Source organism: Streptomyces altiplanensis (assembly GCF_053591575.1).
This window is the reverse complement of the sequence record NZ_JBSFUB010000007.1, coordinates 110,169-160,326: the sequence shown is the minus strand read 5'-3', so window position 1 is coordinate 160,326 and position 50,158 is coordinate 110,169. Positions and strand designations below refer to the sequence as shown.

The following is a 50,158-nucleotide window of genomic DNA, read 5'->3' as shown; positions in this document are numbered from 1 at the left end:
GCTCGCGCAGCATCCCCAGTGTCCGGAGAAGCTCGGCGCGGCGGTCCTCGGTGATCACCACGACGGTGGTACGGCCGCCCGGGGCGCGGGGAGGCCGCGGTGGAGCTGCGCGGGGTGACCTTCGCGTACGGGCCGCACGCCGAGCCGGTGTTCCGGGGGCTCGATCTCGTCGTCCCGGCCGGCGGCCGTCTCACCGTCGTCGGGCCCAGCGGCATCGGCAAGTCCACCCTGACCGCCCTCGTCGCGGGGCTGCTGGAGCCCGGCCGCGGCGAAATCCTGGTCTGCGGAGAGCCGGTGCGCGGCGCCGCGCACCGGCGCGTCCTGGTGCCGCAGGAGGCGTACGTCTTCTCCGGCACCCTCCGTGACAACCTCACCTACCTGTGCCCGGGGGAGCCGCCGCCGGACCCGGCCGTGCTCGACTCGGCCCGCGCGGTCGGGGCGTACGCGCTGCTCGTGCGGCTGGGCGGCCTGGACGCCGCGGTGACACCGGGCGAACTGTCGGCGGGCGAGCGGCAGCTCGTCGCCCTCGCCCGCTCCCACCTGGCGCCCGTGCCCGTCGTCCTGCTCGACGAGGCGACCTGTCATCTCGACCCCGCCGCCGAGGCCCGCGCCGAACGCGCCTTCGCCGAGCGCGCCGGTACCACGTTGATCGTCGTGGCCCACCGGATCAGCTCGGCCCGGCGCGCGGACCGCGTGCTCGTGATGGACGGTACGCACGCGGTCTGCGGTACGCACGACGAGCTGATCCGGCGCTCCGCGCTCTACCGGGACCTGGTCGGGAGCTGGTCAGAGCCAGCCGGCGCCCTGCGAGATGCGAATGGCGTCCACGCGGTTGCGGGCCCCGGTCTTGCGGGTGATCGCGGCGATGTAGTTGCGCACGGTCCCGTTGGTCAGGTGCAGGCTGCGGGCGATCTCGGTGACGCCCGCCCCCTCGGCGGCGAGTGACAGCACACTCAGCTCGCGCGTGGTGAGCGGGCTGCGGGCGGCTTCCAGGAACCCGCAGGCGAGGGAGTCGTCGACGAAACGTTCGCCCGCCGCCACCCGGCGTATCCCTTCGAGGAGCCGCTCCGCCGGGGCGTTCTTGTTGACGTACCCCTGGGCCTCGGCCTCGTACGCGCGCCGCAGCAGGCCCGGTTTGCCGGCCGGGACGAGGACGAGCACCGCGCAGCCCGGGTACGCGCCGCAGACATCCGCCACCTCCACGGCGGCGATCAGGCCCGGCGATCCCGGCCCTTCCGCGTCGGCCACGCACACGTGCGGCGGTAACGACCGCGCGTTGCGTAACGCTCCGTCCGGCGTACTGGTGGATATCCCGATGTCGGGTTCCTTTTCGAGCAGCGCGGCCAGCCCCGACCGCATCAGACCGATGTCGTGCACGAGAAGAACACGGATGATGCGGCTCACTGCTTGTTCCCCCTGAGGTCCCACCGTGTAGCACTGCATGGACATGGCACGTCGCTCATTAGTACCCGTGACGGCCGATGTCAGAGGGGCAGGTTCAGGCCAACAGGGAGCGCGAGAGGGGTGTAGTGGGCGCACTTCGGGCGCGCGTGCGCCTGCTACCGACGGTAACGCTGGTCGGCCGGACCGTCCCGGCCGACTGGACCGGTCAGATCGATCAACTTGCACACCGTCTCGATGTCGATCCCCGCCTGATCGATCGAGGCCCGCCCCGAGAGCCACGTGATGAGCGTCGAGTACCAGGTGTGCTCGATGACCCTGACCGCCGCCAGCTGCTCCGGCGTCGGCGGCCCCGGCAGGTTCATCGCCTCCAGGACGATCGCCGTCGTCTGCCGCGAGACCGTGTCCACCTCCGGGCTGACGCTGCGGTCCGCGAAGGTCAGCGCCCGCACCATCGCGTCCGCCAGCTGAGGCTCCCGTTGCAGCGCGCGGAAGGCCCGCATCAGCGTCTCGGCGACCCGCTCGGCCGCGCTCTCCCCGGCCGGGGGCCGCTTGCGCAGGGTGCTGTGCAGGTGTTCGAGCTGGTCCTGCATGGTGGCGACCAGCAGATGGATCTTGGAGGGGAAGTAGCGGTACAGCGTGCCCAGTGCGACGCCCGACGACTCGGCGACCTCGCGCATCTGCACCGCGTCGAAGCCGCCCCGGCCGGCCAGCTGCGCGCTGGCGTGCAGGATGCGGCGGCGACGTGCCTCCTGACGCGCCGTCAGGGGTGGCGGCGCCGACTTGACTTCCACGGTCATGCGTCCCATTCCATGGCTTCTGTGCGTACTCCGGGCCTGAGGGAGCGGGCCCCCGGGTGGCACAGCATGGCAGGCGCCCGCCGTGGCGTGAATCACCTGACCCGACGCTTCCGGTTGCGCTACCTGCCGGTAGATTCAGAGCTCGTCGAGCGAGCGATACTGAAACTTGTTCTAGGTTAGCGCCAGCGGCTACGCTCCGGTGAAAGAGCAGTGAGAAGGGGGCCGGGAGTGACCGCTGAGGCCATGGAGGCGAGCCCCCACGCGGGGGACCCCGGCAAGGGCGAGCGCCCGCTGCGCATCGCGCTCCTCACCTACAAGGGCAACCCCTTCTGCGGAGGCCAGGGCGTCTACGTACGCCACCTCTCGCGCGAGCTCGCCCGGCTCGGCCACAGCGTCGAAGTCCTCGGCTCCCAGCCCTACCCCGTACTCGACGAGGGCGTACCGCTCACCGAGCTGCCCAGCCTCGACCTGTACCGCAGCCCCGACCCCTTCCGCACCCCCGGGCGCGGCGAGTACCGCGACTGGATCGACGCCCTCGAAGTGGCGACGATGTGGACCGGCGGCTTCCCCGAGCCCCTCACCTTCTCGCTCCGCGCCAGGCGCCACCTGACGGCCCGCCGCGGCGACTTCGACGTCGTCCACGACAACCAGACGCTCGGCTACGGCCTGCTCGGCGACCTCGGCGCGCCCCTGGTCACCACCGTCCACCACCCCATCACCGTCGACCGCCGGCTCGACCTCGCCGCCGCGACGAGCCGCCGCAAGCGCGCCTCCGTGCGCCGCTGGTACGGCTTCACGCGCATGCAGAAGCGCGTCGCCCGCCGGCTGCCCTCCGTGCTCACCGTCTCCGGCTCCTCGCAGCAGGAGATCGTCGAGCACCTCGGGGTGCGCCCCGACCGCGTCCGCGTCGTGCACATCGGCGCGGACACCGGTCTCTGGTCGCCCGACCCGTCCGTCGCAGAGGTCCCGGGGCGGATCGTGACGACGTCCAGCGCGGACGTACCGCTCAAGGGCCTCGTCCACCTCGTCGAGGCGCTCGCCAAGCTCCGCACCGAGCAGCCCGACGCCCACCTCGTCGTCGTCGGCAAGCGCGCCGAGGACGGCCCGGTCGCCCAGGCCATCGAGCGGTACGGGCTCCGGGGCGCCGTCGAGTTCGTCAAGGGCATCAGCGACCGCGAGCTGGTCGACCTGGTCCGCAGCGCGCAGATCTCCTGCGTCCCCTCCCTCTACGAGGGCTTCTCGCTCCCCGCCGCCGAGGCCATGGCCACCTCCACCCCGCTCGTCGCCACCACCGGCGGCGCGATCCCCGAGGTCGCGGGCCCCGACGGCGAGACCTGCCTGGCCGTGCCGCCGGGCGACGCCGGCGCGCTGGCCGCCGCCCTCGGCCGGCTGCTGGACGACGCCGAGCTGCGCCGGCGCCTCGGCGCGGCCGGGCGCGACCGGGTGCTGGACAAGTTCACCTGGGCCAGGGCCGCCCAGGGCACCGCCGAGCTCTACCGCGAACAGATCGCCGCGCACGGCGCGGTGCGCGGGGGAGTCCGGTGAGACCCCGCTGAAGCGGACTCCGCCGCCGCGGACTCCGCCCGCCCCCGCTCCCGCCCCCTGCCACCCCCGCCACGCGTGCCCGGTGACCCGGCGCCGCAACCACCCCCACCCGGAAGGGCAGACCCCGTGCTGACCGTGGACTTCTCCCGCTTCCCGCTCGCCGCGGGCGATCGCGTACTCGACCTGGGCTGCGGCGCGGGCCGGCACGCCTTCGAGTGCTACCGGCGCGGCGCCCAGGTGGTGGCCCTCGACCAGAACGGCGAGGAGATCCGCGAGGTCGCCAAGTGGTTCGCCGCCATGAAGGAGGCCGGTGAGGCCCCGGCGGGCGCCACCGCCACCGCCATGGAGGGCGACGCGCTCAACCTGCCCTTCCCCGACGCCTCCTTCGACGTCGTGATCATCTCCGAGGTCATGGAGCACATCCCCGACGACAAGGGGGTGCTGGCCGAGATGGTCCGCGTACTGAAGCCGGGCGGCCGCATCGCCGTCACCGTGCCGCGCTACGGGCCCGAGAAGGTCTGCTGGGCGCTGAGCGACGCGTACCACGAGGTCGAGGGCGGCCACATCCGCATCTACAAGGCCGACGAACTGCTCGGCAAGATGCGCGAGGCGGGCCTGAAGCCGTACGGCACGCACCACGCGCACGCGCTGCACTCGCCCTACTGGTGGCTGAAGTGCGCGTTCGGAGTGGGCAGGGACGGCAAGGACGCAGCGCTGCCGGTCCGGGCGTACCACAAGCTGCTGGTCTGGGACATCATGAAGAAGCCCGCGGCGACGCGGATCGCCGAGCAGCTCCTCAACCCGGTGGTCGGCAAGAGCTTCGTGGCGTACGCGACCAAGCCGCACCTGCCGGCCCCGTCGGTGGCGGCCGCCAAGTGACCACTTCAGGACGTACGGAACACCTGGTCCTCCCCGGTGTGCTCACCGCCGACGAGGCCGCCGAGACCGTGGCGGGCATCCTCGCCGTACAGCGCGAGGACGGCGCCATCCCGTGGTTCCGCGGCCACCACCTCGACCCGTGGGACCACACCGAGGCCGCCATGGCGCTCGATGCGGCCGGCGAGCACGACGCCGCCGCCCGCGCCTACGCGTGGCTGGCGAGGCACCAGAACGCGGACGGCTCCTGGTACGCGGCGTACGACGACGGGGACGCGGAGCGGGTCACCGACCGGGGCCGCGAGAGCAACTTCTGCGCGTACATCGCCGTCGGCGTCTGGCACCACTACCTGGCCACCGGCGACGACGCGTTCATCGACCGCATGTGGCCGACCGTCTACGCGGCGACCGAATTCGTCCTCGGGCTCCAGCAGCCCGGCGGCCAGATCGGCTGGAAGCGCGAGGACGACGGCACGCCCGTGGGCGACGCGCTGCTGACCGGCAGTTCCTCCATCCACCAGGCGCTGCGCTGCGCGCTCGCCATCGCCGAGCAGCGGGAGGAGCCGCAGCCCGACTGGGAGCTGGCGGTCGGCGCGCTGCGGCACGCCATCCAGCGCCACCCGGAGCGGTTCCTCGACAAGAGCCGCTACTCGATGGACTGGTACTACCCGATCCTCACGAGCGCGGTGACCGGACCGGAGGCCAAGGCCCGCATCGAGGCGGACTGGGACCGGTTCGTCGTCCCGGGACAGGGCGTGCGCTGCATACTCCCCAATCCCTGGGTGACCGGCGGCGAGAGCTGCGAACTCGCCCTGGCGCTGTGGGTGATGGGCGAGTCGGACCGGGCGCTGGAGATCCTCCAGTCGATCCAGCACCTGCGGGCGCCGGGCGGCATGTACTGGACGGGATACGTCTTCGACGACGACGCCGTGTGGCCGCGGGAGCAGACGACGTGGACGGCGGGGTCGCTGCTGCTCGCGGTGGCCGCCCTGGGGGGAGACGAGGCGACCACCGCGGTCTTCAGCGGCGAACGGCTGCCGTTCGGCCTGGACCCGGACTGCTGCTGACGCGCTGGACCTCGCCGCCTCAGTGGCGGCGCAGGACGTTGGCCAGCGCGTGTCCGGCGAAGAGGTACACGAGCGCGGCGAGACCGTAACCGGCGACGACGCGCGCCCACGCCTCGTCGAAGGTGAACAGGTCGTGCGACCAGCCGGCCAGCCACCGGGCGGCGTCCTGGACGAAGTTCACCAAGTCGTTCGCGCGGTTGGCGTCCAGCAGGTACATCAGGATCCACAGGCCGAGAATGAAGGCCATGATGTCGGCGATGACGACGACGATCGTCGCCGCCCGGCTGCTTCCACTGCGTTGGCGGGGGGACATGCCCGTCGTGTTGCCGCTTTACGCCCGCCGAAACCCGGGAGACCGCACAAACGGGCCCCACTAGAGTGCCTGTATGACCGACCTCGGATATGCACGTCATTGCGATGAAGTCGTCCGCCAGACCGACCTGTTGAGAGCCGTGCTGGTGGAAGCCGACCTGACGGCGAAGGTGCCGACCTGTCCCGAATGGACTCTGGGCCACCTCGCACGCCACGTCGGCGGCGCGCACCGCTGGGTCGAGGCGATCGTACGGACGAGGGCTTCCGAGGCCGTCCCCGAGGAGCAGGTGCCCGACTTCGCGGGCCCCGGGGACGCCGAACCGGCGGCCCTGGACGCATGGCTGGAAGAGGGCGCGCGGAAGGCCGTCGACGCGCTGCGCACCGCCGGGCCGGACGCCGAGGTGTGGTCCTGGAACGGGGACAACAGCACGGCCTTCTGGGCGCGCCGCATGGCTCACGAGACGGTGGTCCACCGCGCGGACGCGGCGATCGCCGCCGGGATCGTCTTCGAGGTGGATCCCGACGTGGCCTCGGACACCATCGACGAATGGCTGGAGATCGTCGCCTGGATGCAGTCCACCGGCACCGACGAGCAGGTGAAGGAACTGCGGCGCGGCGGGGGCCGCTCCCTCCATCTCCACGCGACGGACGTGCCCGGCGCGGAGTGGCTGATCGAGTTCGGCGAGGACGGCTTCACCTGGCGCCGCGGCCACGAGAAGGCCACGGTCGCCCTGCGCGGCCCGCTCACCGACGTGCTCCAGGTCTTCTACCGCCGGCTGCCCGCCGACAGCGACCGGGTGGAGGTGCTGGGCGAGGCGCAGCTGCTGGACTTCTGGCTGGAGCGCTCCTCCTTCGGCTGAGCGCCGGGGCGAGGAGCACTCGGCGCAGGCCGCGCCGCCGCTGTCGACAACGGCCCCCCGCCCGGAAGGGGCGGGGGGCCGTTGCGCTGGGGCGGGGCGTGTGTGTGGCGTCAGCCGCGCTGGATGCCGGTGGTGTCCTGGAGGACACCGCGGCGGCCGTCCTGCGTCTGGGCGACCAGACCGGGACCGCGCTGCTCCACCGCCAGGTACCAGGTGCCGGGCGCGAGTTCGGCGATCGGCGTCGGCGAACCGTCCTCGGCGTACAGCGGACGGGCGACCGGCACCGCGAACCAGAACGGCGCGAAGTCGGAGGCCGGCGCGCCGCCCTGCTGCTGCGCCTGCGGGGCCGGGGTCTGCTGCGCCTGCGGCTGGCCGCCCTGCTGGGCCGACTGGCCCTGCTGCTGCGGCTGGCCGCCGTACGACTGCTGCTGACCGGGGCCGGGCTGGCCCTGCTGGCCCGGCTGGCCGCCGTAGGGCTGCTGCTGGGCGCCGGGGTAGCCGTAGCCGCCGGGGCCCGGCTGACCGGGCTGGCCGCCGTACGGCTGCGCGACCTGCGGCTTCGGGGCACCCATGAGCGGGGCCTTGAGGGCCGGGACGAGCGGGGCCGCGACGGCGGCGGCGGCGAGCACGAGGGTGGCCAGCAGACCGAGGATCATGCCGGCGCCCGCGTCACCGGGCATGTCGATGAGCGTCCAGAAGGCCGTCCACAGCGCGAAGACGGCGAAGGCCACCCCGAACTGCCCGAGGTCCAGACCGGCGACCTTGCGCCCCGGCATGGCGCGGCTGAGGATGATCAGCGCCGCGGCGATGACACCGGCGAGGAACATGCTCATCAGCAGGCCCAGCGAGTCCCACGCACTGGGCGACGAGGACGAGCTGGGGCAGAACTCGCCACTGCATTCGGGCACGGAGACAAGGCTGAGGAACGAGGCGATGAACAGCACCACCGCTGCTCCGATCACCACGCCGTCGCCTCGAGTGAGGGAGCGGATGTTCACTTTGAAGGTCCTTAGTGGGTCGACTCGTCGGGGCGGCACAGTGCGAAGCTCGGGGGAAGCTCCCCATCGTACGGATGAATGTATCGTCCCCCCGGCAGGGTCGGCCGCCGGGTATCGGACCTACCCCTTGAGGTAGCTGCCGATGCCGTCGGAGATTCCCCGCGCCGCCTTCTGACGCCAGCCGCCGCTCGACAGCAGGGCCGCGTCCTTCGGGTCACGCATATTGCCGCATTCGACGAACACTTTCGGCACAGTCGTCAGATTGAGACCACCGAGGTCCTCGCGCACGTCCAACGCCGTGCCGTCGCCCACGTAATTGGAGGGCGCCATGCCGGTCGCCTGGACGAACTTCCCCGCGATGCGCGTGCCGAGTTCGCGCGAGGGGCCGACGATCTTCGCGGTGTCCGCGGCGCCGGCCTTCACCGAGGCGGGCAGGATCACGTGGAAGCCGCGGTTGCCGACCGCCGAGCCGTCGGCGTGGACGGAGACGACGGCGTCGGCCTTCGCCTCGTTGCCGATACGGGCGCGCTCGTCGACACAGGGGCCGTACGGACGGTCGTCGTTCTGCACCAGCGTGACCGTCGCGCCCTGCTCTTCCAGGAGAGCGCGCAGGCGACGCGAGACGTCGAGGGTGAACGCGGCCTCGGTGTAACCCTCGTTGGTGGACGTGCCGGTGGTGTCGCACTCCTTGCGGTGCGTTCCGACGTCGACGGTCTTGTTGATTTCTTTCGTATGGCGGAAGTTGCCGGGGTTGTGGCCGGGGTCGATCACCACGACCTTTCCGGTGAGCGGCCCGGCCCGGTCCGGCTTGTCGTCCTTCGGTCCGGACGGCGTGGAGGTCGGGGCGGTCGTAGGCGTGGGCGCCGGCTTCGAGGCGGTCGCCGTCGCGGACCGGCTCTTGTCGGGCAGCGGCATCACCGTCGGCCCGCTGTCGCCGGGGCCGCTCATCGCCTGCCACGCGAACCAGCCCGCCAGGGCGGCCGGCGCGAGCACGGCGACCGCGACGGCGAGGGTCCTGGGGCCGAAGCGGCGAGGAGGAGTGGGGGAAGGAGGCGAAGTGGGGGGCTGGCTGTCGTACGACACGCGGCGATGCTATCCGGGCCGGTCAGATCCCCGAGGAGGTACGACGCAGGACGCGCAGCGAGTCGGTCACGGAGATCTCGGTGAAGGCACCGGACGCGAGGGCGCGCTGATGCACGCGGTACGGGGCCTGGCCGCCGTCCGCCGGGTCCGGGAAGACGTCGTGGATGACGAGCAGCCCGCCGGCCGCGATGTGGGGGGCCCAGCCCTCGTAGTCGCCGTTCGCGTGCTCGTCGGTGTGTCCGCCGTCGATGAAGACGAGGCCGACCTCGCCGCCCCATACGGCCGCGACCTGCGGCGAACGCCCGACGATCGCCACCACGTGGTCTTCGAGGCCCGCCTGGTGGAGGGTCCGGCGGAAGGTGGGCAGGGTGTCCATCAGGCCGACCTCCGGATCCACGACCGTCGGATCGTGGTACTCCCAGCCCGGCTGCTGCTCCTCGCTGCCCCGGTGGTGGTCGACGGTCACGGCGACCGTGCCGGCCTCGCGGGCGGCGTCGGCGAGGAGGATCGTGGAGCGTCCGCAGTACGTGCCGACCTCCAGCAGCGGCAGTCCGAGCGCGGCGGCCTCGGTGGCGGCGGCGTACAGGGCGAGCCCCTCGCGTACCGGCATGAAGCCCTTGGCGGCGGCGAAGGCGGCGAGCGTCTCCGGCTTGGGAGCGGCGGCGGCCATGGGGTTCTCCTACTGGTCGGTACGTACGGGCCGCCCATTATCGCTTCACGTCGCTCCCGGGCCGTTGCACCGCCCTGCCTCCGGGCCGCGGACAGCCAGTTGCGTGATTCACATCACCGGAGTGTGGTGATGTGATTACGCTCGGCTACGTACCGAACCGCACGCCGCACGGCGTCAGCTTGGGGGGACCGTCCCATGGTCAACATCCGCGATCTCGACCCCGGCGCTTCGGCGCTGGACTACTAGGGATCGGAACTGCGCCGCCTGCGGGAGGAGGCCGGTCTGAACCAGGGGGAGCTGGGAGGCTGCGTCTTCTGCACGGGCTCGCTGGTCGGGCAGATCGAGACGGCGAGGAAGGTGCCGACCCGCGACTTCTCGGAGCGCGTGGACGCGGCGCTGGGGACGGGCGGGGTGTTCTCGCGACTGGTGGGGCTGGTGCTGCGGAGTCAGCTGCCGACGTGGTTCCAGGCGTACGCGGAGATGGAGGCGAAGGCGGCGTACATCTCGTCGTTCCAGGCCCAGCTGGTTGATGGGCTGCTCCAGACGCAGGAGTACGCGCGGGCCGTGCTGGGAGTGCGTACCGATGGCGATCTCGATGCGAAGGTCGCAGCTCGTATGGAACGGCAACGCATTCTGGAACGGGAGCAGCCGCCCTTGATCTGGGTGGTGCTGAGCGAGGCGGTACTGCACCAGGAGATCGGCGGGCGGCAGGTCATGCGAAACGAACTGGTTCGTCTGCTGGAGGTGCAGAAGCAGGAGTGGGTGAAGGTGCAGATCCTGCCCTTCGTGGTTGGTGAGCATGCGGGACTGATGGGCTCGTTCAATCTTCTACGGTTTGAGGACGACCCGGACATCGTCTACACCGAGGACTTCGTCCAGGGTCATATGACGGCCAATCCACAAGCCCTCAGGGAGGGTTCGCTCCGTTACGATCATTTGCAGGCCGCCGCGCTCTCTGTGGAGGATTCGGCAGCGCTGATCGCCCGCGTAATGGAGGAGCGTTATGGGAACGAACCAGAACCTGACGGGCGCACGGTGGCGTAAGTCGTCGTACAGCGGTGACACCGGCGGCCAGTGCGTCGAGTGCGCCCCCCTCGGCGTCACAGCTTGGCGTAAGTCGTCGTACAGCGGTGACACGGGCGGGGACTGCGTCGAGATCGCCGCCCAGCCCTGCCGCATCGCAGTCCGCGACTCCAAGAACCCCGGAGGGCCCGCCTTCACCGTCGCGTCCTCCGCCTTCGCGGCCTTCGTGGCGGCGGCGGTCGACGGCGCGGTCTAGACCGCGGGGCGGGGCCGGCGGACGGTGCGGTCCCGCCCGGTGAGTCAGGGCATGGTGCCCGGGTTGCGGGATGTGGCGAGGGGGCGAAAGGTGGTTCTTATAACGCCTGTACACCGTTGAGGTAGGGATCTCCGGTGACCCTGGGCCGCCGGGACCACGTCCGCAAGGGCAAGGCGACACATCACAAGTGCATCTGGAACCAACATGGCCAGAACCGCCCGACAGCGAATCTCCCGCATTGTTGGCGCGTCCTGCTTGACTGCCGCGCTCGCGTTGCCGGTGGGCATGGGCACTGCTGTGGCAGCGCCTGATGCCCTCACTCACGTTACGGCGATGGCAGGGCCTCCCGACCCCCCGGACCCACCACCGGATCAGCAGGAACAGCAGGACCCGGACCAGCAGGAGCCGAACCAGCAGGACCCGGATCAGCAGGAACAGCAGGACCCGGATCAGCAGGAGCCGAACCAGCAGGAACAGCAGGAGCCGAACCAGCAGGAGCCGAACCAGCAGGACCCGGATCAGCAGGAGCCGAACCAGCAGGAACAGCAGGACCCGGACCAGCAGGAACCGAACCAGCAGGAACAGAACCAGCAGGAACAGAACCAGCAGCAACAGAAACAGTTCATGAATCCGCAGGATCAGAAGAAAGTGCAGGAACAGGCAGAGAAGGCGCCGGAGCAGGTAAAGGCGCAGTTGAACCAGGTGCTGACCGACACGCTGAAGCTGATCAATAGCGATGCAACGTCGCCTCAGGAAAAGCAGGATTACAAATCTATCGTGGACCAGATCAGCGTAACGCTGAACAAGCTCGACGACCCAGCCATCTCGGCGCCGGACAAGGCCACGTACGCGAAGAGCGTGGCGGGGATGGCCGCAGGGTTGAAGTTGGCCCAGGACACGAGTAGGCCGGCGAATGAACGAAAGGAATACAGGGACACCGCGCTGAACATCGCATTTGCCGCGTACGTTGTGGGGGATCCCGCGAACGAGCAGACCAAGGAGGAATACAGGGCGGCCGCGGAATCTCTCAGTGATGCTCTGGTGGCACTTGCGAATCCGAAGCCGGAGGAGAAGCCGAAGCCGGAGGAGAAGCCGAAGCCAGGGGAGAAGCCGAAGCCGGAGGAGAAGCCGAAGCCGGAGGAGAAGCCGAAGCCGGAGGAGGAAAAGAAGGTCGAGACCGGCGTGAAGAATAGCGCCAAGGCGATGAAGGCAAACGGGGACCCGAAGACAAAGCCGAAGGATCCGCAGGATCAACAGAAGATCCAGCAGGTCGTGGCGAAGAACAGCAAGGCGCTGGCGACAGTCCTGGATCCGGATGCGGCGGAGGGTCAGCGGAACGACGCGCAGGCAACGGTGGACCAGCTGGACGGCGCTCTCCAGAACCCCCAGTTCCTGGAACTCATGGAAGAAGTCAAGCGTCTCGGGGCACCCTCGACTTGTGTCCAGGCAATAGAGAACCGCACGAGTGAGGTCGGTTGGCCGGAAGGTTCTCTCTGGGGCCTTTCTGATCCGTCGTGTTCCGGTACGGTGGCTGCGGGTGCCAATGAAGGCGGCAAGTGGAGTGCGCTGTTCGAATGCGTGCAACAGAAGCCGTTCTCCACGTGCGTGGTTCACGTGCCCAAGGACTGAAAGGGAACGTCACAACAAAGCCCCCCCGCGACGACTCTGCGGGGGGCTTACGCATTCGTGTAGTGCATCAGAGTCGGCCGCTCATGCTCAGCAAGGGAGGGGTATTCTGTAACCGCAATCACGGTTGCAGAATACTTTCCCCAATCTAGAGGATGATTCCTAGCGAATTTCTCCTCTGACGGAAGCGTTGTTGTTGTACGTGTTCACGAGGTTCCTGGCCGAGTAAGACTTAACGGTGTCGTACGGGCCGGCGTAGTATGAGTTGCAGTAAACTCTGTAGCAGTAACTCGAGTCATTTTGGGCGGATGCGGCATTGTTCTTCACCGGCTCGCCCTCTCCCGCAGCCCACGTGCGAAGGTTTCCCCTGCGGGATTAGGGTGATCGGTGTCTGTCGTCCACCGGGCGCCGGCCTGGTTGGAGTTGCAGTACAGGCAGAAATAGCCGGTCTGGCACGCATATGCGCTCGCCGGGGTTGCCATTCCAAGTGTCATACCGGCGCGGCAGCCAAGAGTGCTACGGCGCGCTTCATGCGCATCGTGCATTCCCCTGTGTCGTGGTGTTTTCACTGGCATCAAATCCTGAACCAGGAAGGGGAGTTGTGATTTCGCTTCCCCAATGGCCGGATGTGTCCATGCCAACTATAGGTGACGGTGATAGGTATTCAATAGCGTTCATCGGGAGCAGAGTTGGAGTGAAGCGAGCCTGAGGTGCGGTTTCACTCGGTCCCCGGCAGCAATACGGCCTCGGGGTGCGTGTCTGGCTGGCCGAGGCGGGGCGGCCTCCGAGGCTTGCCGCGTGCGCCGGGTACCACGGTGAGGGCTGCCGCGGGCAGCGGGTGTGCCACTCGGGACAGTGGTGCGGCGAGCGCGCACCTGACCTTCCGTCGGATTGAAACGTGTTCTAGCTATGCCGCGCATGGGTATCGGAATCACGCAAGAGCATCGCGACCTGGCGGACTCCGTACGCCGCTGGCTCGCGCGGGCCGTGCCGCCCGAGGCCGTGCGGAAGCTGCTCGACGGGACAGAAGAAGGCCGTCGGCCCGCGTGCTGGGACAGCGCCGCAGCGCAGGGCCTGCATGGGATTCATCTGCCCGAGGAGTACGGCGGCGGGGGAGGGACGCTGCTCGACCTCGCCGTCGTACTGGAGGGGGCCGGGCGCGCCGCGCTCCCGGGGCCGTACCTGCCGAGCGTGCTCGCCTCCGAGGTGCTGCGGCGGGGCGGTCAGGGGCGGTTCGTCGCCGCGTTGGCGGCGGGCGAGCGCATCGGGGCCGTCGCGCTCGGTGCGGGGACGCTCATCGCCACGCCGGTCGACGGTGGCTACCGGCTCGACGGGGCCGCGCTGCCCGTCCTGGGCGGTGCGCAGGCGGATGTATTCGTACTGGCCGCCGGGGGCGCGTGGTTCGCGGTGGACGCAGGGGAACTGGTGGCCCGTACGCACGAGAGCGCCGATCCGCCCCGCCCCACTGCCGAGGTCACCGCGCACGGTGTCGTCGTCCCCGCCGATCGCCTGCTCTCCCTCGATGACGCGGGTGACACCATCCGCGATCTCGCGGCCGTGCTGTACGCCGCCGAGGCGTGCGGGACCGCCGGCTGGGCGCTGCACACCGCCGTCGAACACGCCAAGGTGCGCGAGCAGTTCGGGCGGCCCATCGGGCAGTTCCAGGCGGTCAAGCACCTCTGCGCGGACATGCTCGTACGCCTCGAACAAGCCAGGGCCCTCACCTGGGACGCGGCCCGTGCCGTGGACACTGAGGCCGGGGCGCTGGTCGCCGCGCTCGCGGCAGCCACCGCCCTCGACGCCGCGTACTCCTGCGCCAAGGACTGCATCCAGATTCTCGGCGGCATCGGCTTCACCTGGGAGCACGACGCCCACCTCTACCTGCGCCGGGCACTCGTCGCGCGGCAACTGCTCGGGCCGGGCGACGCGCACCGGCTGCGCGCCGCGCGTCTCGCTGCGGCCGGGGCGCGGCGCGAGCTACGGCTGGAGCTGCCTACGGAAGCGGGCGCGTACAGGGAGCAGGCGCGCGAGGCGATCGCGGGCGCGCGCGGCCTCGACCCGGGCGCCGCTTGTCGCGCCCTCGCGGCCACGGGGTACGCCGCCCCCGCACCTGCCGCCGCCGTACGGACTGGGGGTGGGGCCCGTACAGCAACTCGCCGTACAGCATGAGATGCGGGAGGCGGGGATAAAGGTGAGCGACCTCGGGATCGCGACCTGGGTTGTGCCCTCGCTGATCGCATACGGGACACCGGAGCAGCAGGAGCAGTACGTGGGGCCGACGTTGCGCGGGGAGGTGCTGTGGTGTCAGTTGTTCTCGGAGCCGGGGGCAGGGTCGGATCTCGCGTCGCTGCGGACGCGGGCGGAGAAGACGGACGAAGGCTGACACGTCAACGGGCAGAAGGTATGGACGAGCGCGGCGCAGTGGGCGGACTACGGCATCCTGCTCGCCCGTACGGACCCGGACGCGCCGAAGCGCAAGGGGATCACCTACTTCCTCGTCGACATGAAGGCGGCCGAGGGCATCGACATCCGGCCGCTGAAGGAGATCACTGGTGATTCGCTCTTCAACGAGGTCTACTTCGACGACGTGCTGCTGCCGGACGACGCGGTGGTCGGGGAGGTGAACGAGGGCTGGCAGGTCGCCCGTAACACCGTCGGTAACGAACGGGTTCACATGGCCGACCAAGTCGCCTTCGACACCGGGCTTGAGGCGCTGATCGAGGGTTCCGACGGGCTGGATGACACATACCAGCACACCTCAAGGCACCCGGATTCCTCATCACTGGAGCCGGCTCGCTCGGAGGCGATGCGGTCGAAGTCGAACCGGTTGGCCGAGCGGCGCCGGCTGCGCAAACTTGCCGACGGGAAGTCCACCACCACGCTATGAGGGTGCATCCCCGCTCACGGCCACGGCTTGCGGCGCAGGCCCTAACACCCCGACTCTCAAAGGAAGTTGGTAGTTCATGTCAAAGAAAGCCAGCCGGTGCCGGGGGGCTGAGAGGGTTGTGTGCCGTCCAGTCTGCAGCTGTCGACGGCCACCTTGGCCTTCCTCGGCGACCTGCTGCCCGGCCATGTGAAAAAGATCCGCTCGCGGTGGCGGAAGCTGCCGCCCGGGCAGATCGCCACGATCGTCCTCGCTGTCCTGCGTCATGACCAGCGGCTTGCCGACATGGCGGGCCGCAACCGTATCTTCCCTGTCACGGCGCGCCGTCGGGTGCTGAAGGTGATTCACACGTGCTCGCCGCCCGGGCCCCGCGGCTGGAGCGCGCACTGAAGAGAGCCACCCGACAGGGCGGCCACGTCGTCCTGGTCGCCGGCACGCTGATCCGCACCCGGCGCCGCACCGGAAGAGACAACCGGCGCAACTACAGCGGCAAGCGCAAGGCCCACGGCTTGCTCTTCCTCGCGCTCATAGACGACTAGGGCCGACTGCTGTGGATCTCCGCGGCCCGTCCGGGACGCTCCTCGGAGATCACTACCGCCCGCTACAACAAGCTCGTCGAGCAACTGTGGGCCCACTGCGGGGCCTGCCATCACCGGCAATAGTGTCGGAGTTGCACGATGCGGCGAGGGGGCTAACAGTGGGAGGAGTGACCTTTAAGCGCCGTTGAGTAATGGATCTCCGGTGGCCTTGGACCGCCTCAAGGGCTGAGTCCGCAAGGGAAAGCACCCCCATCACATCCCGCTTGGAGTCATCATGCCCAAAACCGCACGGCGACGAATCTCCTGCATTGTTGGGGCCTCCTGCTTGAGCTCCGCGCTCGCACTGTCGACAGGGCTGGCTACTGCTGTGGCGGCGCCTGATGCCCTCGCTCCAGCTAAGGCAGCACCTGCTCAACCCACACCCCCGCCGCCGGAACCGGAAGAGCCGCCTCCGCCTCCGCCTCCGCCGGCACAGACGGAAGAGCCGCCTCCGCCTCCGCCGGCACAGACGGAAGAGCCGCCGCCGGCGCAGACGGAAGAGCCGCCGCCGGCGCGGACGGAAGAGCCGCCGCCGGCGCGGACGGAAGAGCCGCCGGTGGAGACTGATGAACCGGCGAAGCCCAAAGAGCTGGGCCAGGCAGCAGTGGATGGGATAAAGGAAACGAATCTCCCGGAGAAGGAGAAGGAGCAGCTGGGTAATACGCTGGCCAAGACGCTGGAGGCGATCGAAGATCCGGAGACGAAGCCCGAGGACCGGGCCATGTACACGACAGCCCTGACGGGGGTCAACCAAGCACTGGAAATAAGCCAGGCTCCTAGGATATCGAAGCAGGACCGGGCCGCGTACGAGAAGATAGCGGGCAATGTAATTGTGGCATTCAGTCCCGGTGGAGAACCGTTGCCGCAGAAATACGCGAATTTTCTACCGGACATCGGGGGCTGGATAGGTGGTGTTCAGGATGCGTTGTGCGCCGCCTTCCCGCCACTCTGCGGCGGTCAGCAGCCGCCTCCGCCGCCTCCGCCTCCGCCGCCTCCGCCTCCGCCGCCTCCGCCTCCGCCGCCTCCGCCTCCGCCGCCTCCGCCTCCTCCGCCTCCGCCTCCTCCGCCTCCGCCGCCTCCGCCTCCTCCGCCGGCGACGACGCCGCCGCCGCCGACGACACCGACGCCGACGAAGCCGACGACGCCTCCGCCGACGACGACGAAGCCGACGACGCCAACGGAACCCCCTCCGACTGGAAAGCAACCGTCTCCCCCGACGGTCGTGGAAAAGACCACCAAGGCGCTGGTGACAGTCCAGGACTCGAATGCGTCGTCGCAAGAGCGGAACGAGGCGACGAGAACGCTGGACCAGCTAAACAGCGCGCTCGAGGATCCGAAATACCTGGAATTCATACAGGAAGTCAAGCGATACAAGCCATCCGCGGCCTGTATCGAGAAAATAGAGGGCGGAACGCGTGTGGCTGGTTGGCCCGAGGGGTCTCTCTCGGGGCTCGCTGATCCGTCGTGCACCACGGCGGTGGCTGAGGGCGGCCGCGACACCAGCAGCCGGTGGAGCTCACTGTTCGTATGTGTGCAACGCAACCCACTCTCGACCTCTACGTGTGTGGTCTACATCCCCAAGGACTGAGGCCGGCCTCGATCGTCATGAGCCCTTGTCGGTTTCCCGATGAGGGCTCATTGGCGTGCCGCACATCCGCTATTGGCAGGCGTTGGCAAGCTCCAGGCCCGAAGCCGCCTGGCAGAAGCTGTGAAACGGACCCGCAGATACAGAGAGCCCGAACGGCCATTCGGCGAGGTCAGCCTCACCATCAGTCCTGGACCACGGCAGCTTCCCAATCTGAAAGGCCGACCGGCGCAGAAAGTAGGACTGCCCGGGCGAGTTGGAGTAACGAGGTCCGCCGGGCTGCCTGAGCTGCGTCTTCACCGGTATGCGGAAACTCGGCCGTCGCGGCGAAACGAACAAACGGCGACTTCGCCGAGGCCCTGATCTCTTCACCCAAGATGCACCGGCCATCCGGGGGCCGCGGAATCCGATGCTCGACGTGCCCATGCACAGGGGCTCCGGTCTCTGGAAGTGCCGACTTCAGACGCTTCCCGCATCATGATGTTGTGTATGACACGCACAGGGAATCGGTCGCTCTGTCGATCGTGGTTCCCATCTTCAACGAAGAGGAGGCCCTGCCTGTTCTGGCGGCGCGGCTCCGACCGGTACTGGACGGGTGCGGCCAGCCGTACGAGGTCCTCGCCGTCGATGACGGCTCGGCCGACGGGACTCCTCATCTGCTGGAAGATCTCCGCACCGCCTGGCCCCAGCTGCGCATCGTGACCCTACGGCGAAACAGCGGCCACCAAGCCGCTCTCACTGCCGGATTGCACCGTGCCCGCGGCGCCTATGTGATCAGTATCGACGCGGATCTCCAGGACCCGCCGGAACTCATTCCCGAAATGCTCGCCATGGCCCGGGCTGACGGCCTGGACGTCGTCTATGCCGTCCGTATCGACCGCTCCGCCGACACCGGGTTCAAACGACGAACAGCCGCCGCCTACTACTGGCTCATGCGCCGCCTGGCAGGCTCCTTCGTCCCCGCTCAGGCCGGGGATTTCCGCCTTCTCTCCCGCCCTGTCGTGGAAACCCTCAAAACTCTCCCCGACCGGCAGCAGACCTATCGTCTGCTCATCCCCTGGCTCGGCTTCCCCAGCGGCCAGATCGCCTACCGGCGCGAAGCGCGAGTGGCTGGCACCACCAAATACCCCTTGCGTAGAATGCTCCTGCTGGCATTTGACAGCATCACCAGCTTCTCGGCGACCCCGCTGCGCTTGGCCACTGCGCTCGGCGCCTTCAGCTTCTTCGTCTGCCTCGCATTCCTTATCTGGACCCTTATCGTCTACGCCACGGGAAACACCCTGCCCGGCTGGACCTCTTTGATCATCACCGCGCTGTTCTTCGGTGCTGTTCAGCTCTTCTGCTTGGGGATGCTTGGCGAGTACGTGGCCCGTATCTACACCGGCGTCCAAGCCCGGCCCGCCTATTTCGTCGCTCGTGACACGGACGAGGAACAGTAGTGGGGATCGTTTCCTGTGCGGTGAGCCGGTTCGGGGCAACCATTGCTGGCAAGGCCGGTTACACCAGCACCCCGGCGAAGAACATAGCCCCCAAAAAAGCGTACTGAATCAAGCAAACAGCCAACAGTGACACCTGAATCCATCGGGGCATGTGCCTGACCAGTATGAGACCGACGAACATCTGCGCATGATTGCGATACCAGGAAAGTTTCGCGCCGGCGAAGAACGGCAGCATGAAGATCGCCACCGTCAGGATCAAAGCGGCCCACTCCTCGACCTCAAGCCGACGTTTCCGGACGAGTCGAACCGCGGCCGTCATCAATATGAGCAGTATGAAAGCGATATTCAGCCAGAGCTGGGGCCTGTGCGCGGCGAGACTGTGCTCCACCAGCCACGTCGGGTGCCCTTCCGCCCTGTACCCGTCACTGAACGCAACATTGTAGGCCTGTCTCATCTCGTCGAAGGGGTGACGTAGATCGCCTTGCCCGTAGCCGTATTGCTGCATTTCCTCGTACGCGTCCCAGCGGCCGGTGCCCTGCCACATGAGCCATTTGGCCCAGAGCACGCCACAGCCGGCGAGAACCGCCGACATCCCGGCCTTCGCGAACCGTACCGGCCACGCGTCCTTTTGCCAGGCGAAGAGCGCGCTCAGCAGGAGCATGCCGGCAGCGACAGCGCCGACAAGATGACAGGAGGCCGCCACGAAACCCCCAGCGCCAGCAATTCCCCAGGAGCCCCCCTTCAGTCCGGCGACACACACGAGCAGCGCCAACGTTCCGATGGCGATCGGGAACATTGCGTGGAAGTAGATACCGCCCGGGAATACCGCACCAATGGCGAGGGTGAGGCCCGTGGCCCAGGTGAGCCGGGCGCCGAGCAACCACCACAGCACCGCGAACATACCGAGCAGAGACAGTTCGGTGACGACAACAGCGGATATCTCGCGGGAAAATCCAGTGGCGGAAAACGCCCGGACCGACATGGGGTATCCGGGGAACCAGGCCACATTTCCGCATATGACGTCGGGAAAGTCAGCGTAGCGTTCCCGGCACCGAAACATCTCGTAGCCGGTCTCGGCTATGGAGAGGTAGTGTTCAGAATCCCAGCGACGGCGGCCGTTCGTGGACCAATAAGCCACTTTGGATCCATCGTCGGCGATCGATGCTTTCGCGACCAGCCAGGCGATGAGGTTCGTGGTCAGCCATGCGACGACGGGCGGCAGCAGGCCATGACACCAATCGCGGCGCGTCGGCCGGGTGAGTTGCACGAGTGCGGAATCAGGCATCCGGCATCATCCCGATCGTCGACTGACCGCCGACACCGCACACCGACCCGGCCTCGCTGTCGATATGAGAACGCAGGCACACGAGGAATTCGATCATCTCCAGCTCCGCGGTCGCTTCATCGGTGAGCTCGTCACGGGCCCGGCTCCCGGCCTCGCGCGGATGGGGGATCCACGTTCCGCCGTACGGGCAGACGGGCAACCTGGCAGCCCGCATCCCGGCCGCAGCCGGCGGCAGAGCCGCGACTGGCTGCGAGCCTGTCGAAACCACCGGTACGGGGCCGTACTTCGCGATCAGTTTGACGAACGCCACGCGGGACTGCATCCGGAGGGGCCCGCCGTGGGCCGTCGCGCCATCGACATCCTCGGCGCCGTCCAAGGCGCTGCGGCATCGGCGGGTCAGATCCGAAGGAACAAAAGAAGGTCGAGAAAGGCGTACAGAAGACCATCGACGCACCGAGGGAAACTCAGCAACCGAACACGAAGCCGAAGAATCCGAAGGATCAAGAAAATATCAAGCAGGTCGTGGAGAAGAACAGCAAGGCGCTGGTGACAGTCCAGAACCAGAAGGTGCCGGAGGATGAGCGGAACGACGCGCAGGCAACGGTGGACCAGCTGGAGGGCGCTCTCGAGAATCCTCAATTACTGGAATTCATGGAAGAAGTCAAGCGTCTCGGGGCGCCCACGTCATGTGTCAATAAAATAGAGAGCCGCACGAGTGAGGCCGGCTGGCCGGAGGGATCTTCCCGGGGTCTTTCTGATCCGTCGTGTTCCGGTACGGTGGCTGCGGGTGCCAATGAAGGCGGCAAGTGGAGCGCGCTGTTCGAATGCGTGCAGAACGGCCCGTTCTCCGAATGTGTCGGCACCGTCCCCAAGGAGTGAGGCCACGAGGCCGGTTCCAGGTTTCGGTTGGGCTGCCTGCGGAGAAGGCCCTCCGTGAAGAATCCACAGTGGGCCTTCTTGTGCTCGCGTTCCGATCCGGGGCATGAAGGCGATCAGGTCAATCGTCTGCCGGCAGTCACCCCGCTTCGACCCCCGGCCCGGGAACAACGGCTGAGCAATGGTCAGGCAGTGCGGACCGGACGTGCCGCGATGGCGACGAGGCCGATTTCCACTTGCCGGCTCCCCTCGTGACTCACCGCAGCATCGACCGCTCCGTGGGCGCCAGCCGTAGCCGCTGCGGGGTCCTGGCCCATCGTTTCGAAAGGGTCGGCAGCACCTCCTCGCGCCAGCGTTCCGAACGCCGCAGGCGGTTCAGGTGGTCGTCGATGCGGCCTTCGCCGGCGAAACGCGCGAACCATACGAAGACCTCCTCGTCCGTCCGTACCGGCAGCGCCGGGAAGGTGTTCGGGGCGTGCTCCGACCGCAGGTACGCCAGTGGTTCGCCGCCGGTCTCGGCCAGGACGGGCCGTACCCGCTGCTCGAAGAACTCGACGAACGCGGTGTCGAACGGACCGTGGCCGTACCAGATCGTGGCGAGGACCAGCGGTGGTGGCGATGACGGTGTCAATGCCGCCGGTTCGCCGGGGGCTTGCCGGGCGCCGGCCGGGACGGGGAACCCGCCGCGCGCCGAGGCCGGCCGCAGCAGCAGGACGTCGTCGGAGTCGGTCATCGTCGCGTTGGCCCGGTCGCGGTGCGCCTGCCAGACCGGCCCGCCGTAGAAGCTCTCCAGCGCCTCGGCGCGGCGCGGCATGTCGTCGAAGCCGCGGAGCCAGACGAACCGGTCGGGGTCGTCCAGGTCGCGGAACTGCCCCAGGACGGTCATGCCCACTGCCTCCTGGGGCTCGACGAACTCCCGGTCGAACAACTCGATCAGTACGTCCCGCTGCCCTGGGCGCAGGGTGTACTGCCGCAGTTCGACGACCGGACACCGTAAGGGTTTCAACAGCCTCGCTCCTCGTTCAGTTGCTGGAACAATTTTTGTTACAACAAGCGGTATGCGACACGGCGACCGCCCGGCCGCCGGCCTGACGGCTAGTTCACCAGCGTCTCGCGCAGTACGTCGGCGATCGACGTGCCCGCCAGCTCCCGCCGCATGGCCTGCTCGGCCCGGCCGTAGACCTCGCTCAGAGCGGGCCGGATGCCCCGGCCTACCGGACACTCCAGGTTGGGCTCGGTGCGGTGCAGGCCGAACGGCGGCTGCGCGCCGACGGCGTCGTGCACTTCGAGCAGGGTGATCTCCTCCGGCCCGCGGGCCAGGCTCCAGCCCGCGCCGGCGCCGTGGCGGACCTCCACCAGACCGGCTCGCCGCAGGTCACCGAGGCTGCGCCGGATGATCACGGGGTTGGTGTTGACGCTGGCCGCGACCTGCTCCGAGGTGAGCACCTCCTGGCCACGGCGCTGCGCCAGTGCCAGCCAGGCCAGTGCGTGCGTCGCGATGGTCAAACGGCTGTTCGCCGCCATTGCTTCCTCCTTGCTGCAACAGCTTCTGTTACAGGCGCGTCCGCAGTCAAGACACACCAACCGTCCGGAGCCCGGCGCGGTACGCCCCGGCGAGCGTGAGGGCCCTCGCCCCCGCCCCGGCCGGCACCCGGAATCCAGGCCGCCACCTCCCCCTTTCAGTAACTCGGCGACCGCGCGAAATCCTGACGTTCTGTCAGGAGGGCCCAGGACTGCGGGCGTACGCCGGTGGCAGGATGTACGGGCCGACAGGCACCTGGGACCATGACACCCATGGTCCAGCCGCACACAGACACCGAGCCCGCCCGCGCCTCCTCCCGCCCACCGCGCCCCCAGCGGACCTGGGCCGTGGTCCTGGCGGCCTGCGCGGGACAGTTCCTCGTCGTCCTCGACGTCTCCGTCGTCAACGTCGCGCTGCCCTCGATGCGCGCGGACCTCGGGCTGAGCGCGATCGGCCTGCAATGGGTGGTCAACGCGTACTCGATCGCCTTCGCCGGGTTCATGCTCCTCGGCGGGCGCGCCGCCGACCTGTTCGGCCGCAAGCGGACCTTCCTGACCGGGCTCGGCCTGTTCACCGCGGCGTCCCTCGCGGGCGGGCTCGCGCAGGAGGACTGGCACCTGCTGGCCGCCCGCGCGGTGCAGGGACTCGGCGCGGCGGTGCTGGCGCCCGCGACGCTCACCATCCTCACCTCGGCCGTCCCCGAGGGACCCGCCAGGACGCGGGCCATAGGGACGTGGTCGGCGGTCGGCGCGGGCGGCGGGGCCGCGGGCGGGCTCGTCGGCGGCGTACTGACGGACGCGCTGTCCTGGCGCTGGGTGCTGCTGATCAACGTGCCGGTCGGCGCGCTGGTCCTCGCCGGCGCGGCCCTGTGGCTCGTCGAGAGCCACTCCAGGGACGGCCGGCGCCTGGACCTGCCCGGCGCGCTGCTGGTCACGGCCGGGCTCGCGACCCTGGCGTACGGGATCGCGCAGACCGAGGCCGAGGGCTGGGCGGCGGCGGCCACCCTGGTCCCGCTGACCGTCGGACTGGCCCTCCTCGGCGCCTTCGTGGCGGTGGAGGCGCGGACCGCGGCACCGCTGATGCCGCTGAAGTTCTTCCGGGTGCGGGCGGTCTCGGCGGCGAACGCGGCGATGTTCGTGAACGGCTCCGCGATGTTCTCCATGTGGTTCTTCATGACGCTGTACGCCCAGAACGTGCTGGGCTACACCCCGCTCGGCGCCGGGCTCGCCCTCGTCCCCAGCTCGCTGAGCATCGTCCTCGGCTCGAAGCTGGCCCCGCGCCTCATGGCCAGGGCCGGTGCCCGCCGGGTCGCGATCACCGGCGCCCTGGTGGCGGCGGGCGGAATGGCGTGGCAGTCCACGATGAGCGCCGAAGGGACGTACCTCACGGCCATCCTCGGCCCGGGCGTCCTGATGATGGCCGGTGCGGGCCTCGCCTCCACCCCGCTGGCCTCGCTCGCGACGTCGGGCGGCGAGCCGGGCGACGCCGGGCTCCTCTCGGGGATGATCAACACCTCCCGCACGATGGGCGGCGCGCTCGGCCTTGCGGTGCTGTCGACGGTCGCGGCGTCCAGGACGGCGGGCGAGGCGGGCGCGCAGGCGCTGACGGCGGGATACGCGCTGGCGTTCAGGGTGGGGGCGGGGGCGCTGCTCACGGGGGTGGTGCTGATGCTGGTCTGGCTGCCGCGCCACCGCAGGAAGCAGGCGTAGCGCGGGAGAACGCGGGAGAACGCGGGAGAAGGGGTCAGAGCCAGCCCTGCTGCCTCGCCGCCCGTACCGCCTCCATGCGGTTGCGGGTGCCGGTCTTGCCGATCGCCGACGACAGGTAGTTCCGTACGGTCGACTCGGACAGGTGCAGTTTCCCGGCGATGTCCGCGACGGTCGCCCCGTCCACCGCCGCGTTCAGTACGTCGCACTCGCGCGCGGTGAGCGGGCTGGGCCCGGAGCTGAGGGCGGCCGCCGCGAGCACCGGGTCGATGACGGTCTCGCCGGTCAGCACCCGCCGGATCGTCACCGCCAGCTCCTCCACCGGGCCGTCCTTGACCAGGAAGCCCGCCGCGCCGGACTCCATCGCGCGGCGCAGGTAGCCGGGCCTGCCGAAGGTGGTGAGGATCAGCACCCGGCAGTCGGGGGCCTGGTCGCGCAGCAGCGCGGCGGCGTCGAGCCCGCTGAGGCCCGGGAGCTCGATGTCGAGGAGCGCCACGTCGGGGCGGGACGTGAGGGCGGCGTCCACGATCTGGTCGCCCGCGGACACCTGGGCGACGACCTCGATGTCCGGCTCCAGGCCGAGCAGCAGGGCGAGGGCGCCGCGCATCATGCCCTGGTCCTCGGCGAGGAGGACTCTGATCATGGGGTGGGCTCCAGTTCTGGTTCCGGTTCGAGGTCGGTGCCCACGGGCAGTTCGGCGCTCACCAGGAAGCCGCCGCGGGTGGAGGGGCCGGCGTCGAGCGTGCCGCCGGCCGCCGCGAGGCGTTCGGTGAGCCCCTTCAGGCCCGTGCCGCCGGTGGCGGGCTGCCCGGAGCTTACGCCGCGGCCGTTGTCGGTGATCTTCACATGGACGCGTTCGGACGAGCTGTCCACCACGATCTCGCAGCGGTCCGCTCCACTGTGCCGCACGGCGTTGGTGACGGCCTCCCGCACCACCCATCCGAGCAGCGCTTCCGTCTGCGGGGACAGGGGCGGGCCCGTCCGGCGTACGACCGGCTCCATGCCGGCGGCGCCGAGGACCGACCGGGCGCTGTCCAGCTCGGTGGCCAGACTGCCCTCGCGGTAGCCGGTGACGGCCTCGCGGATCTCGGTCAGGGCCTGGCGGCCGACGGACTCGATGTCGGAGACCTGGACGAGCGCGGCGTCCAGGTCGCGCGGAGCGAGGCGGCGGGCGGCCTCCGACTTCACGACGATGACGGAGAGGGTGTGCCCGAGGAGGTCGTGCAGGTCGCGGGAGAAGCGCAGGCGTTCCTTCTCGACGGCGGAGCGGGCCAGTTGCTCGCGGGTGGCGCGCAGTTCACGGACCGTCGTGGACAGCGAGAGGACGGTGGCGGTCACCAGACCGGTGATGAAGGTGCCGTAGCCGACGGCGGCGGAGTCCCAGACCCGGCCGCCGTCCCCGCTCGCGATGTACCCGGCGGAGCCGGAGACGGCGCTCAGCACCACGATGAGCACCTTGTCGCGCAGGATCGTCCCGCAGGCGAGGGCGAGCAGCGGGAAGAGCAGCCGCCAGGGGCCGCCGTAGGCGTACGCCAGCGCGTAGGTGACGGCCGCCATGCAGGCCAGGGCCGCCGGCACCGACGGGTGCTTGCGCCTGCGCTCGTCGAAGGCGTTGAACACCACGTAGACGTAGAGGGAGTTGAAGGCGAGCAGTCCGATCCCGCCGAACCACGGATTCGGCGTCTTGCCCTGGATCAGGTTGGACAGGCCGCCGAGCCCGAACAGCAGCCACGGCAGCATCGCGTAGCCGCTCGGCGGACCGGGCATTTGCAGCTCGTTGCAGTTCGCGCGGCCCACGGCCACCGTCTCCTCCCGTACCGCCAGGCTGCTCATGCCGTCCTGGCCGACCGACGGTAGGAGACCACGGCGTACGCCCCGAAGACCAGCAGCCAGCAGCAGAGGACCGCGACCGTCACCGGGTCGGGCGCGCTGCCCTCCGTCGTGGACCAGCCGAGGTCCGCGAAGCGGTGGGCCGGGCTGTACTCGGCGAGCGCGCGCAGCCGGCCGGGGAAGAGCTCGGTGGGGAACCACAGCCCGCCGAGGAGGGAGAGCCCCATCAGGCAGGCCACGTTGACGAGGCCGGCGGTCTGGGCGGTCAGCCGGTAGCCGTTGCCCAGGCCGAGCAGGGTGAAGGGCAGCGCGCCGAGCCACAGCAGCAGGGCCAGCGCCGCCCACTGCCACGCGTCGAGCCGTACGCCGTTGACCACGGCGCCCGCCGCCAGCACCGCCAGGACCGCCGGCAGCACGGTCACCGAACCGCTGATCGCCCGGCCCAGCACCACCCGCTTCGGGTCCAGCGGGGTGACCCGCAGCTGCCGCAGCCAGCCGAGCGCCTTGTCGGAGGCGACGCCCGTGCCGATGGAGACGGCGGCGCCGAGGGCCCCGTACGCGGCCATGCCGACCATGGCGTAGACCCGCCAGGTGGCGCCGTCGGCCTCCGCGGTCCTGCCGACGTTGGTGAAGAGCAGGTACATCAGCACCGGCATCCCGACGCCGAAGACGACGAAGCCGGGGTCGCGCAGGGTGCGGCGTATTTCGAGCCTGATGTACGCGGTCATCACACGGACTCCCCGGTGAGGTTGAGGAAGGCGTCGTCGAGGGAGGCCGGGGCCACTTCGAGGCCGCGGAGCGCGCCGAGTCCGGCGAGGGCGGTCACGGTGGCGTCGGAGTCGTCGGTACGCAGGTACGCCCGGCCGCCGCGTATCTCGGCCGAGACGACGCCGGGCAGCAGCACGAGCCCGTCACCGGCCCCGTCCGTCACGTCTACGTCTACGTCGAAGGAGACGAGGCTGCCGCCGGCCGCGCGCTTGAGGCGGTCACCGCTGTCGTCGGCGACGATCCGGCCCCGGTCGACGACGACGATGCGGTCGGCGTTGTCGTCGGCCTCCTCCAGGTAGTGGGTGGAGAAGAGCACGGTGTTGCCGCGGCCGGCGTAGGCCCGCATCGACTCCCAGAAGGCGCGCCTGGCCTCCACGTCGAGGGCGGCGGTCGGCTCGTCCAGGACGACCAGTTCGGGGGAGCCCGCGAGGGCGACGGCGAAGCGGACGCGCTGCGTCTGGCCGCCGGAGAGCTTGTCGACCCGGCGGTTCCCGAACTCGCCCAGCCCGGCGAGGTCCAGCGCCTCGGCGACCGGCATCGGGTCCGGGTAGGTGCTCGCCACGAACGCGACCAGCTCACGCACCGTCACCCGCGGAACCGGCCGGCCGTCCTGGAGCATCGCTCCGACCCGTCCGGCCCGTACCGCCCGCGCCGGGCTGTCCCCGAAGAGGCGGACCCGGCCCTCGTCGGGCTCGTCGAGGCCGAGCAGCAGCGAGAGGGCGGTCGACTTGCCCGCCCCGTTGCGGCCGAGCAGCGCGACGGTCTCGCCGCGCCGGATCTCCAGTCCGATCCCGTCCAGGGCGCGTACCGCGCCGAAGCTCTTGACCACCCCCGCGAAGCTCACCGCGGGTCCGTCGTCCCTTGTCGTCGTCATGCGGACGACGTTATGGAGCGGGGGCGGTGCCCCGGCAGATGCGCTTGTACGGACCGGGCCGGGACAAATGTACTGGCGCGGCGGCCGCGCCCCGGTTTCCGGGCCCCGAACGCCGGACGGGCCCGGTTTCCCGGGCCCGTCCGATGCTCTTGGACACGCGTGGAGCGCGCCTGACGCCGCGCCTACGGGCGGCGGTGGCGGCCGTGGGCCGGAGCGCTGGAATCCTCCGTCGTGGCCGCGCCCCCTCGGTGCTTTCCGGAGCGGCCGGCGGCGTCCCGTTCGGCGGCCGAAGGCTGCGGCCGCGTCTGGATCGTGTCGGTTCGGGCTTCAGACATGGTGGGAGGTCCCCTGGAATCGCTGCGATCACTTTCAGGTGGTGCAAGGCCCGCCCCGCCGTCACCGTCGGCGTCCAGCCGAAACGGCTGCGTAGCCCCGGCCCGAGTCTAATCACGGGCCCCGCGCCCGGTGAGGGGCGCCTGCTGAAGCGGTACGGGCTTGCACACCACAGGAGTCTCCCCGGCCGCGAATGGTTCCCCACCTGCGCGTTCCGCTGGTGCGGTTTCGGTGATCACCACGTCTTCCGGGGCTTCGACGCGGGCCACCCCGCACGGCACCGCACCCGTCGCGTACGGCAGTCGCAGCACCCCCTCGCGCGTCCAGAGCCCGGCCCCCGCCAGCCACCCCGCCGGCGCCGCGAGGTGGTGCAGCCTGCGCCCGGAAGGACGCCACACCCCGACCCAGCTCCCCGCCGCCCCGTCGATCCGCAGCGCCACCGCGCAGCTCTCCGGCATCAGCTCCTGCCCCGGCTGCACCGCGAAAGGCGTCACCGCGCAGTCGGCGGGCCCCAGGCACTCGGGGAAGCGCACCGGAAGCATGCTCCCCAGCACGCCCCAGCCCAGCCGGTCGTGCCCCGGCGCGTCCGATCTGATCAGCAGCAGCCCGCTGTCCGCGTCGGCGAGCAGCAGCCGGTCGTTGCTGTCCTCCGCGATCTGGAGCAGCGGCGTCACCTCCCCGCCCCGCTCCAGGTCGACGGCCACCGCCTTCGTCACCCCGTCGGCCTCCCGGTCCAGGGCGAGCATCCGCCCCGTACGGTCGAGCCATACGCCCCCCGAGCAGCGTCCCGCGACCTCGGCGACGCGCTCGGGCCCGAAGGCACCGCCCGCCACCAGCCATACGGTGGTGGAATCCCCGCCCACGGCCAGGGCGTACGCGCGACTGCCGTCCGGGGCCGGCGGCAGCAGCGTGAGCCGCTCGCACTCGACCGCGCCGACGGGCAGCTCCCCGGTCCGCGGCCCCGTCGGATACAGCAGCGAGAAGGAGTGCCGGCCGCCGCCACCGCCGAAGAAGTGCGAGGCGCCGCCGTGGCGCCGGTGGATCAGCACCCGCCCGTCCGCCAGCGGCAGCAGCCCGGTGTCCGGCTCCTCGGGCTGGTCGGCGGGGAGCGGCACGGCGTAGGGCTCGGGTCCGTCGAGCGTCCACCGCTCGGGGAACCGCGCGTTCCCCTCGCCCGCCAGCCGCGCGCCGTAGGAACCGTCAGCGGCGATCGTGAACACCGCCGCGCCCAGCGCGTCGCCGTCAGCGGCGGTCTCGATGGCAGGGGCCGTCATCGTCAGTCACCTCCGGCGACCGAAGCTAGTTTTCCCCTCCCTGCCGAACAGCACGAGACCGTGCACTTCACACATAAGGGTGGCTATCGCCCGGTTCGGCTGAGGAGGCGGGGGCGGGTGTGCTGGGGGATGCGCCGGGGGCTGTGCGTGAGGCAGACCCGGCCGAGGCTGCGGAGAAGAAGGCGGAGCGCCTCGGCACCGGCACCGGGAAGCCCGCCCTCTCGACGGTCCGCCGCCTCCCCGCCTCCCCGGCAGGATCCGCCCGTACGCGAAGACCTCCCTCATCGGCGCCGTCCGCGAGGACGCGGGCCTGCCGGGCCCGGCGAACCGGCGGATCACGACCTCACCGCCGGGATCGGCCCCGGGAGGATCGGCGAGGCGGACGCCGGCCGGATCCTCACCAGCGTCTACGGCGTCTACGGCGGCCCCGAGGCCACCGGCCGGGACAACGCCGAGGACAACGCCCTCCGGAAGAAGCCCGGCGCCGTGAGGAACGGGCAGGCCAAGGACGTTCCGGACGGGACCTGGCGCCTCGGGCCCGGTGCGACCGCCGCCGGGCGGGTCCCCGACGGCCTGCGCGTGTATTCGATCAAGTGGGGCCGGCCGGGCGGGCCGCCTACGCCATGGCGGGCGGGGCACGTGGCGCAGGTAACCTGTCTGCGTGCTCCGTCTGTCTGAAGTCATCGCCGCGCTCGACGCCCTCTGGCCCCCGGAGCGGGCCGAGAGCTGGGACGCGGTCGGTACGGTCTGCGGCGATCCCGACGCCGGGGTGAGCAGGGTCCTGTTCGCCGTCGACCCGGTCCAGGAGACCGTCGACGAAGCCGTGGAGCTCGGCGCGGACCTCCTCGTCACCCACCACCCGCTCTATCTGCGCGGTACGACGACGGTCGCGGCGTCCACCTTCAAGGGCCGTGCCGTGCACACCCTGATCAAGAACGACATCGCGCTGCACGTCGCCCACACCAACGCCGACAGCGCCGACCCCGGCGTCTCCGACGCCCTCGCGGGAGCGCTGGACCTGCGGGTCACCGGCCCCCTCGTCCCCGACCCCACCGACCCCGCGGGCCGCCGGGGCCTCGGCCGCGTCTGTGAACTCGACCCGCCGGCCACCCTGGGCCACTTCGCCGCCCGCGTCGCCGCCCGCCTGCCCGCCACCGCGCAGGGCGTCCGCGTCGCCGGCGACCCGGACGCGCTCATCAGCACCGTCGCCGTCAGCGGCGGCTCGGGCGACAGCCTCTTCGCCGACGTACGGGCCGCCGGCGTCGACGCCTTCGTCACGGCGGACCTGCGCCACCACCCGGCGTCCGAGGCCCGCGAACAGACCCCCCTCGCGCTGATCGACGCCGCGCACTGGGCCACCGAATGGCCCTGGTGCGAGCAGGCCGCCGCACAGCTCGACGAGATCTCCGACCGCCACGGGTGGGACCTGCGCGTCCACGTCTCGAAGACCGTCACCGACCCCTGGACCTCCCACCACGCCCCCACGACCGCCCTTCCGACGAGCGCCTCGCGCGCCCCCTTTGATCCTTCTGGAGCCCCCAACTGAACGCCGCGCCCGCCGACCAGATCCGTCTTCTCGACGTCCAGGCCCTCGACCTGCGCCTGTCCCAGCTCGCCCACCGGCGCAACTCCCTCCCCGAGCACGCCGAGCTCGAATCGCTCACCAAGGACCTCGCGCAGCTCCGCGACCTGCTGGTCGCCGCGCAGACCGAGGAGAGCGACACCACCCGCGAGCAGACCAAGGCCGAGCAGGACGTCGACCAGGTCCGCCAGCGCGCCGTGCGCGACCAGCAGCGCCTCGACTCCGGCGCCGTCTCGTCCCCCAAGGACCTGGAGAACCTCCAGCGCGAGCTCGTCTCGCTCGCCAAGCGCCAGGGCGACCTGGAGGACGTCGTCCTCGAGGTCATGGAGCGCCGCGAGTCCTTGCAGGAACGTGTCGCCGAGCTGTCCGGCCGCGTCGCCTCCGTCCAGGCCAAGGCCGACGACGCGACCGCGCGCCGCGACGCCGCGTTCGAGCAGATCGACGCCGAGGTCGCCACGGTGACCAAGCAGCGCGAGGTCGCCTCGGGCACCATCCCCGCCGACCTCCTCAAGCTGTACGAGAAGCTCCGCGTCCAGTCCGGCGGCGTCGGCGCGGCCCGCCTCTACCAGCGCCGCTGCGAGGGCTGCCAGCTGGAGCTCAACATCACCGAGGTCAACGAGGTGCGGGCCGCGGCCCCCGACGCGGTCGTGCGGTGCGAGAACTGCCGCCGCATCCTTGTCCGTACGTCCGAGTCCGGCCTGTAGTCATGGGACGCAGCCTCGTCATCGAGGCCGACGGCGGCTCCCGGGGCAACCCGGGCCCCGCCGGCTACGGCGCGGTCGTCCTCGACCCGCAGACGGGGGAGACGCTCGCCGAGACCGCCGAGTACATCGGCGTCGCCACGAACAACGTCGCGGAGTACAAGGGTCTGATCGCCGGGCTCCGCGCCGCGCACGCGCTCGCGCCGGACGCGACCGTCCACGTCCGCATGGACTCCAAGCTCGTCGTCGAGCAGATGTCCGGCCGCTGGAAGATCAAGCACCCGGACATGAAGCCGCTCGCGGCCGAGGCGGCGACCGTCTTCCCGCGGGTCCGGGTCACCTACGAGTGGATCCCCCGGGAGAAGAACAAGCACGCCGACCGGCTCGCCAACGAGGCGATGGACGCGGGCAAGAAGGGCAAGAAGTGGGAGCCGTCGGCTTCCACGGCCGACCTGGTCTCCGGCCCTCCCCGGGTGGTGGGCGACGCGGTGGCCGGCGCCGCCAAGGCCCGGGCGGCGCTGGGGCGGGCGGTGGCCGAGCCGCTGACCCTGCCGGACGCCTCGGAGGCCGAGCCCGTCACCGCCCCCGCCGTGGGCTGGGGTGCCTCCGCCGACCTGGGCACGCCCGCGACCTTCGTCCTGCTGCGCCACGGCGAGACCGCGCTCACCCCCGAGAAGCGGTTCTCCGGGAGCGGCGGTTCGGACCCCGGGCTGTCGGCGGTCGGCCGCCGCCAGGCCGAGGCGGTCGCCGCCTCCCTGGCCGCGCGCGGCACCGTCCAGGAGATCGTCAGCTCCCCGCTCAGGCGCTGCCGCGAGACGGCGGACACGGTGGCGGCGCGGCTCGGCCTGGACGTACACGTCGAGGAGGGCCTGCGCGAGACGGACTTCGGGGCGTGGGAGGGCCTGACGTTCGGCGAGGTGCGCGAGCGCCACCCCGCGGACCTGGACGCCTGGCTGGCCTCCCCGAAGGCGGCGCCGACGGGCGGCGGCGAGAGCTTCGCGACGGTGGCGCGACGGGTCTCGACGACGCGCGACAAGCTGATCGCCCGTTACGCGGGCCGCACGGTCCTGGTGGTCACCCATGTGACCCCGGTCAAGACGCTCGTACGCCTGGCTCTGGGCGCTCCGCCCGAGTCCCTGTTCCGCATGGAACTCTCGGCGGCGTCGCTGTCGGCGGTGGCGTACTACGCGGACGGCAACGCGTCGCTGCGCCTGCTGAACGACACGTCGCACCTGCGGTGAGCCGTGCCGGACGCCGGTCCCCGCGGGAACGGCGTCCGGCACCGCACGCTGTGCTTTCCCGGGGCCGGCCCCGGGCCCCCGGCGGGGTCAGCGCCGCAGCGCCGCCGCCTCCCGGGCCAGCGTCTCCACCCGGCCCCAGTCCTTCGCGGCCAGCGCGTCGGCCGGGAGCATCCAGGTGCCGCCCACGCACCCCACGTTCCCCAGTGCCAGGTACGACGGCGCCGAGGCCGGCGTGATGCCGCCCGTGGGGCAGAAGCGCGCCTGGGGCAGCGGGGCGCCCAGGGACTTCAGGTACGCCGTGCCGCCCGCCGCCTCCGCCGGGAAGAACTTCATCTCGCGCACGCCGCGCTCCAGCAGCGCCACGACCTCCGAGGCCGTCGAAACCCCCGGCAGGAACGGAACCCCGGACGCCGTCATCGCGTCCAGCAGCGCGTCCGTCCACCCCGGGCTCACCAGGAACCGCGCCCCGGCCGCGACCGCGTCGTCCACGCCCGCCGGGGAGATCACCGTGCCGGCCCCGACCACCGCGTCCGGCACCTCCGCGGCGATGGCCCGGACGCAGTCGAGCGCGGCGGGGGTCCGCAGTGTCACCTCGATCGCCGGCAGCCCGCCCGCGACCAGCGCACGCGCGAGCGGCACCGCGTCGGCGGCGTCCTCCAGGACAACGACGGGGACGACGGGCGCAAGGTCCAGTACGGAAGTCATGCCGTCATCCTGCCGCCGACAGGCGCAGTGCGCAACGAGCGTTGCGAAGCGTGCAACGCTCAGTGGATCTGCCTCACCACCACATCCAGCGCCCACGCCTTCCCGGCCTTCTCCGGAGCCGAGACCTCCACCACGTGGCCCAGATCCCGCAGCACCGAGACCAGCTCCGCGGGCCCGGCCGGGGCCGCCCCCGACACGAGCAGGTCCCGTACGATCCGCCCCTTCGTCGCCTTGTTGAAGTGACTGACGACGGACCGCTTCTCGACCCCGGCCGCGTCGGTCTGCGCGTGCAGCACCCGCACGGTCGCCGTCCGCCCCGCCACGTCCCCCTTCGGCTTCCAGGCCGCCGCGTACGCCGACGACCGCAGGTCCAGCACCAGCCCGTCGCCCGCGGCCGCCGGCATCGCCGTGGCCATCGGCCCCCGCCAGTACGCCCCCAGCGCTCCCAGCCCGGGCAGCTTGACGCCCATGGAGCACCGGTAGGAGGGGATACGGTCACCGATCCCCACCGCGCCCCACAGCCCCGAGAACACCAGCAGCGACTCCCGGGCCCGCGCCCGCGCGGCCGCGTCCAGGGTGGCCAGGTCCAGCGCGTCGTACAGCACGCCGGTGTAGATCTCCCCGGCCGGCCGCGCCCCGGCGGTCCGCAGCTCCACGTTCTTGGCGATCTCGCCGCGCAGCCCCTCGCTCAGGCCGAGGACCGCGCGCGCCTTCTCCTCGTCGGCGGCGCACAGCTCCACCAGCTCGTCCAGCACCGCGGCCCGCGCCCCGGCCAGCTCCGGCAGCGACAGGGACTCCGGCTTCAGGGGCGCGCCGGAGCCACTGGCGGCCTTTCCTTCGGACGGCGGCAAGAGCACGAGCACAGCGGAACTCCTCGATGACGACGACGCGCGTACACACACGGCAAAACGCCAGGGTAAGCGGACCCCGCCGGGCCGCCCCGTCCCGCCGTCCCGCCGACCGTCACGCGGGCTGCGCGGGAGAGCCGTCCGACGCCCGCGTGACGGCGTCGACGAACGCGCGCGGGTCGTCGGCGTGCAGGCGCACGGTCCGCGTCTCGGCCCGTTTCCCGAGCGGCCGCAGATAGGCGACCGGCTCGGTCAGCTCCAGGGTGACGGTCGTCTGCCCGCCCACGCGGAGGCCGAGGACGCCGTCCTCCCCGGTGTCGGAGTAGCGCCGTTCGACGCGTACGGACCGGACCGAGGCAGCCGGCACGCGCACGTCGTAGAAGCCGCCGTACCGGATCCGCAGCGACCCGTCCGCGCCGACGACGTGCGGCCGGGTCACGCAGGCGGCGTGCAGCCCGAGGATCTGGATCACCGTGTACACGTCCAGGAACAGCACGGCCGCGTGCACCGCCGGCCACGGGATGAGCAGCGCCAGCACCACCGTCTCGACGACGGCGACGAAGAGCAGGCCGAAGAGCAGCGCCGTCTGCGGCCCGGTGTACGGCGCCGCGTACGCTCCGGGCCCGACCCCGTGCCGCCGCCTCGCGAGCCAGAGCGCGAGGCTGTGCAGCGCCCGCACCTCGTGCTCCACGAGCCGCAGCGTCCGCACCGGAGCGGCGGCGCGCACCGCCGGCCGGCCCCCCTCGGCGTACAGCCGCCGCATGCGCAGCGCCTGCCGCACCAGCGCCGCGAGCACCAGCGCCTCGGCGGCGGCGATCACCGAGGGCGGTACGTCGACCCCGGCCAGCAGGCACGTGACCAGGGCGAGCTCGGCCCCCACGACGAGGATCCCCGCGGTCCGCCCCGTCACCGCTCCATCCTCTCCGCGAGCAGCTCCATCACCCGGCGTACGACGGCGGCCTGGGCGGGGGCGAAGTCCGCGAGCACGGCTTCCCCGTACGCACCGGCCGAGGCGGCGGGCCCTCCGGGCGGGATCGCGGCGATCGCGGCGTCCGGCACGGCCGCAGCGAGCTCGTCGGCGAGCGGCCCGATCCGGGGGTCGTCACGGGAGGCGTCGGCCAGCGCGTCGAGCCGCTCGTACAGCACCACCACACCCGGGTCCCGGGTCATCGGCGCGAGCGCTTCCAGCAGCTGATCGCTCTTCCCGCCACCGGCCAGCAGGGTCAGATGGTCCCGGTCCTTCGCCGCCGACGGCGAATCGGTGACCGGCAGCCCGCCCAGCAGCTCGGCCAGCGCGGGCGGCACGGGGCCCTCGGCGGGCAGCGTCCCGGCCTCGGCCTGCGCCAGCAGCTCGGCGAGCCGCGTCCGCCGCCGCCGGACGTCCGCCTCCTGGCGGGCGAGGTCCGCGTCCAGTTCGCGCAGTACGACGGCGAGTTCGGTCCCGGCCTCGTCGGCGAGGACGTCCCGCACCTCGTCCAGGCCGAGCCCGAGCTCGGTCAGCCGCCTGATCCTGGCCAGGAGGACGGCGTGCCGCACCCCGTACACGCGATAGCCGTTGGCCAGCCGCGGGGGCTCGGGCAGCAGGCCCCGGTGGTGGTAGTGCCGCACGGCACGGGGCGTGACCCCGGCGAGGGCGGCGAGTTCTCCGATCCGCATGAGGCCAGTAGAAACCCTGACGCTGCGGCAGGGTCAACCGGAGCGGCCTGGCGGGTAGCATGGTCGGCACGGCAGACGAGCCGGGCGGACGGCCGCGTGGGGATCCCCGGATCTCCCCGAGGAACGTCCGGGCTCCACAGGGCAAGGTGGTGGCTAACGGCCACCCGGGGTGACCCGCGGGACAGTGCCACAGAAAACAGACCGCCGGGGACCTCGGTCCTCGGTAAGGGTGAAACGGTGGTGTAAGAGACCACCAGCGTCTGGGGTGACTCAGACGGCTAGGTAAACCCCACCTGGAGCAAGGTCAAGAGGGGCCGTCGCGAGACGGCCCTGCGCGGACGATCGAGGGCTGCCCGCCCGAGTCCGCGGGTAGACCGCACGAGGCCGGCGGCAACGCCGGTCCTAGATGGATGGCCGTCGCCCCGACGACCGCGAGGTCCCGGGGCACAGAACCCGGCGTACAGCCCGACTCGTCTGCCCCCACCTGGGGCTTTGCCTCGGAAAGGGCCTCTGACCTGCATCGGAGGCCCTTTCCGGTCTTTCGGGGGCTTGCCGCGTTAAGCGGCGGAAAGTCCCTCGGAAGTCCCTCGGACAACACTGAAAGTCCCTGAAAAATCCCTGGCGCAGAGACGCGGAGGACGCCTCCGACCTGCGGCAACCATGTTTCCTCTGGCCTCAGCGCGTGGCCTGCGGGAGCTGGGCGCAGCGGGTTGCAGCGCTCGTCGTCGAGATCGTCGAGACCCACCGGAATCCCCGCGCCGACTGAGCTCAATTGAGGTGAAGTGCAGCGAGCCTGCTGGCAGCTCTGAGTACAGCGTCGCTGTCCTGATGTTTTACGGGACGCTGTACGTTGACATGGTCCCGAAAAGCCTTCCAGTCCTTCGCGTCTCTTCTGTGTCTACCGTGGGCGAATCCCTCACAGGAAGGTCGGACGGTGGCCAATCTCGCGAAGTGAGTGGCGCTGGCGCATGGCTCGGCGTCCGACCCACCCGGGCCCATCATCCGCTCGCTCCAAGCAATCTGGCGACGCCTCCGCCGCGCTGCCCCTCGGCGCGAACTCACTACTGCGGGAGGGTGAAGCGGAGCCGCATCCTCGTGCTGACGAGCTCGTAACCAGCCAGGCCCGGGGCGCCGAAGGGATTAGGCAGAGGGGTGATTCGGCGGCGAGTGCGGTCCAGGACATCAGAGACGTACACGATGATGTACGTCTCATCCGGGCCCAGGTGAGAGGCCCGTTCCACCTCGGAGTCGCCAAGGATGATCTCGCCACTGCTGCCGACCGATGCCTTGACCTCGTACAGATAAGTCCGCTCCCCGTCATGGATACGGAAGTCGTATCCCAGTCTGTCGTCCCCCTGGCCGCCGGCGATGACGTGGGAACGCAGGCCGGACTTCCAGGAGGTCTCCTCGGGGACCCCGAACCGCTCCCGCAGCCAGGCGCCCACGACCGCTTCACCGGCGAGACCGATGGCCGTTGTCTTGTCCTGATCGGTGGCCGGGGCACGGTAGCCCCCGGATCCGCCGCCTGACCCCGGTGTCCTGCGGGGCCTTGCCACGACCGGGGGCAGGGCTCCCGTGGGCTGGGCGGGGGTGGCGAGTTGCTCAGCCGTCAGGTCGCCGACGACCGCCCGGGCAAGCTCCCTCAGTTCGTCCGGCCGGGTCGGCAGGAACCTGCCGTTCAGCAGTACGTGCGGCCCCGGTCCCCCCGCGGCTGAGCCGGATCCCGAGGTCGTTCCGGCTCCGGAACGCTGCCCGGGAAGCGACACGAGCGGCTTGTCCAGGCCCAGCTCGGCTCGCCGGTCCGTCGCCGGCATCCCCTGCGGCCAGTAGCCGTGGCCGTTCAGCCAGTCGACGAGCACCGGCGAGGTGAGGGCCTCGAAGTCGAGCAGGCCCTCCTCGTCCAGTTCTTGGACGAGGTCGGCGGCACTCGGCAGGGAGGGAACCGCCGCAGAGCCCTCGCGCCGCGTCCACTCGTCGATGAGGCCGCGCAGCCTCGGCAGTGACCGGTGGACCGCGCCGATGGACGCCTCGCGGACCTCCTCCAGTGGACGCAGGACGATCCGGCGGCGGGGAGGCGCCGGCAGCCGGCTCGCGGCCCATGCGTCCGCGTGTGCCTGGAGCAGCTCGGACGACAGGTTCCACTGGGTCGTGTGCCATCCCGGGTCCGGCTCGAGACCTGGAAGGGATCGCAGGCCGAGGTACCCGGCGAGGGAACGGCCCGACCGGTACACGCCTGCGTGCGCGTCACGGACCCGCTCGGCGAGGGTCGCCTGGTTCCGTTGCAGCCATGCCTCGAACTGCTGCCGGTGCCGAGCCTGGTTGTCGAGAACCGGCAGCCCGAGTGTCCGCCATGCCTGGTTGGCGTCGGCCAGCGGGACCGAAAGCTCGGTCAGCTGTCGCTGCCGGTCGTCATCGTCGAGCAACCCCAGCAACAGGTCCGTACGGTCGGGATCGAGCCGGCCCGTCAGCCAGTCACGCAGTTCCGAACGGTCGTGGAAGCTCTCCAGGCAACGCTGCAGCTCTCCCGCGAGGTCGAGGTCCGCGCAGGCGAGCAGCGGGACGAGCAGGGCGCTGCCGGAGCGCTGGGAGGCGCGGTCCGCCACGACGAGCTCCAGCCTGCGCAGGGGCACGTCGAGCGCGGCCGCGATCCGCTCGTCGTCGATCTCCTCCATCTGCGGGCAGCGTTCCTGCAGTTCCATGAGCGCCGCGCGCAGACTCTTGGCCAGGTAGGGCGCGCCGACCAAACCGGCCAGCCCGGTCGCCGCGTTCCGCAGCAGCCGCCACTTCGTGGGCTCTCCCGTGTGCAGGATGACCAGGCAAGGCCGCTCGGGGTCCTGGTGCAGCAGCGAGCCGTCCGCAGCGGTCTCCTCGACGCGGTGTCCCGCGACCCAGACGACGGCCTCCCGGGCCACGGTGAACTCGCAAGCCTGCAAGCGTCGGAGCACCTCCGGCAGCGGAACGGGGTCGGGGCGCGAGGCTCGCTCCTCGTCGAGGTCCACCGCCGCCGCGACGAACGTGCGGAGCCACGGCCCGGCGTAGGCCAGCAGCGATGCGCGGGACGCCTGGCCGAGAGGCAGGATCCCCGCGCGGATGTCGGTCTCGGCCTCGCTCGCCCGGCGAACGGTGAATCCCGCTCGCGCCTTCAGATACCGGTGGATCCGCAGGCCGAGAGACCTGTCCTCGATCGGAAGGAGGGGAACCGGGACACGTTCGAGGAGCTTCCCGTTCTGCGCCCCTTGTGGATCGGGTACGTAGACGGTCTCGACCTCCGGCTCACCGCGCAGGGCCTCCAGAACGCCGGCCCGCGCGACGAGTAGGACGTCCAGCGGATGCGCGAGGTAGGAGGCCGAGGTTCCGTCCGGTGCGGAGAGTATCTCCGACCACGCCTGCTCGTACGCACGGCTCAGCGCGTACCGGTGCACCCCTTGGCGAAGGTGACCACGCTCCTCCACGAGGGCGGGCAGGTGACGGAGCCGGTCGGCCGCGGTCCGCGGATCATCCCAGGCGCGGATGCCCAGCAGGCGCAGCCTGCCGGTTATCGCGGGGGAGTGCCGTCGACGCAGCGTGGGGGGAACCACGGTGAGGTACTCGGGCGGCGTCTCCTGGGAATGCCACCACCACGCCGTCGCGGCCGGGGCGAAGGTGATCCCGTCTCCCTGAGCCGGCATCTGGGGGATCCACGGCGCCTGGGCGAGGAAGGCGGATACGGGTGTCGGCCACGGAGTGCCGTGGCCGTCCGACACGGGACGGACGAACCTCGTCTCCAGATCGCTGTCCGGCCAGGTCGCAAGGCCGTGCGTGATGAGTTCCGCGTACAAGCGACGGCTCTGCTCGTCGAACTTGGCGTAGTCGTACTGGCCGGGGAGCACGGGCAGAGTCTTGCGGTACGGGCGGTACTCCACGGTGGCGTGAGCGACGGACCGCAGATTGGGCCAGCGTACGGCGGTGGCGCGCCACTGCTCCCTGAAATCGCCGCCCGCGTCTTTATGCCACATGCCGGAGAACCATCGGGGCGTGTTCAGCGCCTCCCCCCTGACGCCGCCCGAGAACACCTCGTACCGGGGCCGCAGGCCGTGGCGCACGCCTTGGCGTTCCAGGAACCGCAGCATGGTCTGGGGCGGCAGGTCCGTGTCCCCGCAGATCTCCTCGGGCATCCGCAAGAGCTGGCCCGCAGTCGTCGTCAGTACGGGAACGCCCTGGACGCCCTCGAGGAAGCGCGTCAGGGTCTCGTCGACGGAACGGTGGTCCCCGGGCCAGCCAGTCCCGAACATGGCCTCGACGGCGACCAGCCAGCCACCACGGGTCGGTACGTGCAGGTTCTGCAGGGTGGGCACCCTGCGCCCGGCCCGCTCCAGTGCGGTCGCCACCGAGCAGAGGTATCGAAGGCACTGGAGCCGTACGTCCTCGTCCTGGCCGTCCGCCCCGGTGGCCGCCGTCACCACACGGAACACGGCGTCGGAACCGTACTCCTGGACCAGACGCTCCGATTGCAGCCAGCGCCGCCCCGCGGCCCGGCGCTTGGCGCGCTTTCCCGACCAGTCGACCGACTCGTGCACGAAGGAGACGTGGTCCGCCAGTCCCGTCGGCAGGGCCGGGAGTCCGGACGCGACGTCGGTGCCTCGCTCCAGGAAGACACCCTCGCCGCCGGCGGCCGCGAGGGCCATCGCGGAGCTGAGGATGATCTTCTTGCCCTTCAGGGCCGAGGCGTCGGGGAAACAGACGGACAGGTCGTAGTAGAAGTCGGCCCACCAGCCGGCGTCGAAGAGGTCCTTCAGGGTCTTCTTCGCCAGCCTTTCGGCCCATCCGGCGATCCGCGCCGGCTCCGGGGCGAGAGAGAGCCCACGAACGTCGGCCAGCGCGGCGAGGCGGCGCAGCCGACCGGGGTGGAGCCCGGGGTCGACGAGATGCCCCACCCCGGTGGCGGCGACGGAGTCCGGGGTGAACACCTTGGCGGTGTCCGGGCACGCCCACAGGAATCCGTGCAGGAATGAGGTCCGCCCGCCGACCGGGGCGAGCACGGGCATGAACTCGATGTGGTCCAGGTCGTGGCCAAGGGCGTCGAACGCCGCCTCCAGCCGGCCCGACCCGTTGCTGTTCCAGCACATCAGATCGGCCAGCGCCCCCGCCGGGACCTGGAGGCGCCCCTGGCTGGCGAGCAGGACCGCACGGGCACAGGCCGTCGCGAGGGTGTCCAGGAGAAGGTCGTTCCAGGGCATGGCCTCGTTGAAGGACCGCCGGTTCAGTTCGGCGAAGAACGGCGCGTTGACGAAGCCGTTGAGCGGCGAGAGGATCTGCTGCCCCATGGGGAGGAACGTATAGAGACGGCCGCGCTCCAGCGGATCGCCGACCGGAACGGCCACGCTCACCTCGGCCTTCTTTTCCCACACCGCCCAGTCGGGGCGCAGGGTTCCCGCGCCGACAGAGGTGGCGATGGCCGTCCGGGCCAGCTGCTCATCGACCTTGGCCCGCACCATGATCAGGCGCATCCCCCTGCGGAGCGTGACCTCCTGAACGGTGATCCCCTGGTAGCGGTAGAGCTGGCGAACCGAGCGGTCGTAGCTCTTGCGCTGGGTCCTGCCTGCCGCCCTGCGGCCGAGCGTCACGCGTTCCAGACGGTCCAGGAAGAGCTCGAAGGGGGCCGCATCGTCCATCAGTTCACCGAGCTGCGCCCGGGCGGTCTTGGCCGCCTCCGACGAACGCAGCGGGAGCCGAACGACGGTGACGAAGCCCCGCCGCCCGAAACGCTGGGCGGCCGGCGGCACCTCGTCCAGCGGGATCGGCACCTTGAGCCGGAAGAGATTGTCCTCCAGATAGGCAGCCAGGTCCTCCCGGTCGGGGTCGACCTGGCGGGCCAGCCAGGCGAAGTCGCCGGGCAGCGCGAAACGGAAGCAGAAGCCGTCGAAGGTCTTGGATCCGGCCCGGGAGACGCTGTACAGCTCGGGTGCCTCAGTGAGCTGGAGGACGCTCTTGAAGCCGACGCCCTTGTGCCCGATGCCTTCGTCGGGGCGCTTGCGGGAAAGACCGATGTTGCACAGGTCGGTGAAGTCCCGTGTACCCAGGGGCCTGCCGCCATTGGCCACATACAGCGTGCCGTGCTCACCCTCGTCTTCGTCGAGAAGGATCTCGACACGCCCGTCGAGGGTACGTGCGGGATGCGCGTCGTGGGCATTCTGCAACAACTCGATCAGTACGCGCCCCTGATACTCAGGCGCGATGATCGTCTCGGCGATGGCTTTGAGTTCCCGGGCGGACTGCCGACCCTCCTGCCAGTCCCGCAGACAGCCCCGGGCCTCCATGAGCGCGCGGTCCGTAACCGTCTTGCGCCAGGTAGCCGATCTGCGCGACCGCGTGGCCGCAGCCCGAATACGTTCAGCACCCGCCACGCCGCACCCCCCGATACAACAGACAAGTGATGCTATCAGCGCGTCGGAGGTCTACCTCGAGTGAAGTTCCCCTGTTGACCTAGGTGACCACCACCCAGGAGAGCGTCCTCCTGGCCGCCGCCGACGCTCGCCCGAACGTTCGCCCCCAACGCCACGGCGCCTTCACTGAGACCGTCTACACCGCGGACGGCCTCCCCTTCGTCCACCCCGACAACCAGCTCCGCACGCAGGAGGGCGCTCGACCGTGACCAGCACAACCACCACGTCCGTCTACGCCTTCCTGGTCGCCGCGATCGAGGAGGAGGACGGAGTCCTCCACAGACGATCTCCTCTGTTTTGACGTTGCTCACCGGGACGCCTGAGGGGCGACACCAGGTCGATCAATGACTCCGCCCGATCGCGTCGAGAGCCGATTCGAGTTCGTCGAGGCTGCTGAGCATTCGGCGGATGGCTACCTGGCGCTCGACCCAGTGCTGCCGCAGGTCGGCTGCTGCTTCCGCAGGAAGTCCGTATTCATCGGTCGTGGCGCCGTAGAAGCTGAACAGCATGTACAGCAGCGCGATCCGAGCGCTGGCCCGTACGTCGGCGAGTGGCAGTCCGGGGTTCTCGACACAGTAGGCCTCGATCAGGCGAAGGGCGCACGACATCCAGGACGGGCTGTTCGCCACCGTGCGGGGGTCGAAGGCCGTTCGCCCCAGCTCCCAAGCCGGCAGGCACGTCTCCCCCTGGAAGTCCAGGATCGCGGTGATCACGTCCTCTTGGACCAGCAGGTTGGTGCGGGTGAAGTCCGCATGCCCGGCTTGGGCGACGAGGCGATCGGGGAGTCCGGCACGCAGCCGAGCCGCGTGAGTGCGCAGGTCTTCCCGACGTTGCGCGAGCTCGACGTGAAGGTGTTCCAGCCGCGGGTTCTCCTGCGCGGAAGCGCGAGCAAGCACCGTTTCGGTCGTGGCCGCCGCCTCCTCGACATCCGCGGTACGCCACCGGGTCTGACGGACACGTGCGGGCCGTGGGTAAGAGGCCAGAACGCGGTGCATACGGCCGAGCAGCAAACCGGTGTGCTGTGCGCGGGGCACCGTAAACGGGTCGGTAGCGACCTTTCCGGGTGCTTCGTCCATCACCACCCAGGCCATGTCTTCGAACCGGGTGAGGGTGGCCCCCTGTCGGTCGGTCCAGGCCCGGGGGACGGGAACCCGCGCCGCACGGCAGTACGCCGACATGTCCCACGACGCTTGGGCGTGTTCCAAGTCGGCGGAGATCCTGTACTGCTTGACGAAGACCCGCTGTCCGTCGGTCAGGGTGACACGTCGGTTCACGGTCTCGGTGCCCATCGGAACGCGAGTGGTCTCAGCGACGTTGACGCCATAGCGGTCGGACAGCAGCTTGGCCAGGATCTCGTCGCCGTAGGACGCCTTCTCCCGCATGTCGGTCACCACCCCACTGTGCGGCGGGTGTGTTCCGCCCGCACGGACGCGATCATGGCGTGCGCCTCGTCGACCAAGTCGATGTCGCGGTGTTCGACGCCCCAGCGCACCGCATCGAGCGCATCCAGCACGGCGTACTTCGCACGGGCCGCTTCCTCCTCGGCGGAGAGAGGCCACCCGTATCCGCTGTAAAAGGCGGCGGCCACCTCGGGCCGGTGGTGCAGGACTCGGTAGTGAAGACGACTGAGGTCGCGGCGGGTCGCCGGCTCGAGTTGCGTGCGCTCGAAGTCGACGACGCGTAGCTGCTGTTCGCGTTCGTCCCACATCCAGTTCCTGGGCATGTAGTCGCCGTGTGCCACGACCTTCGACAGCGGCGGGGGCGCCTGGTGGGCGACGGCGCGCAGCACCGCGATGTCGTCCGTGGTCAGGTACCGCGCGGCGGCGTCCAGGGCTTTCGCGACCGTCCCGCCCCAGTCCTCCTCCACGGCCCCCGAGCGAGGTTCCCCGGTGTCCGCCGCGTGCAGCCGGGCGAGCAGGACGCCGGCCTGTCGGTAAGCCTCCTGCTCCTGCTCGGCCGGCACACGCAACCCGTCGAGGCTGTGCCCGGAGACGGCGGTCACGAGAATCGTCAGGGATTGATCGTCCGCCGCGACGAGGGAGGGCGCACGGTCAGGGCCGAGGGCTCTGACCCACCTTCCGTACGCGTCCACCTCGCGGCGGTGCAGCCTCGGGTCGGCGTGCTGCTTGGCGAACCACCGTGCATTGCCGCTGGGGCTCGCGATCTCCCACACCGAGGCTCGGCGGGTGCCGGGCCGGGAGTGCTCAGTAAGCACCGTGTACGTGTCGGTTACGGAGGCCAGCAGGCCACGAACTGCCGCAGGCAGGGGCTTCACAGTGTGGACCTTTCTCTTCCTATCAGTGATCCCGAGCACTGCGTGATTCCGCACGCGCACAGGGTGACATCGCTGGGCAGGATGCCAGGAGCCGCCGACAGCGCGGTCCCGCGACTGTCTGCGCGTGTGCCACGTCAGACCGGCGGCCGCCTGGCGTCAGCGAGCTGCCTTCTCCGGCCTGCTGAGCGGCTGCGTCAGGTCGTTCCTCGGATGCCTCGGGTTGAGGAACCACTTGCGGGCGGAGAGGAGCCACCAGGAACCGGCGAAGGCGAGCACCGCGCCGACCGCGACAGGGGCGTAGTTGAAGGTGTCGACGGTCACCGGGGCGGCCTGGGGCAGCATGAACAACACGGTGATCACCGCGACCCAGGAGACCGCGAGAACGCCGACGGGCTTGGACCAGCGGCCCAGGTGCCAGGGACCGCGCTGGAAGAGCTCGCCCTGGCGAAGGCGGAGGAAGGTGGGGATGACGTAGGCGATGTACAGGCCGATCGTGGCGATCGAGGTCACGGCGGCGTAGGCCGTGCTGTTGAAGAGGTAGGGCAGGCCGAGGACGAATGCGCCGCCAGCGGCCAGCCACACCGCGTTGGTCGGCGTACGCGTCCCGGGGTGCAGCTTGTGCCACACCGTGGAGAAGGGCAGCGCGCCGTCGCGGGAGAAGGCGTAGATCATGCGGGAGTTGGCGGTGACGGAGGCCATACCGCAGAACAGCTGGGCGCCGATGACGATGAGAAGCATCAGCTTGCCCGTACTCGCGCCGAGCGCGTCCAGGAAGATCTGCGCGGGAGGCACACCGGTCGCGGACTCGAGGGCACCGGTGTACGACTGGATGGCGAAGGTCAGGCCGAAGAGCAGGACGAAGCCGGCGGCCCAGGAGACGAGGATGGACCGGACGATCCCCCTCGGTCCCTCCACGGAGGCGTTCTTGGTCTCCTCCGTCATGTGGGCGGAGGCGTCATATCCGGTGAACGTGTACTGGGCCATCAGCAGGCCGATGAGAGTGACGTAGACGGCGGAGCCCCAGCCCGTGTTGTTGACGAACTCGGTGAACACGAAGCCGGGGGACTGGTGCGTGTCGGGGACGGCGACCAAGGCACCGACGATCACCACCACGCCGACCAGGTGCCACCAGACGGACACGGTGTTGAAGAAGCCCACGATCCGCACGCGGAACGTGTTCACGACGGCGTGGAGCAGCAGGATGAGGCCGAAGAGGATGATCGTGTGGCCGGGCGTGGCGGCGTAGCCGAACTCGAGGTTCAGGTACGCGTTGAGGAACGAGGCGGCGCCGAAGTCGATGCCCGCGGTGACGGCGACCTGCCCGAGCGTGTTGAACCAGCCCGTGAACCAGGCCCACGCCGGAGCGGACCTGCGCGGGGCGAGCTTGTGGGCCCAGAAGTAGAGGCCGGCGGACGTCGGGTAGGAGGAGCAGACCTCCGCCATGGACAGCCCGACGAAGAGGGTCATCAGGCCGACGAACGCCCATCCCCACATGATCAGGGCTGGCCCGCCGGTGTTCATGCCGAAGCCGTACATGGTCAGGCAGCCGGACAGGATGCTGATGATCGTGAACGAGACGGCGAAGTTCTGCTTCCCCGACATGGAGCGGTCCAGGGTCTGCGTGATGCCGAGCTCGGCGAGGCGTTCCTCCTCGGAGGGGGTCACGCTGGGTATGTCCAAAGGCATGGGGTGCCCTCTCGTGTTCGATGATTGAGGGGAATGGGAGGGAGGGGTGAGGCGGTCAACGCCGCCGCGGGTAGGGTGCGGACGCTTTCATCGCCCAGCCGCGGTGCCGCGAGAAGAGCGTCTGGGCGTCGCCGCAGTAACTCCACGGCACATCGGTGGCGTACGGGCCGATGGCGTCGAAGACCTCAGCGGCTTCCCAGTGACTGTTCGCGAACGACAGGGCGTGGGCGAGGTAGTTGGCGTCCTCATGGAAGCCGGCGTGGGGTCGTGCAGGCGCCCGGTAGACCCACCAGTTCTCCCACGCCTGTTGGGTCGACGGGTTGTCCGTCCAGGGGTGAATGGTCAGCCCGTATCGGTCGCCGTCCTTCTCCATCCGTTGCCGGTGGGACTCGGCGAGTGCGACCAGGGGGAGGACGTGCAGCGGCAGGCCCCGGGGTGCGTGCGCGCACCGTTCCTGGGCCCAGTGGAACATCTCGCCGCCCGTGCCGTGCCAGGCGGGGAACATGTAGGTGAGCAGCTCGTGGTGCGCCTCACGGTTCCATGGGTCTCGTTGCTCCACCTGTTCCCACACCTGCCGTACGGTGGCCCGCCAGGCCCGATCGCGGTCGGGAGAATGGAAGCGGAGCAGAGCGAGCATCACGATGTACGGCGACGGGTCCGCAGGCAGGGCGTCGGCGGCGGCGTCGCACAGCTCCCACGCCTGTTCCATCGCCTCGCTGCGCCCACGGCCTCGACCGCCGGCCATCGACCGAAGGGCCTGCACATGGGCGAGGAGGGCCAAGGCGTTCGGCGAGCAGGGTTCGGCCTGAGCCCAGGTGTCCGCGAAGGTCAGGCGTGCTCCGGCGCGGGCGAGGACCTGGAGCCGGAAGACACGGCGGTCCCAGTCCGCCCCCGTCGCGGCAAGAAGTTCCCGGGCACCTTCCCAGCGTCCCATCGCCGCGTCCTCGACCGCCGTCCGCAATGGGCGGTCGTGGGCGGCCGGATTCCGGTCGAACACGGACCGCTGGCTCACGGCTGCCTCGCTCTGCGGGTCTCGGACGAGCACGGCAAAGCCCCCACATGCTCGACAGCGATGTCGGCTGTCACCTTCGTGCCTCCGGAGAATGAGTCCGCCGGCCAGGGGGGAAGTTGAGGTGGGGGTCGAATGACTCGCAGCCGGGCAGAGCGGCCACCCCGTAGCGGCGGGGGAGCAGAGCAGCGGTCTTCTCGCGACGAGATCGGCATGTGCGGGATTCGACTCAGCCCGGGGTGAGCCCTCAGAAGCTGATCCCGCCGATCAATCGGGACACGCTCGTAGCGGCCTCGCTGATCGTCGGCGCGATCGACGAATTGGCGAGGTAGAAGCCGAGAAGTAGGCAGACGATGGCGTGGCCAACCTTGAGTCCGGCCTTCCGGACGAGCAGGAAGGCGAGGATCGAGAGAAGCACGACAGCCGAGATGCTAACGGTCATCGTTAGCCCTCCGGCGGATGTGCACTCCCGCTGCTCCCGGCAGCTGCTCCGGTCCCGCGTCGCGCGGGCTGACTCGTGTCGGAGGCGGGATTCCCGCCAACTCTGTCAGTAAGGCTGAGGGCACCTTGGACTCCGTTGGAGAAGGCGACGATGAGTGGATGTACCACCGCAGTTCCACGTATTCAGGCCCGTCCGGGTGATCACGTTCTCGGACTGTTTGCTTGGGCGTGTGGGCTGCTGTGCGCTCCCAGACTGATGGCCGAATCCCCGGCGCACACATTTCCCGGGTGATATCACTGGAGTGATCCTGGGTTCACCAGGGGTAGTTGAATCCGCACGCTCTCGCTCAACGGGGAGGCAAGAGGTGCTCCAGCAGTCGCCGAGACGCTGTTCTCGGTGCGGTTGTCGTTTGAGTCAGTACAACTCCGACGCACTGTGTTCCGCGTGTACCCGCGTGCACGCCCAGGATCGTCACACTGCGACCGTGCCAGAACGCGTATGGTGCGATCCTGATGTCCGCCAGGCGCTCGCGGCCTGGGACTTCGGCCGAGCCAGTCGACTGGTCCGCCAGCGAGGATCCCTTCGGCAAGAGGACATCGCGCAGCTCACGGGGCTCAGCCAGGCGTTCTTATCCATGCTCGAGTCGGGAGGGCGACGCCTCACCAACATCGACAAGATCGTCGAATTCCTGGGCGGCCTCGGTGTGCCCGCCGAACTCGTACCGCTCCCGCTTCCACGCCACGCGCCCGGACTGTCGCAGCCGTCCGACCTGGTTGCCGGCGACCTGGACCCTCTTCTGCCGTGGACCACTGCCCGTATGGTGGCGGCACTGGGCACAGTGGTTGGAGGCAGCGCGATGGACCGCCGTCAGTTCCTCACGGTGAGCGGTATGGCGCTCACCGCCTTCGTTCACCAATGGGGCTCCGCCGAAGCCGAGCCACTCGTACGAGCGGCAGAGGGAAGTCGACTCACCGACGGGCTGCTCGACAGCCTGCAACAGACCACGGACAGCTTGCGTGCCATGGACGCGAGCACCGGGAGCGGCACCCTCGCCGAACTCGGCGACGCACACCTGGCATTCCTCAAGCGTCTCGTCCAGCAGGCCTCATACGGCGAGGAAACGGGCCGACGACTGGCCGCGATCATCGCGGACACTGCCACCCAGGCGGGTTGGTTCACGTTCGACTCCGGCGACCACGACGGCACTCAGGGCTACCTGCTTGCTGCGCTCCGCGCCGCCAAGGCATCAGGCGACGTCCGGCTGGGCGCCGGCGCCCTCTCCTACATGGCCATTCACGGCTATTCGACCGGGTCCCCGCGTAACGCGGTGATCGCGGCATCAGCTGCCCGAGAGAAGGTCAAGGGCCTTGACGCGCCAGCACTGGAAGCCATGTTGCTGACCCGACAGGCGCGAGGGCACGCGAAGCTCGGCGAGCAGGAGGAGGCCGTCGCCGCGCTCGGCCAGGCTGCGGAACTCTGTGCCCGAGGCCGGTCCGAGCAGGACCCGCGCTGGTTGTACTGGATCAACGCCGGCGAGATCCACGGGCAGTCAGGCAGCTGCTATCTGGACCTGGGCGCGCCGGACAAGGCCGTCGCGAGTTTCACCAAGGCGCGGAAGGCGCTCAATCCGGCCGAGCAACGCACCAGAGGGCTGTTCCTCTCCCGGGCCGCTTCCGCTCACATCCGCGAGGGTGACATCGACGCCGGATGCGCCACCGCACACGAGGCACTGGATCTCGCCGAGCAGCTCCAGTCGGCCCGGCTGAACGAACACATCGAGAGCATGCTGGCTGATCTACAGCCCGTGAGCCACACCCCTTACGCTCGGGATCTACTGGAGCGTGCCGCTGTCGTGACCGGAACGAGGAGCTGAACGTGACCGAGGCCGAGCAGGTCCTCGTCCTGTGGGACATCGACCGTACGTTGCTCTACGTCGGCGATATCGACCGGCTGGTCTACCGTGAGGCCTTCGCGGAAGTCGTCGGACGCCCTGCCGAGCACCTCCCGGCTCGGGGTACGGGCGTCACGATGCCCCTCGCGATCCGAGGACTCCTCATGGACAACGGAGTCCCGGAAGACGACGTTCCCGACCTGCTGCCGCGCATGGTGGACCTCGTTCC

The 50,158-nt window shown here is 70.2% G+C and carries 45 protein-coding genes, 1 other RNA gene and 2 pseudogenes (1 of these 48 running past the window's edge); 22 read left to right on the top strand and 26 right to left on the bottom strand.

Features of this window, described 5'->3' with window-relative positions; translation table 11 throughout:
• Positions 1 to 99: 99 nt before the first annotated feature.
• Positions 100 to 567: pseudogene (locus ACWD0Y_RS05530) on the top strand (ATP-binding cassette domain-containing protein); the annotation flags it as partial.
• A 219-nt stretch (positions 568 to 786) separates the two neighbouring features.
• On the opposite strand, the gene ACWD0Y_RS05525 reads toward ACWD0Y_RS05530, so the two are convergent.
• Positions 787 to 1,395: a response regulator transcription factor gene (locus tag ACWD0Y_RS05525; protein ID WP_450259168.1), complete on the bottom strand. Its 609-nt coding sequence runs from the start codon at positions 1,393 to 1,395 to the stop codon at positions 787 to 789.
• A gap of 164 nt (positions 1,396 to 1,559) precedes the next feature.
• Positions 1,560 to 2,201 (bottom strand): TetR family transcriptional regulator, encoded by a 642-nt coding sequence (locus tag ACWD0Y_RS05520; protein WP_450259160.1) that lies wholly within the window; start codon positions 2,199 to 2,201, stop codon positions 1,560 to 1,562.
• 228 nt (positions 2,202 to 2,429) lie between these two features.
• Here ACWD0Y_RS05520 and ACWD0Y_RS05515 point away from each other — a divergent pair, with 228 nt between their 5' ends.
• From ACWD0Y_RS05515 to ACWD0Y_RS05505, 3 genes are all read left to right on the top strand, one after another.
• Positions 2,430 to 3,746 carry a glycosyltransferase family 4 protein gene (locus ACWD0Y_RS05515; RefSeq protein ID WP_450259159.1) on the top strand — a complete coding sequence of 439 codons (1,317 nt, stop codon included), beginning with the start codon at positions 2,430 to 2,432 and terminating at the stop codon, positions 3,744 to 3,746.
• 126 nt (positions 3,747 to 3,872) lie between these two features.
• Positions 3,873 to 4,625: a class I SAM-dependent methyltransferase gene (locus ACWD0Y_RS05510; RefSeq protein ID WP_450259158.1), complete on the top strand. Its 753-nt coding sequence runs from the start codon at positions 3,873 to 3,875 to the stop codon at positions 4,623 to 4,625.
• On the top strand, positions 4,622 to 5,689 hold the full coding sequence (locus ACWD0Y_RS05505; RefSeq protein ID WP_450259157.1) for a prenyltransferase: 1,068 nt from the start codon (positions 4,622 to 4,624) through the stop codon (positions 5,687 to 5,689). The genes ACWD0Y_RS05510 and ACWD0Y_RS05505 overlap by 4 nt, the downstream gene beginning before the upstream one ends.
• A 19-nt stretch (positions 5,690 to 5,708) precedes the next feature.
• On the opposite strand, the gene ACWD0Y_RS05500 is transcribed toward ACWD0Y_RS05505, so the two are convergent.
• Entirely contained in the window at positions 5,709 to 6,002 is a 294-nt protein-coding gene (locus ACWD0Y_RS05500) for a hypothetical protein (RefSeq protein ID WP_450259156.1), read from the bottom strand.
• Between the two features lie 73 nt (positions 6,003 to 6,075).
• On the opposite strand from ACWD0Y_RS05500, the gene ACWD0Y_RS05495 reads away from it, so the two are divergent.
• The gene (locus ACWD0Y_RS05495; protein ID WP_450259155.1) at positions 6,076 to 6,861 is read left to right on the top strand and encodes a maleylpyruvate isomerase family mycothiol-dependent enzyme; all 786 of its coding nucleotides are present in this window, start codon (positions 6,076 to 6,078) and stop codon (positions 6,859 to 6,861) included.
• A 110-nt stretch (positions 6,862 to 6,971) separates the two neighbouring features.
• Here ACWD0Y_RS05495 and ACWD0Y_RS05490 read toward each other — a convergent pair whose 3' ends face one another.
• The 3 genes from ACWD0Y_RS05490 to ACWD0Y_RS05480 all read right to left on the bottom strand — a co-directional run bounded on the left by ACWD0Y_RS05490 (position 6,972) and on the right by ACWD0Y_RS05480 (position 9,612).
• Positions 6,972 to 7,859, bottom strand: coding sequence for a DUF5336 domain-containing protein (locus ACWD0Y_RS05490; protein WP_450259154.1), 888 nt, complete (start codon positions 7,857 to 7,859; stop codon positions 6,972 to 6,974).
• A gap of 120 nt (positions 7,860 to 7,979) precedes the next feature.
• The gene (locus ACWD0Y_RS05485) at positions 7,980 to 8,942 is read right to left on the bottom strand and encodes an N-acetylmuramoyl-L-alanine amidase (RefSeq protein ID WP_450259153.1); all 963 of its coding nucleotides are present in this window, start codon (positions 8,940 to 8,942) and stop codon (positions 7,980 to 7,982) included.
• Positions 8,943 to 8,964: 22 nt separating this feature from the next.
• On the bottom strand, positions 8,965 to 9,612 hold the full coding sequence (locus ACWD0Y_RS05480; RefSeq protein WP_450259152.1) for a class I SAM-dependent methyltransferase: 648 nt from the start codon (positions 9,610 to 9,612) through the stop codon (positions 8,965 to 8,967).
• A gap of 255 nt (positions 9,613 to 9,867) precedes the next feature.
• Here ACWD0Y_RS05480 and ACWD0Y_RS05475 point away from each other — a divergent pair, with 255 nt between their 5' ends.
• The 3 genes from ACWD0Y_RS05475 (at position 9,868) to ACWD0Y_RS05465 (ending at position 12,520) form a co-directional block, all read left to right on the top strand.
• Complete coding sequence (locus ACWD0Y_RS05475; RefSeq protein ID WP_450259167.1) at positions 9,868 to 10,656, top strand: helix-turn-helix domain-containing protein; 789 nt, start codon at positions 9,868 to 9,870, stop codon at positions 10,654 to 10,656.
• A complete protein-coding gene (locus ACWD0Y_RS05470) occupies positions 10,616 to 10,891 on the top strand; it encodes a DUF397 domain-containing protein (RefSeq protein ID WP_450259151.1) in 276 nt (91 codons plus the stop codon). The genes ACWD0Y_RS05475 and ACWD0Y_RS05470 overlap by 41 nt, the downstream gene beginning before the upstream one ends.
• A gap of 204 nt (positions 10,892 to 11,095) precedes the next feature.
• Entirely contained in the window at positions 11,096 to 12,520 is a 1,425-nt protein-coding gene (locus ACWD0Y_RS05465) for a hypothetical protein (protein WP_450259150.1), read from the top strand.
• A 320-nt stretch (positions 12,521 to 12,840) separates the two neighbouring features.
• Here ACWD0Y_RS05465 and ACWD0Y_RS05460 read toward each other — a convergent pair whose 3' ends face one another.
• Positions 12,841 to 12,999, bottom strand: a complete 159-nt coding sequence (locus ACWD0Y_RS05460) for a peptidase inhibitor family I36 protein (RefSeq protein ID WP_450259149.1) — start codon at positions 12,997 to 12,999, stop codon at positions 12,841 to 12,843.
• 436 nt (positions 13,000 to 13,435) lie between these two features.
• Between ACWD0Y_RS05460 and ACWD0Y_RS05455 the strand changes: the two are divergent.
• From ACWD0Y_RS05455 to ACWD0Y_RS05435, 5 genes and pseudogenes are all read left to right on the top strand, one after another.
• Positions 13,436 to 15,263 (top strand): annotated as a pseudogene (locus ACWD0Y_RS05455) (acyl-CoA dehydrogenase); the annotation flags it as partial.
• Positions 15,264 to 15,524: 261 nt separating this feature from the next.
• Positions 15,525 to 15,791, top strand: a complete 267-nt coding sequence (locus tag ACWD0Y_RS05450; protein ID WP_450259148.1) for a hypothetical protein — start codon at positions 15,525 to 15,527, stop codon at positions 15,789 to 15,791.
• The gene (locus ACWD0Y_RS05445) at positions 15,752 to 15,940 is read left to right on the top strand and encodes a hypothetical protein (RefSeq protein ID WP_450259147.1); all 189 of its coding nucleotides are present in this window, start codon (positions 15,752 to 15,754) and stop codon (positions 15,938 to 15,940) included. The genes ACWD0Y_RS05450 and ACWD0Y_RS05445 overlap by 40 nt, the downstream gene beginning before the upstream one ends.
• A gap of 595 nt (positions 15,941 to 16,535) precedes the next feature.
• The gene (locus ACWD0Y_RS05440; RefSeq protein WP_450259146.1) at positions 16,536 to 17,567 is read left to right on the top strand and encodes a hypothetical protein; all 1,032 of its coding nucleotides are present in this window, start codon (positions 16,536 to 16,538) and stop codon (positions 17,565 to 17,567) included.
• Between the two features lie 482 nt (positions 17,568 to 18,049).
• The gene (locus ACWD0Y_RS05435; RefSeq protein WP_450259145.1) at positions 18,050 to 19,003 is read left to right on the top strand and encodes a glycosyltransferase family 2 protein; all 954 of its coding nucleotides are present in this window, start codon (positions 18,050 to 18,052) and stop codon (positions 19,001 to 19,003) included.
• Between the two features lie 58 nt (positions 19,004 to 19,061).
• Here the strand turns inward: ACWD0Y_RS05435 and ACWD0Y_RS05430 are convergent, their stop codons facing one another.
• Both ACWD0Y_RS05430 and ACWD0Y_RS05425 read right to left on the bottom strand, forming a co-directional pair.
• The gene (locus tag ACWD0Y_RS05430; RefSeq protein WP_450259144.1) at positions 19,062 to 20,288 is read right to left on the bottom strand and encodes a hypothetical protein; all 1,227 of its coding nucleotides are present in this window, start codon (positions 20,286 to 20,288) and stop codon (positions 19,062 to 19,064) included.
• Positions 20,281 to 20,664: a hypothetical protein gene (locus ACWD0Y_RS05425; protein WP_450259143.1), complete on the bottom strand. Its 384-nt coding sequence runs from the start codon at positions 20,662 to 20,664 to the stop codon at positions 20,281 to 20,283. Before ACWD0Y_RS05425 ends, ACWD0Y_RS05430 begins: the two co-directional genes overlap by 8 nt.
• 146 nt (positions 20,665 to 20,810) lie before the next feature.
• Between ACWD0Y_RS05425 and ACWD0Y_RS05420 the strand changes: the two genes are divergently transcribed.
• Positions 20,811 to 21,167, top strand: coding sequence for a hypothetical protein (locus ACWD0Y_RS05420; RefSeq protein ID WP_450259142.1), 357 nt, complete (start codon positions 20,811 to 20,813; stop codon positions 21,165 to 21,167).
• A gap of 253 nt (positions 21,168 to 21,420) precedes the next feature.
• On the opposite strand, the gene ACWD0Y_RS05415 is transcribed toward ACWD0Y_RS05420, so the two are convergent.
• Both ACWD0Y_RS05415 and ACWD0Y_RS05410 read right to left on the bottom strand, forming a co-directional pair.
• The gene (locus ACWD0Y_RS05415; protein WP_450259141.1) at positions 21,421 to 22,170 is read right to left on the bottom strand and encodes an NIPSNAP family protein; all 750 of its coding nucleotides are present in this window, start codon (positions 22,168 to 22,170) and stop codon (positions 21,421 to 21,423) included.
• An 89-nt stretch (positions 22,171 to 22,259) separates the two neighbouring features.
• Positions 22,260 to 22,688 (bottom strand): Rrf2 family transcriptional regulator, encoded by a 429-nt coding sequence (locus tag ACWD0Y_RS05410; RefSeq protein WP_450259140.1) that lies wholly within the window; start codon positions 22,686 to 22,688, stop codon positions 22,260 to 22,262.
• A gap of 261 nt (positions 22,689 to 22,949) precedes the next feature.
• On the opposite strand from ACWD0Y_RS05410, the gene ACWD0Y_RS05405 reads away from it, so the two are divergent.
• Positions 22,950 to 24,395, top strand: coding sequence for an MFS transporter (locus ACWD0Y_RS05405; RefSeq protein ID WP_450259139.1), 1,446 nt, complete (start codon positions 22,950 to 22,952; stop codon positions 24,393 to 24,395).
• Positions 24,396 to 24,429: 34 nt separating this feature from the next.
• On the opposite strand, the gene ACWD0Y_RS05400 is transcribed toward ACWD0Y_RS05405, so the two are convergent.
• The 5 genes from ACWD0Y_RS05400 to ACWD0Y_RS05380 all read right to left on the bottom strand — a co-directional run bounded on the left by ACWD0Y_RS05400 (position 24,430) and on the right by ACWD0Y_RS05380 (position 29,471).
• Positions 24,430 to 25,035 (bottom strand): response regulator, encoded by a 606-nt coding sequence (locus tag ACWD0Y_RS05400; RefSeq protein WP_450259138.1) that lies wholly within the window; start codon positions 25,033 to 25,035, stop codon positions 24,430 to 24,432.
• Positions 25,032 to 26,225: a sensor histidine kinase gene (locus ACWD0Y_RS05395; RefSeq protein ID WP_450259137.1), complete on the bottom strand. Its 1,194-nt coding sequence runs from the start codon at positions 26,223 to 26,225 to the stop codon at positions 25,032 to 25,034. Before ACWD0Y_RS05395 ends, ACWD0Y_RS05400 begins: the two co-directional genes overlap by 4 nt.
• Entirely contained in the window at positions 26,222 to 26,950 is a 729-nt protein-coding gene (locus ACWD0Y_RS05390; protein ID WP_450259136.1) for an ABC transporter permease, read from the bottom strand. Before ACWD0Y_RS05390 ends, ACWD0Y_RS05395 begins: the two co-directional genes overlap by 4 nt.
• Positions 26,950 to 27,864: an ABC transporter ATP-binding protein gene (locus ACWD0Y_RS05385; RefSeq protein WP_450259135.1), complete on the bottom strand. Its 915-nt coding sequence runs from the start codon at positions 27,862 to 27,864 to the stop codon at positions 26,950 to 26,952. The genes ACWD0Y_RS05390 and ACWD0Y_RS05385 overlap by 1 nt, the downstream gene beginning before the upstream one ends.
• Positions 27,865 to 28,307: 443 nt before the next feature.
• Positions 28,308 to 29,471: a hypothetical protein gene (locus tag ACWD0Y_RS05380; protein WP_450259134.1), complete on the bottom strand. Its 1,164-nt coding sequence runs from the start codon at positions 29,469 to 29,471 to the stop codon at positions 28,308 to 28,310.
• A 661-nt stretch (positions 29,472 to 30,132) separates the two neighbouring features.
• Here ACWD0Y_RS05380 and ACWD0Y_RS05375 point away from each other — a divergent pair.
• From ACWD0Y_RS05375 to ACWD0Y_RS05365, 3 genes are read left to right on the top strand one after another with little or no spacing between them, the layout of a single operon-like run.
• Positions 30,133 to 31,017: a Nif3-like dinuclear metal center hexameric protein gene (locus ACWD0Y_RS05375; protein WP_450259133.1), complete on the top strand. Its 885-nt coding sequence runs from the start codon at positions 30,133 to 30,135 to the stop codon at positions 31,015 to 31,017.
• The gene (locus tag ACWD0Y_RS05370) at positions 31,014 to 31,757 is read left to right on the top strand and encodes a zinc ribbon domain-containing protein (RefSeq protein ID WP_450259166.1); all 744 of its coding nucleotides are present in this window, start codon (positions 31,014 to 31,016) and stop codon (positions 31,755 to 31,757) included. The genes ACWD0Y_RS05375 and ACWD0Y_RS05370 overlap by 4 nt, the downstream gene beginning before the upstream one ends.
• A gap of 2 nt (positions 31,758 to 31,759) precedes the next feature.
• Positions 31,760 to 32,995: a bifunctional RNase H/acid phosphatase gene (locus tag ACWD0Y_RS05365; RefSeq protein WP_450259132.1), complete on the top strand. Its 1,236-nt coding sequence runs from the start codon at positions 31,760 to 31,762 to the stop codon at positions 32,993 to 32,995.
• 87 nt (positions 32,996 to 33,082) lie between these two features.
• Here the strand turns inward: ACWD0Y_RS05365 and eda are convergent, their stop codons facing one another.
• From eda to ACWD0Y_RS05345, 4 genes are all read right to left on the bottom strand, one after another.
• Positions 33,083 to 33,700 carry a bifunctional 4-hydroxy-2-oxoglutarate aldolase/2-dehydro-3-deoxy-phosphogluconate aldolase gene (eda, locus tag ACWD0Y_RS05360; RefSeq protein WP_093801079.1) on the bottom strand — a complete coding sequence of 206 codons (618 nt, stop codon included), beginning with the start codon at positions 33,698 to 33,700 and terminating at the stop codon, positions 33,083 to 33,085.
• 59 nt (positions 33,701 to 33,759) lie between these two features.
• Complete coding sequence (gene yaaA / locus ACWD0Y_RS05355; RefSeq protein ID WP_450259131.1) at positions 33,760 to 34,563, bottom strand: peroxide stress protein YaaA; 804 nt, start codon at positions 34,561 to 34,563, stop codon at positions 33,760 to 33,762.
• Between the two features lie 100 nt (positions 34,564 to 34,663).
• Entirely contained in the window at positions 34,664 to 35,458 is a 795-nt protein-coding gene (locus ACWD0Y_RS05350) for a hypothetical protein (RefSeq protein ID WP_450259130.1), read from the bottom strand.
• On the bottom strand, positions 35,455 to 36,204 hold the full coding sequence (locus tag ACWD0Y_RS05345) for a MerR family transcriptional regulator (protein ID WP_450259129.1): 750 nt from the start codon (positions 36,202 to 36,204) through the stop codon (positions 35,455 to 35,457). The genes ACWD0Y_RS05350 and ACWD0Y_RS05345 overlap by 4 nt, the downstream gene beginning before the upstream one ends.
• A gap of 76 nt (positions 36,205 to 36,280) precedes the next feature.
• Between ACWD0Y_RS05345 and rnpB the strand changes: the two genes are divergently transcribed.
• Positions 36,281 to 36,681, top strand: an RNA gene (rnpB, locus tag ACWD0Y_RS05340) — RNase P RNA component class A.
• Between the two features lie 584 nt (positions 36,682 to 37,265).
• Here the strand turns inward: rnpB and ACWD0Y_RS05335 are convergent.
• Positions 37,266 to 42,500: a sacsin N-terminal ATP-binding-like domain-containing protein gene (locus tag ACWD0Y_RS05335; RefSeq protein WP_450259128.1), complete on the bottom strand. Its 5,235-nt coding sequence runs from the start codon at positions 42,498 to 42,500 to the stop codon at positions 37,266 to 37,268.
• Between the two features lie 170 nt (positions 42,501 to 42,670).
• Between ACWD0Y_RS05335 and ACWD0Y_RS05330 the strand changes: the two genes are divergently transcribed.
• Positions 42,671 to 42,835, top strand: coding sequence for a hypothetical protein (locus ACWD0Y_RS05330; protein WP_450259127.1), 165 nt, complete (start codon positions 42,671 to 42,673; stop codon positions 42,833 to 42,835).
• 132 nt (positions 42,836 to 42,967) lie between these two features.
• Here ACWD0Y_RS05330 and ACWD0Y_RS05325 read toward each other — a convergent pair whose 3' ends face one another.
• The 5 genes from ACWD0Y_RS05325 to ACWD0Y_RS05305 all read right to left on the bottom strand — a co-directional run bounded on the left by ACWD0Y_RS05325 (position 42,968) and on the right by ACWD0Y_RS05305 (position 48,038).
• Positions 42,968 to 44,008, bottom strand: coding sequence for a phosphotransferase enzyme family protein (locus ACWD0Y_RS05325; protein ID WP_450259165.1), 1,041 nt, complete (start codon positions 44,006 to 44,008; stop codon positions 42,968 to 42,970).
• Between the two features lie 5 nt (positions 44,009 to 44,013).
• Positions 44,014 to 44,901 carry a phosphotransferase gene (locus ACWD0Y_RS05320; RefSeq protein WP_450259126.1) on the bottom strand — a complete coding sequence of 296 codons (888 nt, stop codon included), beginning with the start codon at positions 44,899 to 44,901 and terminating at the stop codon, positions 44,014 to 44,016.
• 156 nt (positions 44,902 to 45,057) lie between these two features.
• Positions 45,058 to 46,587, bottom strand: a complete 1,530-nt coding sequence (locus tag ACWD0Y_RS05315) for an amino acid permease (RefSeq protein WP_450259125.1) — start codon at positions 46,585 to 46,587, stop codon at positions 45,058 to 45,060.
• A 55-nt stretch (positions 46,588 to 46,642) separates the two neighbouring features.
• Positions 46,643 to 47,599, bottom strand: coding sequence for a hypothetical protein (locus ACWD0Y_RS05310; protein ID WP_450259124.1), 957 nt, complete (start codon positions 47,597 to 47,599; stop codon positions 46,643 to 46,645).
• Positions 47,600 to 47,843: 244 nt separating this feature from the next.
• Complete coding sequence (locus ACWD0Y_RS05305) at positions 47,844 to 48,038, bottom strand: hypothetical protein (protein ID WP_450259123.1); 195 nt, start codon at positions 48,036 to 48,038, stop codon at positions 47,844 to 47,846.
• A 484-nt stretch (positions 48,039 to 48,522) separates the two neighbouring features.
• Here ACWD0Y_RS05305 and ACWD0Y_RS05300 point away from each other — a divergent pair, with 484 nt between their 5' ends.
• Together ACWD0Y_RS05300 and ACWD0Y_RS05295 are read left to right on the top strand one after the other, a co-directional pair.
• Positions 48,523 to 49,911: a helix-turn-helix domain-containing protein gene (locus tag ACWD0Y_RS05300; protein ID WP_450259122.1), complete on the top strand. Its 1,389-nt coding sequence runs from the start codon at positions 48,523 to 48,525 to the stop codon at positions 49,909 to 49,911.
• Positions 49,912 to 49,913: 2 nt separating this feature from the next.
• Positions 49,914 to 50,158 carry the 5' portion of an HAD family hydrolase gene (locus ACWD0Y_RS05295; protein ID WP_450259121.1) on the top strand. 484 nt of this gene lie beyond the right edge of the window, so only the first 245 of its 729 coding nucleotides appear in the window; the start codon lies at positions 49,914 to 49,916; its stop codon lies off the right edge, out of view.

What these genes read in the sequence shown, in the direction of transcription:
- ACWD0Y_RS05465 (WP_450259150.1), top strand. Translation starts at nt 11,096, where the DNA reads ATGGCCAGAACCGCCCGACAGCGAATCTCCCGCATTGTTGGCGCGTCC.
- ACWD0Y_RS05520 (WP_450259160.1), bottom strand. Translation starts at nt 2,201, where the DNA reads ATGACCGTGGAAGTCAAGTCGGCGCCGCCACCCCTGACGGCGCGTCAG.
- ACWD0Y_RS05380 (WP_450259134.1), bottom strand. Translation starts at nt 29,471, where the DNA reads ATGACGGCCCCTGCCATCGAGACCGCCGCTGACGGCGACGCGCTGGGC.
- ACWD0Y_RS05500 (WP_450259156.1), bottom strand. Translation starts at nt 6,002, where the DNA reads ATGTCCCCCCGCCAACGCAGTGGAAGCAGCCGGGCGGCGACGATCGTC.
- ACWD0Y_RS05460 (WP_450259149.1), bottom strand. Translation starts at nt 12,999, where the DNA reads ATGGCAACCCCGGCGAGCGCATATGCGTGCCAGACCGGCTATTTCTGC.
- ACWD0Y_RS05395 (WP_450259137.1), bottom strand. Translation starts at nt 26,225, where the DNA reads ATGAGCAGCCTGGCGGTACGGGAGGAGACGGTGGCCGTGGGCCGCGCG.
- eda (WP_093801079.1), bottom strand. Translation starts at nt 33,700, where the DNA reads ATGACTTCCGTACTGGACCTTGCGCCCGTCGTCCCCGTCGTTGTCCTG.
- ACWD0Y_RS05335 (WP_450259128.1), bottom strand. Translation starts at nt 42,500, where the DNA reads ATGGAGGCCCGGGGCTGTCTGCGGGACTGGCAGGAGGGTCGGCAGTCC.
- ACWD0Y_RS05495 (WP_450259155.1), top strand. Translation starts at nt 6,076, where the DNA reads ATGACCGACCTCGGATATGCACGTCATTGCGATGAAGTCGTCCGCCAG.
- ACWD0Y_RS05470 (WP_450259151.1), top strand. Translation starts at nt 10,616, where the DNA reads ATGGGAACGAACCAGAACCTGACGGGCGCACGGTGGCGTAAGTCGTCG.
- ACWD0Y_RS05390 (WP_450259136.1), bottom strand. Translation starts at nt 26,950, where the DNA reads ATGACCGCGTACATCAGGCTCGAAATACGCCGCACCCTGCGCGACCCC.
- ACWD0Y_RS05410 (WP_450259140.1), bottom strand. Translation starts at nt 22,688, where the DNA reads ATGGCGGCGAACAGCCGTTTGACCATCGCGACGCACGCACTGGCCTGG.
- ACWD0Y_RS05405 (WP_450259139.1), top strand. Translation starts at nt 22,950, where the DNA reads ATGACACCCATGGTCCAGCCGCACACAGACACCGAGCCCGCCCGCGCC.
- ACWD0Y_RS05325 (WP_450259165.1), bottom strand. Translation starts at nt 44,008, where the DNA reads ATGCGGGAGAAGGCGTCCTACGGCGACGAGATCCTGGCCAAGCTGCTG.
- ACWD0Y_RS05345 (WP_450259129.1), bottom strand. Translation starts at nt 36,204, where the DNA reads ATGCGGATCGGAGAACTCGCCGCCCTCGCCGGGGTCACGCCCCGTGCC.
- ACWD0Y_RS05480 (WP_450259152.1), bottom strand. Translation starts at nt 9,612, where the DNA reads ATGGCCGCCGCCGCTCCCAAGCCGGAGACGCTCGCCGCCTTCGCCGCC.
- ACWD0Y_RS05315 (WP_450259125.1), bottom strand. Translation starts at nt 46,587, where the DNA reads ATGCCTTTGGACATACCCAGCGTGACCCCCTCCGAGGAGGAACGCCTC.
- ACWD0Y_RS05365 (WP_450259132.1), top strand. Translation starts at nt 31,760, where the DNA reads ATGGGACGCAGCCTCGTCATCGAGGCCGACGGCGGCTCCCGGGGCAAC.
- ACWD0Y_RS05430 (WP_450259144.1), bottom strand. Translation starts at nt 20,288, where the DNA reads ATGCCTGATTCCGCACTCGTGCAACTCACCCGGCCGACGCGCCGCGAT.
- ACWD0Y_RS05400 (WP_450259138.1), bottom strand. Translation starts at nt 25,035, where the DNA reads ATGATCAGAGTCCTCCTCGCCGAGGACCAGGGCATGATGCGCGGCGCC.
- ACWD0Y_RS05385 (WP_450259135.1), bottom strand. Translation starts at nt 27,864, where the DNA reads ATGACGACGACAAGGGACGACGGACCCGCGGTGAGCTTCGCGGGGGTG.
- ACWD0Y_RS05305 (WP_450259123.1), bottom strand. Translation starts at nt 48,038, where the DNA reads ATGACCGTTAGCATCTCGGCTGTCGTGCTTCTCTCGATCCTCGCCTTC.